We start from the raw sequence: 55893 nt of genomic DNA on the forward strand, positions 1-55893 counted from the left end.
CCAAGTTTGGTGAATGGCACGAAGGACAAGGTCCCGCCTTGATAGATGTCCGAGCGCGCGACGGTAAAGCTTCCATCGGCAGCTTGTTTCTTGGTGACCTTCAGCACATGCTGGACGCCGGGCGGCCCGACAGGGATGACCATGATGCCGTTCGGCCGCAGCTGCTGCAGCAAGGGCGGCGGGATGTGGTCGATGCCGCAGGTGACAATGATCCGGTCGAACGGCGCCTCCTCCTTCAGACCGTAATAGCCGTCGCCGGTGTGGGTTGAGATATGCTGGTATTCGGTGTAGCCGTCGGCGATGAGCCCGTCGTAGATGCCGCGCGTGCGAGCGGCCAGCGGCTTGATGATCTCGATCGAATACACCTTGTCGGTGAGGTAGGAGAGATAGGCGGACTGATATCCGGAGCCGGTGCCGATCTCCAGCACCTTGTCACCTGGGCGCACATCGATGGAGTTGGTCATGCGGGCAACGGTGTGCGGGCCGGTGATGGTCACGCCATAGCCGATGTCGAGATAGTGCCCTTCATAGGCGCGCGCGATGTTCGCCTTGGTGACGAAGCGCTCGCGCGGGGTCAGCAGATAGGCGCGCTTGTTGCGGTCGTCCCAGACGTCCTTGTGGGCAATCAATTGTTCGAAACGGTCCCAGCGCTGCCCCAGGAAATTGGCAGCCTCACCGCGATTCTTCTGCATCCACTGGATGTAGTAGGCCTTGCTTGTCAGCGGAGGGCCGCCGTTTAGCGGCGGCTGGACCTTGGCGACGCCGCCGGTCGAGAAGACAGCCGAGACCAGCCCTGTGGCGCCATAAAGCATCAATTCGCGTCGGCTGAGCGCCATGGCGTTTGACCTTTCCGGGGCGTCGGGCCGTCGGACAATGCCGCAACTCCATTCTCCCGTCCCTGCCACAGAACTCCACCTTTGAATGGACATCTCGCGACAGCTCCAACGGTACATGGGATCGTTTAAGGCCACATTGCTAGCACCATACAAAAGCGTAAGGTTTTGGAAGCCATTCATAGTTCCAAACATGCATCACACTTTGCGCTTCTAAACCCTTGTCGAGAGGAGCGCGACGAAGCGGCGGCGGATCGCGGGCGATCTGCATCAGCACCGCCTTGCGCCCCTGCCTTGGGAACGTCGTTGGAGGCGCTCAGTTCACGGCAGTGATCACATCGCCCTTCCTGCTAGAACGAGCCGATCCCTCAGCCCGGTTTTGCCCTTGATAGAAGCCCATTTCGTCGCTGCTTCGCATGAAGGCTTCTTACTGGAGATCCGCCGCTGGGTTGCGGGAGACTCCACGTCGGCGCCCGGACAGGCGCCACAACGATTTCGGGATCGGCCTTGCGGCGCCAGAACCATCTGAGATGGCTGAACCGGCTGAGATAGATATAGACCACGGGCGTGGTGTAGAGCGTCAGGAACTGCGACAGCAGCAAACCGCCGACGATGGCGATGCCGAGTGGCCGGCGAAGCTCGGAACCCGCGCCGCTGCCGAGCGCCAGCGGCAGCCCGCCGAGCAGTGCCGCCATCGTCGTCATCATGATCGGCCGGAACCGAAGAATGCAGGCCTCGTAGATCGCGTCTTCCGCCGACAAGTGCCGTCGTCGCTCGCCATCGAGGGCAAAGTCGATCATCATAATCGCGTTCTTCTTGACGATGCCGACGAGCAGAATGACGCCGATGAGCGCGATCAGCGAAAAGTCATAGCCGAGCGCCATCAGCGCCAGGAAGGCGCCGACGCCGGCCGACGGCAGCGTCGACAGGATGGTGATCGGGTGCACGAAGCTCTCATAGAGGATGCCGAGCACGATATAGACCGCGATGATCGCCGCCAGGATCAGATAGGGCTGGTTGGCCAGCGACGACTGGAAGACTTTGGCCGACCCCTGATAACGCGTCGTCAACGCCGGCGGCATGATCATCGACTGTTCAAGCTTCTGGATCGCAGTGATCGCATCGCCAAGAGAATGGGCCGCCGCCAGGTTGAACGACAGCGTCACCGCCGGAAACTGGTCCTGATGGTTGATCGCCAGCGGCGACACCGACGTTTCGTAGTGAGCCAGCGCCGACAGCGGCACCATCTGCCCGCTTGTGCCAGAGCGCACGAACAGGTGCGCCAGCGCCGAGGCGTCCTCCTGGAAGCGCCGCTGCAGTTCCAGCACAACATGATGCTGGTCGAGCTGGGTGAAGATCGTCGCCACCTGCCGCTGGCCGAAGGCATCGTAGAGCGTGTCGTCGACGGCCTGCGGAGTGATCCCGAGTTGGCCAATCAGGTCGCGGTCGATCTTCAGCGTCATCCTCGGCGCGCTCGTCTGCAGGTCCCCGGTCACGTCCTGCAGTTCGGGCAAGGTCCGCAATTTTGCCAGCATGATCGGCGCCCATTTGAACAGCTCGTTCACGTCGGGATCCTGCAGCGTGTACTGGTACTGCGTCTTGCTGACACGCGCGCCTATCTGCACGTCCTGGCGCGCCTGGCCAAACAGCGCGATGCCCTCGACCTTGGCCGCCGCCTTGCGCAGGCGATTGATCACTTGCGTCGCCGTCGCATGGCGCTCGCTCAGTGGCTTGAGGTCAATCATCAGCCGGCCGCTGTTGACGGTCGGGTTGGCGCCGACCCAATAGTAGACCGTCTGCACGTCGGGGTCGGCGGTGACCACTGTGGCCAGTTCATGCTGGCGCTGCACCATGGCGTCGTAGGAGATGTCCTGCGCCGCCTCGGAACTGCCCGAAATGGTGCCGTTGTCCTGCTGCGGGAAAAACCCTTTGGGAATGACCTGGTAGAGATACACGGTGGCGCCGAGCGTCGCCGCCATGAACAGCAGCATCACCGGCTTGTGGCGCAGCACCCAGCGCAAACCGGCCTCATAGACGTGCAGCATGCCGGCAAAGGCGGCTTCCAGCGCCCGCGAGGCGATGTTCTCGCGGGCACTTCGGTCGGTCGGCTTCAACAGCCAGCCACACATCATCGGCGTCAGCGTCAGCGAAATCAGCCCCGACATCATGATGGCGATGCTGACGGCGACTGCGAACTCACGGAACAGCCGGCCGATCAGGCCGCCCATCAAAAGCAGCGGAATGAAGACGGCGACCAGCGACAGCGTCATCGAGATGATGGTGAACCCGATCTCGCGCGATCCGCTAAGTGCGGCCTGCAGCGGCGCGTCGCCATTCTCGATATGGCGGATGATGTTTTCCACCATGACGATGGCGTCGTCGATGATGAAGCCGACGGCAATGGTCAGCGCCATCAGCGACACATTGTCGATCGTGTAGCCGAGCAGATACATCAAAGCGCAGGTGCACAGCAGCGACACCGGGATGGTGATGCTGGGAATGAGCGTGGCGCGCACATGCCGCAGGAACAGGAAGATGACGAGCACGACGAGGCCGATGCTGATCGCCATGGTGAACTGCACCCCAGAAACGGAAGCCCGGATCGTCTGGGTCCGATCGCCCAGGATCTGCATCTTGACTGACGGCGGCAGCGTGCGCTGGAGCTCCGGCAGCGCGTTCTTGATCAACTGCACCGTCTGGTTGATGTTGAAGCCGGGCTGTTTGTGGACGTCGATGATGACGGCCCGCTGGCTGCCCAGCCACGCCGCTTGCCTGATATCCTCGACGCCGTCTATTGCCGCGCCGATGTCGCTGACCCGAATCGGCGCGCCGTTGCGGTAGGCGATGATCACCGAATTGAACGAGGCCGCGTTCGAGAGCTGGTCGGTAGCGGCAAGCGTCAGCGACTGCCTGGGGCCGTTCAACGTACCCTTCGGCGCGTTGACGCTGGCGCTGGATATCGCGGCGCGGATATCCTCAAGGCTGAGGCCGAGCTCGGCGGCCGCTGACGGGTTCACCTGGACGCGGACCGCCGATTTCTGCTCGCCATGGAAATCGACTAGCCCGACGCCGGTGATCCGCGACAGCTGCAGCGCCAGGTAGTTCTCGACATAGTCGTCGACCTTGTCGATCGGCAGGTCGGCGGAGGTGACGGCGATCGACATCAACTGCGCGTCGGCCGGATTGGCCTTCTCGTAGGTCGGCGGACTGGGAAGGTCCTTCGGCAAATCGCCGCTGGCGGCGCTGATCGCGGTCTGCACATCCTGCGCGGCGCCGTCGAGGCTGCGGTCGAGATCGAATTCGACCTGGATAGAGGTGCGCCCGAGCGAACTGCTCGAACTGATCGACGTGACGCCCGAAATCAGCGCCAGCTGCCGTTCCAGCGGCGCGGCGACCGTCGTCGCCATTGTCTCGGCATTCGACCCCGGCAGCTTGGCCGAGATCTGCAGCGTCGGGATTTCGACTTGCGGCACGCCGGCGATCGGCAGCAGGAAATACGCCACCAGCCCAACCAGCGTCACGCCGATGGCCAGCAGCGTTGTGGCGATCGGCCGGACGATGAAGGGCGACGAAATGTTCATGGCACTAGTTTGCCGCCTGGGCTGGGCTGGTGATGTCGACCAGGTCTCCTTCCTGGATGCGGTACTGGCCATCGGTGACGACAGTGTCGCCGGGCTCAACGCCCTCGCCGACGACAGCAAGCTCGGCATTCGAATACGCCACCGTCACCGGCCGTTTGACGATATGCCTGTCCTTGCCGACCACGAAAGCATACGTCCCGTCGGGGCCGCGCACTATCGCCGTCACCGGGACCGTGACCACGCCCCGCTGCAATTCGACCTGGACGCGGACATTGACGAATTGCCCCGGCCACAGCCGGTCGTCGGCATTGTCGAAGACGGCGCGTATTCTGATTGTCGCGGTGGCGCCGTTGATCTGGTTGTCGACAACGCTCAGGCGGCCGGTGGCCAGTTGCTGGCCGCCATTGTCATGTGCGACCACGGGGGCGTTGCCGACCTTCATTACGGCCTGGATGCGCGGAAGAGCGTCGGACGGTAGCGAGAAGTCGACGGCGATGGGGTGCAACTGGTTGATCCTGACGATGCCGCCGGTGTCGCTGGCGCGGATGATGGCGCCGGCATCGACCGTGTGGATACCAGCGCGGCCGTCCAGCGGCGAGCGTATCTGCGTGAAGTGCAACTGGATCTGCGCGATGTCGACGGCGGCCTGGTCGACCTTGCCGGTCGCCTCGAACTGCGCCACGGCAGCCTTTGCCGTGTCCAGCGCCTGAGTCGAGCCGACGCCCTTGGTGCTCAGCGTCTGCGCACGGGCAAGATCGAGTCTGGCGTTCGCAAGCGACACGTCATCCCGCGTCTTGGTGGCCTGCGCCTGCGCAAGGGCGGCCTGCAGGGGCTCCGGGTCGATCTCGGCAAGCAGGTCACCGGCGTGCACCTCCTGGCCATCGGCGAAGTCGAGCTTGATGATCTGGCCGTCGATGCGGCTGGTCACGGTCACGCTGCGCAGCGGCGCAACCGAGCCGAGGCCGACCAGAGATACCGGAACATCGCTGCGGCGCGCCACATCGGCGACCACCGGAATGGCGGCGTCCGCCGCCCATGCGTGACCGACGGCCGAGACGTGTGCCAGGCCCGGAATCAGCAAGCCAAAGGCAACGGCCCGAAGGATTCGGGTGGCCTTGCACCAGTCGGCGATCATGCGCGGTCTCTCGTCCGTCCGGTTCCAGGTCGTGGACTCAACAATGGGCGTGCCGCGAGTTCCTGACAAACCACGGCCCGTGACCGACATCTTGCGGAGGCAACCTTTCCGGTGCATCGCCGCTGGCTTACCAATCCGTAAGGTCTTTTGCCAACGAGTTTTCATGAACCTGTCATGTGCCAGCACCTATCCTTGATCCAGCGAGCCTATTTCTTAATCCATCGCGGGCCGCGACATGAGGACCCTTCAATGAAAATGCTATCTCTGGCGCTGGCCGCGTTGGCGGGCGCGCTGTCTGTTCCCAGCGCCAACGCCGCACCTTACAAGCACGTACTGCTCATCAGTATCGACGGGCTCCATGCACTCGATCTGGCAAACTATGTCGCCGCAAATCCGAAAAGCTCGATCGCCGCGCTCGCCAGCACGGGGATATTCTATCCGAATGCGCTCACCAGCGCCCCGTCCGACTCGTTTCCTGGCTTCGTGGCACAGGTAACCGGCGGCACGCCGAAATCGACGGGCGTGTTCTACGACGACAGTTACGACCGCACCTATTTCGCGCCGGCCTCGGATTGCAAGGGCGAGCCGGGTGCCGAGGTGGCCTTCGCCGAGAACATCGATGTCGATTCGACGCGCCTTGATGCTGGCGGCAAACCAGGCAATTTCCGCAGCCAGATCGACCCGGCTAAGCTGCCGATGACGCTGATCAACGGCAAGTGCTCGGTGGTCTATCCGCATGATTTCGTGCGGGTGAACAACATCTTCGAGATCGTGAAGGCTCATGGCGGCCGCACGGCCTGGTCAGACAAGCACCCGGCCTACGAATGGCTGAACGGACCTTCCGGCAAGGGCGTCGACGACCTCTACGCTTTGGAGCAGGACAGCTTGATTCCCGGCACGAAGGTCAAGACGACGGGCAGCTTCAAGGCCGAGCGCGACTTTGACGAAGCGCGGGTCAAGGCGGTGATCAACGAAATCAAGGGCCTCGACAGCACCGGCTCGCATCCGGCAGCCGTCCCCACGCTTTTCGGCATGAATTTCCAGGCTGTGAGCGTGGGGCAGAAGCTTCCCAAGGCGGGTCCTGGCGACGAGGCCGGTCTGGTTGGCGGCTATCTGGATGCCAGCGGCGCGCCTAGCAATGGTCTTGCCGGGCAACTCGCCTATGTCGATGGCGCCATCGGCGAACTGATGGCGGCGCTCAAGGGCAATCATCTCGCCGACTCGACGCTGATCATACTTGCCTCGAAACATGGCCAGTCGCCCATCGACCCCGCGACGTTCCAGCCACTGGACGATGATCCGTACACGAAGACGCCGGGTTACGCCTTCCACATCGCCGACGACGCCGCGCTGATCTGGCTCAAACCGCAAGACAGGGTCAAGAACCTCGCGGCGGCGCAGGATTATCTCGAGAAATCCAGCAAGGCTGAAGGCATCGCCCAGATCCAGACGCCGAACGCGCTCGCTCTCGCCTATCAGGATCCGGCCACCGACAGCCGTACACCGGACTTCATAGCCACGGTCAATCCGGGTGTGGTCTACACATCCGGCTCGAAGATTGCCGAGCACGGTGGCGCCAATGCGAACGATCGCAACGTAGCGCTTCTTATCAGCGGCCCTTCGGTCAAACCGAGGTCGGTGCCGGCTCCGGTGCAGACGACGCAGGTCGCTCCCACCATCCTGCGGGCTCTTGGCTATAACGCGAACGAACTTCAGGCCGTCAAGCTCGAAGGCACCCAGGACCTGCCGACGATACCGTTCTAAGCCCAGGATCGTACTGTTTCACAATTGGCCGCGGGGGTGCTCGGCGGCCAATTGTTTTGTGAGCAGCAAGTGTTTGCAAACAGGTGACCGCTTCGCTGATGGCAGGCCGAGATCATGACGCGTCGTCTAATTGGCCACAATTTTAGCAGGAGTGGCGCACCAGCCGGTCGGCTTTTGAGCCAAAGCAGATCCCATTCGCTGGGCATATGCCGGTCGATATAGATCGTCTTACCATCTTTCGAATAGCCGACGAGGAAGACTCTGGGGGCAATGCGCTTCGAGGCTGCTGGCCTAGCTATTGTCGTCCGGTTCGATAGGAGGGCTGAACGACAATTTGTGGGCGCTTGTACCCGTCTGGCTGAACTGGCGAGCCTGTGCCCGTCTCGGACCCATTGTTGAGTTGAATTGGCTGTTTTGCCGAGGTCCCACCATCGCCTTCAACGTATAGCCGTTCACTCTCCGTTTGGCTCGTTCCGTTGCCATAGTAGATGATTGACGGCCATTTCTTGTCGACCCTTTGCTCGTCTGCCAAGCTACAGGTTGCCGCGAGAATCAATGCAGCCAGCGCCAAGATAGCCTTCATTTTAGTCATCCATCACAAACCAAAAAGATGCGCATGGAATCAGAAGTTTGTCGTTAAAGGAATTCTGCAAATTGTAGTCTTCCGCGAAGTCAGCCAGCAAGGCAGAGACGGCAACAGAAGACCCGCAGGCCGAGCGTCATTCGTTTGCCGCCTCCACCACCACCGCCGGATTCGATAACCCTGACAAGATCCATGGTCCACTCCACCATTTTTTCGGTCATATCTGTCCAGAGCTTTTCGTGCCTGCATTCATCTGCCGCGCGGCATCGACGTAGGCTTCGCGGATTTGCGCGTACCTGGCCTCACGCTCCGCTTCTGGCAAGGCGACGATCTCAGAGGCCACGGAGATATCACGCGCTGACGGCCAGCAGGCTGCTGGATTCGCACCGGACCACAGACACCGGCACGTCCTCAGACACAATCCAGAAACAAAATTCTACATTCCGGAAACGCTGCCGAAAAATACCGGAGCCATATTCTTTGTCGCAAGGGTCGGGTCATCGACCTGATCCAACTCCGGCCAGCGAAAAAGGAAATGGCTCATGAAAAAGTCCCTGTCCGCCCTCGGCCTTGCTGTTGCACTTGCTCTGACGATGCCGGTCATCGGCGCGAGCAGCGCGAATGCAGCGATGACGCATAGCACTGTGACGCATCATCATCACTATCACCATCACCATCACCACTATCACCATCATCACAATCACCATTATCATCACGTTAACCGGCATCGCCAACATCATAACCAGCCGGCTTACTAAGTACGGGCTCGCCACTAGAAGACTGGCTCTGAATTTCATCCGAGCCGGTCTTCTTTTGTGCGGCAGATGTCGCCCACCAGCTGCCCCGGTCGATATGCGACCGGTCTGGTTTTGCTGCGCGTCCATGAAATTGCGCAGGGTGATGTAGTCCAAAGGGGACCGCTCAGCGGCGTTGGTGCCAATGTGGGCCCCTTTTTCGAGATGACCCCCGCCTGTCGGATATGCCCCCAGCGGGCCTTTGCCGCTCCTACCAGCGCGAGCCGAGCGGGGTCCGCGATCCGTGCTTGCGCAAACCGCGGGTGCCTTTGTCGTCGATCTGAGGGGGACCTACAAGGCAATGGCAATGGGTCGCAAGTGCCTCACGAAATGATCGCCATACGTGCATTCGACCCTAAAGCGCGCCGCGTTTGAAAGTATTCGTCCGACGCGCTTGTCTTGTTTTTATGGATGTCGTTGTCGCAAAACCGCTGCACACTTTTTCGATGCACAAGGCGCCGGCCTAATCGCCGGCGCCATCGCCGGCTAAAGCCCTCTCTGTCATCGGTTGGTGACCGTATCTCCCAGAACGCCTTTGAGTTCATCCGCTTCGCTGGAAAGGTGTCGTCTCGATGTCGGATCGACGATCGATTCTGGTGCCGCAACAGCAAGCCCGACAGCCTCGCCCGTAGCCATTCCAATGTTGGCCGATTCCCTAAACATCCTGTCGCCAAGTCCCTCATGCCAATCATCAATGATCTGGCCGTCTTCGAGGCGTCCGCCGATCAGTCGGACCAACTCCGGGCTAGTTGAGAACTTGCCGTGATTAAGGCTGTCGTCGCCCTCCCGCTTGGTCAGATCAACAACTGCAATGTGTTCCGAGGCAAGTTGGGTCTTGTATGGTTCTTTGGTCGGATCGATGGCTCCAAGCCTGGCTGTGCTGCCCCAAACACGGCGTGAAATCGCCAGCGCGTGATCATCCTGCGAAACGAACAAGGTGAAATTGGGCCTCGGGCTTCCCATGTCGTCGATCTCGTTGGCGAATACATCGACGTCGACATCCGGCGCAGCAAGCATGACATCCTTGATTTTGGCCGGCAAGCGCCGGTCCCGTATCGCCATTTGACGGAGCGTCTCCAGCGTCAGCCAATTGCCCATGGAATGCGCCAGTATTGTTATTTCGCCGACGGATGGATCCTTTGCCAAAAGGTTCAACACCTGCTCAAATCCGTCGCGGGAAAAATTGGTGCTCTCCCGATCATAGCCATAGGCGAAAACGCTGGCACGCGAGGGCCAGGTGAAAAGCACTGGCACGATCGGCGTGCCGGCATCGTGGACGATTTGGGCGGACCGAAAGACAGCATCATCAAAGCGGTTATTGAAGCCGTGTACGAACACGAGGACGCGGCGTTTCGGCGTCACATCGGCGTCCGATCGAACCCATTGGCGGGCCTGCTCAAGATCGAGTCGCTCTGCCTTCATTGCCACAAAATCAGTGGCAGGATTGCCCGGCGTCTTCTTTGGCCATTCGACCTCGCCGATTTTGCGAGTTTTGTCAGGAGGGATGGAAACGACAATATTGGCAAAGCTCAACGCCTTGCCGCGCTCGCCCGAGTACATTTCACCTGAAGTTGTGTCAGCCCGGCGCATCGTTGCCACCAACATGTCGACTTTTGACGTGTTGGGAGCGATGGCCGATACCGGAAGCAGCACATTCTCCGGGCGTCCTGCACAGGCCCCGAGAAGCGCCACCAAAACTAAGGATGGAAGGACCGGGCTTTGCTTAGTCCACATCCTAGCACACCAAAAATGCATCAATCTTCCTCCCGAAATCCTGCAGCGATGCGTGCCGCAGATCTTCCTCGCCCCGCAATGCTTCACACGGCCTACCAGCCCAGGCTAGACCCCCATTGCGTCGCCGGCCGCTTCATACCCTTGGGCGCGGCCCCTGCGTGGTCCTGGACACCCTTCCAGAGCCGTTCGCGCATCTCCCGGTTCAAGGTGATGAATGCCGAGCCTACATAGCGACCCGGTGCTGCGATCAGCTAAGAGCTCGATCGCAGGCTTACTTGCCTCCGCTCCACTCTACTGCAGGTCGAATTCGCCGAACGCGTGGCACTTCGCCTTTCAGCCCTTTGATCGACGTGCCGCCGCGGCATCTGCAGTTCGCGATCGCATCAACCGCTATCGCGACTCCGCCGCTGCTCTGAAGGGCTTTTCCCAGTCCATCGACGGCACGCATGGGTGAATGCGCTTTGCTGGCGAAAGCCGAGCAGCCAGGCGATTTGCGAAATTTGCAGTTTTGGTTCTTCGAGATAGCGCACGGCGAGATCACGCCGCAGTTCGTCCAGTATTTCTCCAAAGCTCAGCCCTGCTGCTGCCAAACGGCGGGCGAACGTCCTTTCGCTGAGCCCAAGCTGCTTTGCGACCGCCTTCGCCTGCGCTTCGGCGTGCGGGAGCAAAGGCGCAATGGCGTTCTCCACAACCGTTCGGAAAGGGCTCACAGTGGCAGTGCGAACCACTATGGCATCCTCGCAGCTCTTTAGCATCAGTTCGTGCAGAAATGGGTCAGCTCCAACCATGGGGAGGTCCATCGATGCAGCGTCGAAACTCAGTCCATCCGCATGCGCGTCGAACTCGACCTCGCAACCTAACAGCTTTCGTACCCGCTGCAGATGGTCTGACCTATGGTGGACGAAACTCGCTGCAAGCGGTACCAGCTTTCGGCCGACAAGCTGCCGGCAAAGTCGCAACATCACAAGAGTGAAAAACTCCATCTGATGCCGGTCCAGGTGACGCGGCACCCCCGCATAAGACAAGCCCACGCGACAGAAGGTGCCGTTGTGAATCCTTGCGACCAGCGCCTCATTACCCACGCACACGTACCGCTCAAGCCGCCCGAGAGCGTCGCCGAGTTGGTTCGATGAAGCAGCCACATAGTAAAGCATGCTCAATTCGCGCAAATCGACTTTCTCGGCTAGGCTGAACCCGAAAAAATCGTCTCCGACTTCGTGTGCGGCCAACTCAAGAAATTCAATCTGGGAAACCACGCTGATCCTGTCGCGCCGATCAAGCGCCGCGGCAGAAAGGCCAGCGCGCGCCAGCAACCGCGCCGGGTCGATGTTGCGTCGCTCTAGTTCAGCAGAGGCCAAGCGTGCGGCCAGACCTGCTGCAGTCGGTATGGCTGCCAGTCTTCGAACAGCCGTTTCACTCTGTTCGACCACTGGCACACACCTTTTCGGACCGCTCGATCCTCACATTATGAACCTTGGCAGCTAAGCGCAAATACTTGTCACAGCGCCGCAAGATCAACTCGGACGAACCATCGATGTGAACAATCCGCAGGAAAAAGATCTAACCGCAGTCGCTGAACGGCCGACGGAAACTGGGACGTGTTTTCGCAGTCCGTTCCTGCGACCGACGGCAGGACACCTGCGGCGAGGAGGCGGCGGCGCAAGAGAATCTAACTTTGCGCCGCTGTCCCTCCGAGCCGGTTAATCAAAGCATGAAGAAATTGGCGGGAACGGCGGTCGGAGAGGTAGCGCGACGTTCCCGCCGGTCCGGGCCGACTGGTCGTTGCAAGCGACGGTGTGGCTTGGGTTGGCAGCATGTCGCCGACCATTGCCGTGCGTAGAAGTCGAAGGCCTCTACAAAAAAACGGAGAAGGTTAGTTTTCGGTGCCCTCCCCTCTACCACCTTCAAAGTCCAAACCATTCTCCGGTCCCCTCACGGCTTCCCGAAATCCCAGCGTTTGCGGGATGTGCGGCCGAAAGCTGGGGAGAGCGGAAACATCGTTCTCGCCCCAACCGCTCTCTGAATGCCCATCATTCTCCGAAGCTGGGGAGTAGCTCCAAAAATCCCCAGGTTTTGACAACAGCAATATCAATGCCTTAGCGCCAGCCTTGCTGCGGCAGTTTTGCGGTTCGCTCGCCTGTCAAGAAAGACCACAACTAAGTTGTCGCTCGCTAGGCCCGGCTTGCGCCAACACGGACATCGCCAAGCCACTGCTCGACGTCGTTTCTGGGCCGACAACTGCCCGACCGCTATCGTGACGAAGTTACCAGCAAGCGGTCGTTCCGATGACGACCCCATTGTCGCCGTCTGCGGCAAGCACGTCGAACTGCGGGATTTGCCCCTAGCCGACCTTCGCCCGAACCTGGTGAGAGTGAAAACTCGAAGAGCGTTTGGTGGATCGCCAAGCTGCAAGGAGCCTATCGACATTGGCGTCCACGCCATCGCCAGTATCCAGTTCAAGGTCGTAGGACTTGCCGACATGAATGGTCTCGAAGTCGCGCTTTGCGCTGCCTTCTGGCCTGTCGCCGCGCCGCTTCTCGCGCTTAATCAGCACTTCAAGCGGGCAATGCACAGCGACGAAGAAAACATCGTGGCGTTCAAGGAACTCGCACAGCACCTTCAGGCAGCCCTCGGTATCCAGTATATGCTCAGAATGAGGTGGTTGCTCGCATCCGCCGTCACAGACCTCGGTTTTGCGCATGCATCAAGCAAGGACCTAAAGCGCGTCGCGTGCATCCGTTTCGACGCGACGCGCTTTTAGATTTGAAGGCTTCGGCGGCGGATCTTCGCGCCCGTCCGCAAAGGGAACAGGCAGCAGGGGGAAAGGGCAGCATCCCAAAGTCACCAGCTCTCGAGCATTTCATAGCGACGGCGCATCAGGTAGATGCTGGCGTTCTCGTAGTCGCGCCGGTCGAGCATGGCGCGGTCTTCGGCAAAAGTCTCGCCCCGAAACATCCGTCTGAGGCGCGGATCGAGGTCGGCTCGGGCCTGGGTCCGCAGGTCCTCCGCACAGGCGCTGTCGCCCATCGCATGGCAGGCGGCGGCCCCGACCACCGCAAAGTCGGCATTGAAGCCGAGCACCTTAATATAGTAATTCGCGAAACTGGCGGCGCGCGGGTACTCGCCTGCGCCGTACAGCTCGTAGAGGATACGGAAGTTGAGGTTGCGCGACAGGATGTGCGGAAAGGCCAGGATGGCATCGTCGAAGCCCTCGATCATGCCGGGCTTCTGATCGGTGAGCTCGGAAAGCGCCATGATGTAGTCGCCCAGGGCACCGACCAGCGGACCTGCCTGTCGATCGAGGATGTATTCGATATCCCCTCTCGCTTGCGTGTTGTCCATTGTGGCGAAGAAATCGGCGTCGCGCCAATAGTAGAGATTAGATCTCTCGACGCCGGGTGCCAGAGCGGCGGCGGTGTCGATCATTGTCTTTCCGTCCGTCGACTCGAAGAGAACCGCTTCCTTCAGAACCGAGTCCATTGTGTCGAAGGGGATCGAGAACAGCTTACGGCCGCCTTCTTCGAACCAACGGCCGCCGAAATCCTGCATCAGCGCATTCTTGGAAAGGAGAAAGTTCTCTTCGGCCCGCGGATCGATGAAGGTCACCAGCTTCTTGTCCGCATCGATACGGTAGATGATGGTCGAGTGATCGGTAAAGCCATCGCTCAGCATGGCATTGTCGCCCGGCGCAAGGATGCATGGCCAGCGATCGATTGGCATCATCAGGTCGCCGCTCGGCAGGTCGACTTCAGTCGCGCTTCCTGCGGCCCCAAAACGCACGACGGCCATGGGATTGGTCAGGTAGTCGTGCTCCCAGATGTTCCAGAGCATCTGGTCGGCCGGTCCTTCCTCATCCATCGCCTCATTGTTGACGTAGGGCGCCTCGTTGGGGCTGCCGTAGGGCGATGCCGCCCTCAGGTCGAACAGATGCTCGAGGTTCTCGAGCTTCAGTTCGCTTCGAACCACCGGACAATCGGCAATGCCGGCAACGACCGGCAATGTCGCGCCCGCAAGTAGGCTAGTTGTGCAGATACAGAGGCTCAGAACGCGTTTCATGATCAACCCCGTCGATAGTGTATTTGGCGATGATCTGGAGACCCTTGAGCGGGGCGTCGGCATAGCGCAGCCACAGATCCAGGGTATAGGTTGCGTCGGTCGGGTTGAGCTCGATGACTTGGGCCCGGCCCTTGCAATCGAGCAGGTTCTCGGGCCGACAGGTTAAGTACTGCCCGTTCGGGTCATTGTAGACGACCGTGGTGCCACCGCCTTTCATGACGCCGAGATAGGTATTTATCGGCCGCGCGCCTGCCCAGGATTCCTCCTCGCGATGGGGCGCGGCGGCGCCGGCTTTCACGGCCGCCACGACCTCGGGCGGCACATCGTCGATCGGCGCGATGGCGATGGAATTGATCGCGAGCCGGGGTGCGGGAGTCTTGAGCGAGAGCTGGGCGCGAAGCTTCACGCCCTCCGAGAAGACCCTGGCCCCGGCGACCTTGATCATGGTGCCCCCGGACAGCGGCGCAAGCTCCTGCTCGTCCAGCTTCACATGCAGTCCATCTTCGATCCGCGGCTCCGGAGCGAAGCGATCGTGGAGTTCCAGGAGGGCGGCAATGCCGACTATGATGGCGGAGATCGTGGCGATCGTGGTCGCCATCGCATACTTCTCGAAAAAGGCAAACAGCCTGCCAGCCAGGCCCTGCGGTCTGGCTTGAAGTGCCTCCGGCTTGCGACGTGTCACGCGTCCCATGGCGGGTTCCCCAACCCTGCAGCATTGTAGCACATGGGCGCGGCACGCTCCAGCCCAGCGGATGAGCCGGCGCTAGGCTTCCGCGCCCGACACATCGATCAACGGTGCAACGAGATCTAGGAGGCCAACATCCATCTGCTCCGTCGTGAACATAGACCATCTCTTGTAGAAGGTCTTCCAATCACCAACAGCCTGGCCAACCGTCGGCGGACACATGAATTTTGCGAAGTAGTTTCGACCCTCAAACACCTTCGCCAAACTCACCACATTCAGTAATATTTCTCCAAACGCAGGGACATGCCGGAGCGTCTGCTCGTGAAAAACGCGCTGCATATCAATGATGAAATGGCGAGTGTTTTGAGAGATTAGACAGCATTTGAGGCGAAGCCGCTGAACCGGTGATGTCTGCTTCTGGAGGCGGCGATAGCTAACGGAATGACCGAGATGCGGCGGTGAGTTCAACTGGTCACCGCAACACCTTCTGTAGCCTATCGGCCGGCGTTTCGAAGTCCAGGATTTTTCGGGGGCGCTGATTGAGCCGCAGAGCGACGGCGTTGAGTTGGGCTTGGGAGACACGGGAGAGGTTGGTTGCTCTCGGGAAGTACTGCCTGAGCAGACCGTTGGTATTTTCGTTGGTGCCGCGCTGCCAGGGACTGCGCGGATCGCAGAAGTAGACCTGTAGATCGGTTGCAACGGTGAAGCTCCTGTGACGAGCCATCTCCTTGCCCTGGTCCCATGTCAACGAGCGCCGCAGCTCTTCGGGCAATGTGCCGATCTGCTTGGCGAGGGCCGCCACGACGGTGGCCGAGTCCCTTCTCGTCAACTTCACAAGCATCGTGAACCGGCTGTGTCGTTCGACGAGGGTGGCGATGTTCGTGTCGTTCGCACCGGTGAGCAGATCACCCTCCCAATGGCCTGGGATAGCTCGATCCTCAGCCTCAGCGGGACGCTCGCGGATGGAGACCATATCGAGTATCTGCCCTTGCCCCGTCCGGCGCTGTGCACCTTTGGCGAGGCGCATCTGCCGTTTGGTGCGCAGATGTGCCGTCAGTTCCTTCTTGAGTACCCCTCGCGACTGGATGAATAGACTGCGATAGATTGCTTCATGAGATATCCGCATGCTTGGATCGCCCGGGTACTCTCGCCTCAACCAGCCCGCTAAGCCGAAACAGATTCGACTGCCTGGCATCTCCATCGACTTCAAGTCGGGCGAGAACGAGTTCGTAGTCGGGCCACAAGCGGAACGTCCCGATGGCGTGGTGTATTGGCCCGAAGGGCGGCTGATCGCTCCGGATGTTCTGCCGCCGTTCGTCGACCGCGGCGCCGGTTCTGTCGAGACCGAACGCGAGAGGGTCAATGGGCGCTATCCGCGCGGTATCCGGCACACGACACTGAAGCGACGCGCCCGTGAGCTTGTTCTGGCCGCGGAGAGCTTCGACGGAATGGTTGCCGACCTCCTCGCGTTTCGGGATTGGGAGATTGAACAGCCAGAGGAATTTTCCAACGATAGTCTCATCAATCTGGCGGAATGGTTTTGGGAGAAGCGCGAGCAAGGCGAACTGTGGACCAAAGCCACTTCGGTTGTTCAGATCCCTCGCGCCGCACTCGACAAACTTGCCCGGCTTGGCGAGGGCCTGGCCTTTCTACTCTATGGCATCCTTGTGTCCGCGCATGGCCACCAGCCGGCCGCTCCGTTTGCAATCGTGCCGGACGCCCTTCGCGAAAACGGCCGCCTGAAAGCGGGCCGACGGCAGATTTACGCTGCGATCCAAGTTCTTTTGGAGGCTGAACTGCTGGTTTGCCACAAGAAATCTCGCGGGAACCGCAACCACCATCTCTATCTGCTTGGTGCCGGGGTGCCGGCGGTAGCGGGTGAAGAAAGAGGAGAAGGATCTAAGCTTATATTAGTATCCGAAAAGGACACACACTCTGCCCCCGACGAGGAGCTTGCGGCATGAAGCGCGAGCTCGATCCTCATAGGCCGGCCGATGATCGGCACTCGGCTGTCATTCTCGATTGGTCGCAAGCTTTTGCCGCACGAGTGATGTCGCGCATCCATGAATATGACGACGACTGGCCAAAGCCGTTTAACACAAACACGATCATTCGGTTCGAGCGATGTGCAGCCAGGAGGGTTGGTCGGAGATGAGGAATGATAAGCAGAACTTCAACAACGACGAGACGTCTCTCTCTGGGTCCCACACTCCAAGATGCTTGGACTCGGTTGACCACATCGAGAATGGCGCTCTTCCTCTCGCTGTGGAGTACCGTCCTGCCGCGGCTCTGATCCCGTTCGCCAAAAATGCCCGCACCCATTCCGATGCTCAAGTCGCGCAGATCGCGGCGTCGATCCGTGAGTTCGGCTGGACGAACCCGATCCTCGTCGATGGCAACAACGGCATCATAGCCGGTCACGGGCGCCTGCTGGCGGCACGCAAACTCGGGATGGGCGAAGTCCCGGTCATCGAGCTTGCCGGCCTCACCGAGGCGCAGAAACGGGCCCTGGTGATTGCCGACAACAAGCTGGCGCTCAATGCAGGCTGGGACACTGAACTGCTCGGCCTCGAACTCGCCGATCTCGGTGGACTTGGCTTTGATCTGTCGCTAACGGGGTTCGACGAGATCGAGATCGCGGCGCTCACTAGCACTACCAATTCGGGCCTGACCGATCCCGACAATGTTCCCGAGCCGCCTGAGAAGCCGACCGCCCTGCCAGGCGATGTCTGGCTGCTCGGAAAGCATCGGCTGATCTGCGGCGACAGCACCAACACTGCCGACGTCGAGCGCGTGCTGGCCGGCGTCAAACCGCATCTGCTGGTTTCGGATCCGCCTTATGGCGTCAGCTACGATCCGGCCTGGCGAGAACGTTTTGGCGACGGCGCCAACCTCGCCAAGGGCACTGTTCTCAACGACGATCGTGCCGATTGGCGCGAGGCATGGGCACAGTTCCCTGGCGATGTCATGTACGTCTGGCATGGCGCCCTCCATGCCACCACAGTCGCCGTCAGTCTCGAGGCCAGCGGCTTCGCTGTTCGCTCGCAAATCATCTGGGACAAGACCCGTTTGGTTATCGGCCGCGGCGATTATCACTGGCAGCACGAGCCAGCCTGGTACGCCGTCAGGAAGGGTAAGAAGGGCCATTGGGCTGGTGACCGCAAGCAGACCACAGTCTGGGCCATCCCGCACCGAAAGTCCGACACAGGCCACGGCACGCAGAAGCCTGTCGAGTGCATGCGACGTCCCATCGAGAACAATTCTTCGCCGGGCCAGGCCGTCTACGAACCGTTCTGTGGATCGGGCACCACCATCATCGCTGCCGAGATGACGGGACGCTCCTGCCACGCGATCGAACTCAACCCAACCTATGTCGACGTCTCCGTGCTGCGCTGGCAGGCCTTCACCGGCCAGGCAGCGGTGCTGGAAGGCGACTGTCAGAGCTTCGCCGAGGCAAAGCTTGAGCGGATCGAGACAAGGCCATGACCACCAAGACTGCGATCCTGCAGGCGATACGCCAAAAATGTCTGGACTGCTCCGGCTATCAACCCGCCGAGGTTCGGGAGTGTCCCGTCAGCACGTGCGGTTTGTGGCTGTTCAGGTTGGGGATGGACCCCGACCCCAGCCGGACTCGCGGCTTCGCCAAATCCCCCGTGTACACGGACCCTTCCGGGCAAGGCATGCCTACCCCCAAGGCGAGGCAGCGCACCGGAACCGGAGATATTTGAATGGCCCGTCCCAAGCATGTGCCTGACGCCTTCCACCGCCGCCAGGTCGAGGCGCTGGCCGGCTACGGTGTTCCGGAAGCCGAGATTGCCGGCATGGTCGGTGTCGATGCGAAGACGCTGCGCAAACACTATCGGCAGGAACTGGCATTTGGCCACACCAAGGCCAATGCGAAGGTGGCGGAGAACCTCTTCCGCAAGGCAACAGGCGAGGGTCGTGAATCGGTCATCGCCGCGATCTTCTGGCTGAAGGCCCGCGGCCGCTGGAAGGAGACCGCCGTCAACGAACACTCAGGCCTTGACGGCAAGCCGATCGAGCAGGTGCACGAAATCCGCCGCATCATCCTTTCACCGCCTGACTGGACGGAGATAAAGGCATCGCGTGGGGTAGCGCCGAACGATCTCGGCGAAGAACCTGAGTGGTCGAAGTGGAGCCCGCAATGACCAGAGCTGCCGACGCCGAGAACCAACGGAAGCCGCACTGCGCCCAGGTGGAAGCAATGGCAGGGTATGGCGTCGCGCCGGCTGACATTGCCCAGGTACTCGGCATCGAGGTCGAGACGCTGAAGGCTGACTATGCTTCTGAACTCGATGGCGGTCACATCAAGGCCAACGCACGTGTTGCCGAAAGTCTCTACCGCAAGGCCACCGGCGAAGGACGCGAAGCCGTCACAGCGGCCATTTTCTGGCTGAAGACGCGAGCACGGTGGAAAGAGACCTCCGTTCATGAGGTCGAAGGAAAATTGGACACATCGGTGACCTTCATCACCACCTACGAAGATCGGAAGTTGCTGTAGGCACGCTTTGCCGCGTGTCTCCGCCAAGGTCGGCCGATTTGCAGTTAAATCAACAGCATAGCTTGCTAGTCTTCGCCCTGTGAGCAAACTGCAAACGGTGGTTTGCAGTTTGCACACCCGAGGGATTTGAGCCATGTCGAGCGCCGTCGCCTACTATCGGGTCTCAACCCAAAGACAGGGCCGATCGGGCCTTGGCATCGAGGCGCAACGCGCTGCTGTTGCCCGCTTCGCCGAAGCCGAAGGCATTGGCATCGTCCAGGAGTTCACCGAGGTCGAAACTGGCAAGGGCTCGGATGCCCTCGATCGCCGGCCGCAACTGGCTGCCGCCCTGGCGCTTGCCCGCCAAGCCAAATGCCCGGTGATCGTGGCCAAGCTTGATCGACTGTCGCGTGACGTTGCCTTCATCTCCGGCCTGATGGTTCAGCGCGTGCCATTCATCGTTGCGGAACTCGGTGCCGACGCCGATCCATTCATGCTTCACCTTTATGCCGCGCTGGCTGAGAAAGAGCGCCGGCTGATCTCGGAGCGCACAAAAGCAGCCCTCGCTTCACGCAAGACCAACGGAGCCAAGCTGGGCAACCAGACCAACAGCGCCGAGGCAGCTGCAAAAGGGCGTGCGGTATCGATCAGCGAGGCTGACCGATTTGCCGAGACGGTGTTGCCGATCATCGCATCCATTCAGCGTTCCGGAATCACCAGCCTTCGCGGCCTGGCAATCGCGCTGAACAACCGTGGTGTCCGCACGGCCCGCAATGGGCACTGGCAGGTGTCGAACGTTCGCAACATCTTGGCGCGTCAGCAATAGCAGCCGGTTTTGTCGAAACTGCTTTTATAGGCGGGAACTACCGATCTCGAGGTCTAATCGGTTGTAGGCGCCAGCAGCGCCTTTATAGCCTCGGCCAAATCGGAATGCCCGACCGGCTTGACCATCAGCACTCCCTTCCGGAAAATCTGATCGCGGCCCTCGATGCCGGCTCCGGTGTGAACGATGAACGGGATATTTTTTGACACCAGCTTTTTCGCCAAGGGCGTGCACGTCCCATTTTTCAGCTGGACGTCCAGAACTGCCACGTCGGGCGTCTCAGCGGACAGCCATTGAATTGCGACATCGCAATCTGTGGTCAGCATTACCTCGAAGCCTTCGTCCCAAAGGAAAGCCTCAATATCCATGCCGATAATGACCTCATCTTCGAGCACCAACACCTTTGGCTTTTTCACGCGTTCTTCCTCTCGCCCGCAAAGGAGCACCTATCGGCGTCCACCCCGTCTATATTCGCCGGGATCGATAAAGTTCCCTGCCCACAGGTTGCGTGTCGCAATGCGGGCTTCTCGCTCTTCGGCAAGGTATCGATGCGTTTGTTTGTCGGCGACTGCCAATCCGTGTTTCACGAGGTCGCGTCCGAGATCGATGCCTCCCACGAAGCAGACCCCGACATCGTTGTCATAGCGATCCTTGCCTTCGATGGTGCAGGATACATCCCCCGTGGCGATGAGATGGCGAATGTGGTCACGCGCATACCTGCCGCAGGGCCAGATCTTGTCAGCGGCATCAAAACACGGCTGCGAAAGTTCGGGGGCATCGATACCGAGCAACTGAATCCGATTCTTGTCATGCCACAGCGTGTCGCCGTCATGAGCAAACCAACGCTCTGCTGCGGACACGGTGCTACAGGTGAGCACGACGGCGAGAGCGAGGGTCAACCTACACAACGCCGAGCATTTTATGCGCCCTATCGACGTATTGGAAAGGGACCGTTTCGAAAACTTCCGCTCCCGTAATCCCACCACACGGGCCAGCGGCCCGCCTGCTGGGTTGGTCAAGTGGCGGACTGCCCGGCGCCTTACTCCCTACGCCCCCAAGGCGCCCGCCATCCATGTCGCGGGCGAATCTCCATATCCTCCTGCGACGCGCTGCCTTTCCTCCGGAACGTCGCTGGCGTGCCCCTGGAGCCGGCGACGGAAGATGCGCTAAACTCAATCGCCGCCGAGATGAAGATCGGCCGTTCGGATCTCATTGAGATCCTGCTGCGGGAGTGGCTGGAAACGAACGCCTATCTGCCGGTCCGGATGATCGATGAGGAAAGCGAGACAGACGGGAGCGCTTAAGCAAAGCTTCCGCGATCAAACCCAACATCTTTGGTTAGGCGGCTTTCAAATCAGGCAACAAGACCCGCCGCTCCATTTGCGAAGCGGCGGGGGCCCCGCTGACACCGCAATTGCGGTGCCAACCCCATTGACCCACTACGGGCCACCTTTGTGATTGGCGCAAGATGATATTGCCGATAAATATTAACTGTGGCTAATGCACCACCTTTGGTCGGAAGGGAGCAAAGTGGAGAGGTTCTTGGCAAGCTAGTTGGCCGCGATGCGTAGCGGCTACAAGGCCGCAGAAAAGCGCCCCGCCAGCACGCGTTTCTGCCTGCCGGCGCCCTAACGTGGGCGAAGCTTGCGCGCCGGCCATGCTTTCGCCACCCGGCCGAAGTCTAATTGGGATCGTCCGACCCATCGCGGCTCCCGAGCGGGTGGAAGAAGGAATTTCCCATGGCTTCGACCACAGCGTTGATCTGGTATCTGGTAATCGCCGGTCCGCAGGGGGGATTGGTCGTGCTGCCGAGCACCTTCGACACGCGTGAACAATGCGCTACCGCGATCACCGAATATCAGAAACAGCCAGCGCCGGTCGGTTGGTCGCTGCAGTGCGTGCCGAGCGCCTCACCCTTTGCCGACAATGGGTCGGCAGAGTAAGGAGCATCGCAGCGGTGGCCTACACAGTGATTTGGTATGGGAAACAGGGCGTCGTTGAAAAGACGCCATTTGATGCCGAGAAGGCTGCGAGGGACCACGTCTTTGCGACATTTCCCGCTCGGAAGCGGGATGACGGTATCGTAGCGGTGGAAATACGCAAAGACGACAGTCACGGTTGTTTTCAGTCGAGCAAGCTAAGTCGTTGCGCCGGGCCATCGCTCAATGGGTCGGGTCCGCTGCCGGGGAGACAGCGGACTCAAGCTAGGCCAGGAGGGGCGAGGCCCTTTATGATCCCTATGCGGGGATCAGTGTGATAACACCGGGCGAGCACAAACGTTCCGTCGGCTGAAAGATATTTCCCAAGCTCCACTCCACGCCCGATTTGACTCGCTAACCCCTGACTAAAGCGTACTGAAGGAACGTCGCTGGCCAATTTGAACGGGCGCCTGGCGCTTGGAAGAGTCGATCACGCTTTCGCCCCCACGAGGGATAAAGCGATGTCATCCGACGATCATCTCGATTCTGAGCAACTTGCAATGCTGACAAAGGTTCTCAACGACTATTGCACAGAGGCAGGAATTCCAGAAGGCCATCCGGCATGGGAACACTTCGGCCGGCGCCTCAAGAGCCTATTCCAGTCCGGGATACATGATCCCGATGAACTAGTGTCCAAAATGAACACTGGCTACGAGGATTGGCTAGGCGAGATCGGCGCTACGGGTCCTTTCATACCGCCCAAACTATCTTCCGAAGACCGTCTCGTAGGCGACAATCGCTTGCCAGGGTCAGACCTAAGAGGCAGGCCAGCCGCGAATACGAGATGATGCACCAGCGAGTGATTTATCTACGGAACTACCCCTCGCTACGTTGCGCCCTTAGCATGACCGAAGTACCAATAAGCGCTGAAACCGTTGCAGTTCCGCGCTTGGTCAAAGAGACAGGCATCACCGAAGAACAAGCACGCGAGCTTATCGCCTTCCTTGGGCCTCACGATTGGTCATCGCTCATGCGAGAAGCGCGCATTCTAGCCCGAAAGCCCTAGTAGAAATCGCTATCACGCATGGGGATCATCGCCGCCACCATGCTTGCTGGCGCCATCTGGCGCTGCGAATCGGCATGGCAGCCTGCCTCCTCCTCATGGGCAGGTGACGATGGCCAATCCGCCGCGTCGCCTTAGATTGATAATCGGTCCTTATCGATCCGTAGAGTGATGATCGCGCCTTCGTCCGACCAATTGTGATGGACCGAACCATTGAGCTGAGAGGTTATGCTGCGCCGAAGAAGCTTGCTCCCGAAACCGCCAAGCTCTGCGGGCGATACGACGGGCGGCCCCCCCCTCTCGGTCCACACAACGGTCACTTCATTTCCTTCGACTGTGCAGGAAACGTCGAGCGTTCCGGTCGCGGCAGATAATGCACCGTACTTCATCGAGTTGGTCGCAAGTTCATGGACGATCATTGCCAACGTGGTGGCGCCAGCTTCCCCAACGGACATTCGCGGCACAGACACCCTCACGCGGCCGCTAAAAGCGCCCATATCGTCGTACGGTGCCAGCAGGATCGTCAGGAGATCCCCAAGCAGGGCGCCATTTTCATTACGTCCTGGCACAGGGCGCTCCAGATCGTGAGCTCTGCCCAAAGCCGCGAGCCTACTGGTCAGTTCGTGCGCCATCTCCTCCGTTGACTTGGCTGACCGCGATGTAATCGTGGTGAGCGCGGTCGCGATACTCAACAGGTTCTTGACCCTATGGCTCATTTCTCCCGCAAGTAGCTCGTTGGCCTCTTCGGCTTGCTTGCGACCGGTAACGTCGAGAAAGACTCCAAACATCGTTCGGCCTTCAATGTCGGCATCATCTCCCTGGCCTCGAGCGGAAATCCATCGCACATCGTCTCCGACCATAATCCGAAAGTCGATCTCGTATGGGCCAACTATCGCGCGCGTTGCGGCAAACGCTGCACGCACCCTGTCCCGATCCGCAGGATGAATTTTTGCAGAGAGGTCTTCGAAAATCACAAAGGGACCGAACGGCAGATCCCAAAGACCATAGCCGTGCTGGTCCATAGTGAAATGATCTGTGTCAACGTTCCAAGACCACAGCGCCACGCCCGCCGCGTCGATGGCAAGCCGGAGGTGTCTAGCATTCCATTTTATGAGTGGACGGGCATCAGTTGGCAATAGCGAGCGGTTCCTTCGCCTGTTTCTAGCATGTATCGCGGGTCAAGCCTCCGACAATTCGCATAGCGGCCGATGGCGGGCACGCCGCTAGGAGGCTCATTCCAGCAAGCCAGGCTCGTAGTGTACGATGGCATCGAGGATCGTGCGACAGAGGCTGTCCACTTCCTCGTCGATCTCTTCCCGCTTGATTCCGATCGATTTGGCGTCAGCAATCAACTTATGAGTGAGTTCGTCGACCGGAATGACATCGGCGTTCCTCGTCTCAGGGACATTGTTGCTCAGCCATTGGTCTAGGAAGTTGACTCCGCGTGTGCTCATCTCGCCATCATAAGTCCGTCACCTTTAAGAACCCGCCGCTCCATTCACGGCAGCGACGGGCCGTCCCTAGGGATGATGGGACTTGCTGGGGTGTTGGTTTGCCCCTGCTGATTTAAGAACCATTAGGCGCCCCTAATGTTCCATTGGGTCGCATGACGCGAACGGCATTGCCGATCACGTCGGCCGGGCGTTTTTGCCTTTAGGTCCGGTGGGCATGTTGTTGTCTATCTCAGCGTCTATCTCAGCGGCATCAACCCAGCCGCGTCGCCATGCTTTGCCCGCTTCTGTTCGCGCTGGGTAGGGACACTTGGCGAGATCGATCCCAACACAATATGCGTCAACGCCTTCCGTCTCTGCAGCGTCGATTGTTGGGAAGGGTATCAGTTGCGGTTCCATGCTTTCCGCTAAGCATATAGGCAAGACACTACCAGCCGGTGCGAGACATGGTCGACTAAGCGAGAACGGCGTATAATTCGCCAGCCGGCGAGTGCCCCAACCCCGCGCCGGTCAGGCCCGGTGATCTTACCCCAGCCCGCCCACGACCACCGGGCCGCCATCACGAGAAAAAGCTCGCTGGTGATAAGTCTATATCACATTAGAGATCACGCAATTGAGACTGAAGTCCTTGGCTTGCCGGCCCTAAAGACCCACGTCGTTAGCTAACCGAAATTCGGTTTCCAGTCGCGGTTTCGCCGAGCCTGGATGCCTGCATAGTCAGGAATGCAGGTGAAAAACACCGGCCGGCGGTCGCGGCTTGCAGCCTTGCAGTCCGAGCAGCCAAAGAGCCCGACCAAGTCCCAATGCATGGATCCATGGTCCAGCCCGAGCTTGTCTATCAGCGCCTGGATGTCGAGCTTTGTCATTTTGCAGCACGCCGGATGCCCGCAATTGACGTACATCGTTTCGCGAGCGGCCAGGGTATCGGCGAGGGTTTTGGACATGGCGATCTCCGTTGAAGGGGTCGCCGCAACTAGGATATTATTCCTCAACCTAATGGGTGCTGGCAAGTCGCCGCGTGAAAACGGCGTCGGTCCGACTTGCCCGAAGGGTTCGCACCACAACCATGTGAATTGCGGTTCTGGCGCAGACTGCTTACTTGCCGTCTATGAACAAAACGAAACTCGCGTTCTGGGTTGCGCTGGCGGTGCTGGCGGTCCTGATCGTGGTCGGAATTTATCTGTTTATGCTGGCGGACGCGCCCGATTGGTCATCGCGCATTTGATCGCCTATTCGGGCGCGCCCGCATCGTAGTGGACAATCGCGTCGAGGATCGTTCGATAGAGGCTGTCGACTTCCTCATCGATCTCTTCGCGCTTGATCCCCACCGATTTGGCATCTCCAAACAGCTTGTGGGTTATCTCGTCGACCGAAATGACGTCCGCCTTTGTCGTCTCGGGGATGTTGTTCGCAATCCATTGATCGAGGAAGTTGATGCCGCGTGTGCTCATCATTCCATAAGCTCGTGCTTTGCGTTCAGTTCCCCACGCGCGTCAGTGCTCGTCGGTGATTAGACGCCCCGGCGGTTTCGGCCGGTCAGAATGTGGGCTTCCCGCAAAAGCGATGCCCAGCTGTGCGCACCGAGGAATGCGATTAGCTCGCGGGCTTGCGTTTCCGTGATGCCGGTTTCATCGACCAGACGCCGCACGACAGTATCGTCCGGCTTGCCAGGCGCTTTGCCCTGTTCGTCAGTCATCATCATGTCCCTTGACGACCCAACGAGAGCGACCGGGCATGGTTCCTTCGTGGGAATTAATTCGCTAATCCCGTTCGAAAGCGTACAATCCCTTTGTCGTCCGATCTAAAAGGCTACGGACGCTTGAAAGAGTCGATCACGCTTTCGCCCACTCAATGAGAGGGAATGCGGAGATGAAGACTCTCTGGGGTATTGCTGACTCCGAACAGCTCGACGCGCTCGCAATGCTCTTAGAAGAATACGCGAAAGAGATGGGGTATCTCTGGCGACCAAGTGGCGCGCGATCGTTTGGCAGAGCGCGTCATGTGCCTGTTCAAAGAGGCCGTGACCGCACCAGCGGACATCAGGCGACGATTGGATTCTAGCTGGGCTCCGCTCTAGTCAGACCCTTACCTCTCTTCCCGAAAATCCTGCAGCGAGGCATGCCGCAGATCATCCTCGCCGCGCAAGTGCTTCACTCGGCCAATGATGCCCGGCTTGACCCACTGCGTCGCCGGCCGCGTCATGCCCTTGGGCGGCGGTCCTGCGTGCTCCTGGACGCGCTTCCATAACCGTTCGCGGATGGCGCGGCTGGAGTTGATGAAGGCAGAACCGACATACTTGCCGGTTGCTCGATCGGCCATCAAAGCGAAGGCCGGCTTGCCGGGCTCGCGCTCAACGCCAAGCAACTCGTATTCATCGATCGAATAGGCCTTGGTCTTCAGCCATGCCGTCGAGTTGCCGCTGCGATATTTACTGTCCTTGCGCTTTGAAACCATGCCCTCAAGGCCGGCTGGGTCGACCAGATGAAAGATTGCTTTGGCATCGCCTGGCAACGCCTGGCTGAATTGGATGCGACCACCTTCCGGGATCATCTCAGCCAGGATCTCGCGGCGGTCTTCAAGAGGTATGTCGCGTAGGTCGTGGCCGTTCAGGTGCAGAAGATCGAAGGCGACGAAATAGAGGTCTTGCTGGCGCCGAGTGATCGCCGTCCGTATCGCGGCGAAGTCGGACAGGCCGGCGTCGTTCAAAACGATGATCTCACCGTCGATGATGGCGCTTTCCACCTCGAGCAAGGCGGCCGCGGCGGCTAGGTCGCGATACTCCGACGTCCAGTCGAGACCGCGGCGGGTGAAGATGCGGACGATATTGCCTTCCAGAACGATCTGGGAGCGGTAGCCGTCGAACTTGACCTCATGAATCCAGCCATCGCCCTCGGGAGGCTTCTCTACCAGGGTTGGCATCAACGGCGGGATGAACTTCAAACGCATGAACTGTCTCGCAAGCCGCGATTCAATTAGCATGCGCTAAAATGGTTCCGGAACATTTTAGGCAAATTGAATGTTTGATCGTGATGACAAAGCTGAGCGAACCCGGCCCGCCCATTCCCGGCAAGCGTCACAATGGCGAACCGGAGGACGAGCCGGAGTATTTCTACCCTTGCCCGATCTGCGGCCAGTTGGTCGATATGCGCGACCTTCGGCAAATCATGTGGCATGCAAGGCCCGGACACAAACCGCTCGATATCGGGCCATGAATGCAAAGCCCGCCACGGAGGAAGCCGTGACGGGCCTCTGAAAGCTGCGCGAACAACTTTCATGCACCTGTTATGCCCCAGGTGCCGAAGCCAACGGGTCAAAAACCAAACCGTTCCACAGGCACAAAAAAGCCCGCCACCTAGGTCAGAACAGGCGGCGGGCTTCATATAGCGCCAGCGAAGGACTAATTTAGCTGACCCTAAAAGGGTCCGCCTGCTTTGCAACTAAATTGTGTCGGCTTTGGCCCGTCAGGTGTCTGTCGACGAAAAAGCCCGCCACCTTTCGGCAGCGGGCAAGTTTATGGAGTGCTGGGATCAACCAGCATCGGATCAACGAGCGGCGGTGGGGTTGGTTGCGAACTACAAATGAGGGATGACGCTCAGCGCGGCGGTGACAAGCGAAGGCCGCCGCCCTGCGCGGTGTCGGATTTTCAAAGGGCCGGTATTGAGGTAAATTAATCCAGGCTCATACCGCTTACGCCGGGAGCATTATTATGCCTTGGGATAAAAATAGGGCTATTTCCTTTGCACGAGAACATGCTGGCGCTGGCGGAAGTCATGGCAAAAGTCATTGTGCAAGATCTGTAAGGGAGGCAATTTCGAGTGGCGGCATAACGTTGGTTCCAACTGGTGACGCGAAAGATTACGGCCGGAGTCTAACAAACGCTGGATTTATTGAGACAAACACAACCATGCCAATTGCTGGAGACGTTGTAGTTATACAGGGAATAGATGGGCATCTTTCCGGACACATGGCTATCTATGACGGTAGAATATGGATATCCGATTTCATACAAAATGAAAGCCTTTACCCAAATCGGGCTTATCGCCAAATAAAGCCTAAATATAAAATTTACCGTCACCCCTGAGAGAACGCCGATAGCGTGGTTTGAAGATGCCGCGTCAGTCTTCAGTCGCCGGCCTGAACTTCCGGACGATCATCTCGAACAGGATGTCCGAAATCCACATAGCTGAAACGCCAATGAGGAATGCCGCTGCTAGGGTCGTGGTGTCGTCTGCCGGGTCAGGCATCGGCAACCCTGTCGCCTTGAAGTAGGACACCACGGGAAGCGTCAGATAAGCTGCCGCCAAGGCGCCGCAGACAGGGCGATGTCACCATTTCTCGCAGCTTGTACCGGTGGCGCGACAAGGCCCGCTCCCTATCAACTCAGTCTTCACACCGTGGCCAAGATCGGGCCTGTGGCGGCTCACGCCAAGGGTGGCGGCGGAGAGGGCCACGGCGGCAGCTCCGGCTCCGGTGGCAATTCCGAGTCTGGAGGCGGCGATGACGGTGGTAATTCCGGATCTGGTGGCAGCGATGATGGTGGTGGCGACGACCATGGGGCCGTCGGTCTTGGGACGGCGTGTGCTTGAGGGATGGGAGGACGTCATCGCCTGGACGGCATTGAAGGCGGACATTCGCTCAAACACACCCCCGCTATCATTTCTTCGCGGCCTTACGCTTCTACGCCTGCGATGAACCAAGCGCGCGCAGCACCGCTTCGACAGCCTGGCCTGTCAATTCGGGCCGGGCGCCTCGTTCGAGGATGCCGCGCGTCACCTGCAGCCATATACCCATCACGATGTCGACCGCCAACTCTGCGTCCCGAACGCTCAGGCGGCCCTGAACAATCGCCTCGGCAATATCCGCCTTGAGGTTGTTCCGGATACCTCGCGCAAATTCCGTCGGTGAGTGAGAACTCTGAACGACCAGCCGGGCCCAGTTGGAGTCCGAGATCGCCTTTTCCAGGAATCGCGTGAAGGCGAAGGACAGGCGTTCGATCGGATCCTGTAGTTCCAGGCGCGCAGGCGTCAGCACGGCGTCAAAGCTCTCCCCAAGTTTCTCCCCTACGGCTGAGGCCAATTCATCGATGCTCTGGAAGTGATAATAGAACGTGCCCTTCGCGACACCTGCTGCCTCTACGACGGCATCCACCGTGAGGCCCTCGCGAGGCCGCTCCGCCAGCAGCATCGCCCCTGCGTCGACGATCAGCGTGCGTGTCCTTTCCCGCTTCTCGCGTCCGATCTCCGCCCTGCGCGCCAAATCAACCTTTGCCATCCGTCATACCTTTTTGCATTGCACCATTACGAAAATCTCATATTGACCATATAGTCGATTTGACCTAAAGATGCAAATTGAAATTGAGCCGGCGAATTCGACCGGCCCCACTCGGGCTCCCCTGCAGCCCTACCGCTTCCAGATGAGAAGGAACAGCATCCCCATGAACGTACTGTCTCCGAAAGACTTCAGAACAGAAAAACGGCCTCTCCCGTTCGAATGCATTGCCTTGGTGTTGCAGGGTGGCGGCGCGCTCGGAGCCTATCAAGCCGGAGTCTACGAAGCTCTTGCCGAGGCCAATATCCATCCAGACTGGGTCGCCGGGGTCTCAATCGGTGCCATCAACTCGGCCATAATAGCCGGCAATGAACCTGCCGAACGGGTTCCAAAGCTGCGGGCCTTCTGGCGAGAGATCACCGCGAACCCACTTCTCGACTGGGCTGCGGCGCCCTCATTCTCTCCGATAGGGAACCTGCCCCGCTCGCTCTTCAATCAATTCAGCGCGGCCTGCGCGCTCGTCTCCGGTGCCCCTGGCTTCTTCAGCCTTCGGCAGCCCGTCCCCTGGCTACAAGCGGACGGCTCCCTCGAAGGAACAAGCTTCTACGAAACCAAACATCTGAAGAGCACACTGGAGCGGCTCGTCGACTTCGACCGGATCAACGCCGGTCGCATGCGCTTCAGCGTCGGTGCGGTAAACGTGCGATCCGGAAATTTCGTCTATTTCGACAATGATCAGCATACAATCCGCCCCGAGCATGTGATGGCCAGCGGGTCGCTTCCGCCTGGCTTCCCCGCCGTTGAGATCGACGGCGAATTCTACTGGGATGGCGGCCTTATCTCGAACACGCCTCTGCAATGGGTGGTCGAACATGGGGCACGGCAGGACACCCTCGCCTTCCAGGTGGATCTCTGGAGCGCGCGCGGCGAATTTCCTCGCAATCTGTCCGAGGTCGCGACGCGGCAGAAGGAGATACAGTATGCGAGCCGCTCACGCGCGCATACCGATCAGTTCAAGCAATATCAGCGTGCCCGACACACCCTCGCGAGCCTTCTTTCAAAACTGCCGCCCGAGTTGCTCCACAGCGAGGAAGCAACCGCACTGAGCTCGATCGCGGACCACAAGGTCTACAAACTCGTGCACCTGACATATCGCTCAAAACAACATGAGGGGCACTCGAAGGATTATGAGTTTTCGAGGCTGTCCATGGAGGAGCATTGGCGCGCCGGCTATCTCGACGCCGTGCGCACGTTACGCCATCCCGAGGCATTGCAACGGCCCGACAACCTGGAAGGGGTGAGCACCTACGATCTTGCCGAGGACGGGCGGGAATAGGCGCCTGCAATGGTGCCTGACGTGCTCAGTCCAATCGCAAGCCTGTGCGACTTCTCCTCAACGCGAGCCATCCACTTCAACAATTGAAGGAATCTTCAGCCATGCATCAAGACACCGTCCGGGCAACGGCCTTCGCCATGCCCCTGACCAGCCCGGCCTATCCGGTCGGTCCATATCGCTTCCGAAACCGCGAATATCTGATCATCACGTATCGAACCGATCCGAAAAAGCTCCGCAGTCTCGTGCCGGAGCCACTCGAACTTTCCGAACCCCTCGTGAAGTTCGAATTCATTCGCATGCCGGACTCGACGGGCTTCGGCGACTACACGGAAAGCGGACAGGTGATTCCTGTCACGTTCCGCGGCCGCAAAGGCAGTTACACCCACTGCATGTTTCTTAACGACCACCCGCCGATTGCCGGAGGGCGCGAGCTGTGGGGATTTCCAAAGAAGCTTGCGAGTCCGACACTGCGCACTGAGACTGACACCTTGGTGGGTACGCTCGATTACGGCCCGGTGCGTGTTGCTACGGCCACCATGGGCTACAAGCACGGAGCAGCCGACCTCTCGGCAGTGAAGAGTTCCTTCGCGGAGCCGAACTTCCTCCTCAAGATCATTCCCCATGTCGACGGCACGCCGCGCATCTGCGAGCTCGTGGAGTATCACTTGGAGGACGTCGATTTGAGAGGCGCCTGGACCGGCCCGGCAGCCCTGAACCTCTGCTCACATGCGCTGGCCCCAGTCGCCGAGCTGCCGGTGCTCGAGGTGGTTTCGGCGATGCACATCGTCGCCGATCTCACACTCGCACTCGGCAAGGTCGTTCATGACTACCTCGCGAAATCCGAGCCTCGCGATCTGAAAGGAAGAATCCATGCATTTGCAGAATGAAGCACTATCAAACGGGCGGGCTGGGAACGCCGGCGGCCGGCTTATGGACAAGGTCGTGGTAATCACCGGAGCTGCGAGCGGCATTGGCAAGGAGCTTGCGCTTACCTTCGCCCGCGAGGGTGCAAAGGTGGTCATCGCGGATCTTGATCTGAAGGCGGCCCAGGAGACGGCCCTTGAGATCGATCCGGCCTCTCAGCGCGCCCTTGGGATTGGCATGGACGTTAGCAACGAGGAGCAGGTCGAGAACGGAATGGCGCGGGCTGTCGAAACCTTTGGGCGCCTCGACATCCTTGTCAGCAACGCCGGCGTCCAGATCGTCGCGCCGCTCGTCGAGTTCGATTTCGAGAAATGGAGGAAGTTGCTTTCTATCCACTTGGATGGAGCTTTCCTGACCACCCGCGCCGCCTTGCGGCAGATGTACCGCCAGAACAGCGGCAGCGTCATCTACATGGGATCCGTCCATTCCAAGGAGGCGTCTCCGTTCAAGGCTCCATATGTCACCGCCAAGCACGGCCTGATCGGCCTGGCCAAGGTCGTGGCCAAGGAGGGGGCCGCCCATGGCGTCCGCGCTAACGTGATTTGCCCCGGATTCGTCCGCACGCCGCTGGTGGAAAAACAGATCCCGGAGCAGGCGCGCGCGCTCGGAATCTCCGCAGCAGACGTGGTCAAGACGGTGATGCTGAGGGAGACGGTCGACGGTGAGTTCACGACGGTGCAGGACGTTGCGGAAGCTGCGCTGTTCCTGGCGGCGTTTCCGTCGAACGCGCTCACCGGCCAGTCGATCGTGGTGAGTCACGGATGGTTCATGCAGTAGGCGCGTCAGAGAGGCGTGCCTTCGCCTCTCTCTCTCTCTCTCTCTCTCTCTCTCTCTCTCCCTCTCTCGCTCTCGCGCGCGCGGGCGGGCGGGCGGGCGGGCGGGCTCTGCCTGCCTTCAGATCAAATCTTTGCAATCCCCCTGACTTTTTTGCATTGCACAATTGCGCAAATCTCATATTGACTATATAGTCGATTTGACTTATAAGTCCAAAGTCAAAATTGAACAGCGGCGAGATCGCCGCGCTCGCAAAACCGCCGATCCTTTCAACCTCACCGTTCCAACGGAGGCTCTCATGCGCCTGCCATCAGGTCTGCTCCTTTCTGCCTGTATCGCGTGCCTTTGTCTTTCCAGCTGTTCTCAAGAAGAATCCGCCGCACCATCAGCGCCACGGCCTGCACGGGTCGTCGTGGTAACGCCTCACAAGCTCGCGCTGGTGGCGCAGGGCGCCGGCCGCATCCGATCGCGTTATGTGAGCGCGGTCGGCTTCGAGGTCGGCGGTCGAATGCTCTCGCGAGAGGTCGACATGGGCGCAATCGTCAAGAAAGGCCAGAAGCTCGCGGAGCTCAGCGCCGTCGACTACCAGAACAAGGTGACTGCGGCCGAGGCCGACGTCGATGCAGCAAAGGCCGCGCTCGCCCAAGCATCCGCACAGGAGGAACGCTTCAGAATCCTGCTCGGCAAAGGCTTCGCCACACATTCCCAGTACGATGACGGGCTCAAGTCGCTGCAGAGCGCACGAGCGCAGGTCCAGGCGACCGAAGCCAATCTGCGTATCGCGCGGAACCAACTAAGCTATACCCAGCTCACGGCGCCCGACGACGGTGTGGTGACGGCGACCGGAGCCGACCCGGGTCAGGTCGTGGCTGCGGGCCAGATGGTCGTCGAAATTTCCGGCAATGACGCACGCGAGGCGGTGTTCGCGGTGGCCACCAATGATGTCACCCGGGCAAAGCTCGGCATGGCGGTGAACGTATCGCTGCAGGGACGTCTCGACATCGGCGTCACCGGCACGATCCGCGAGATTTCGCCAGAGGCCGACAGCGCGACAGGCACCTATCAGGTGAAGGTGGCGCTAGCTTCGCCGCCGGCGGAGATGCGCCTCGGGGCCGTGGTTGTCGGTCGCGTAGAAAGCGAAGGAGGTCAGGAGGTTGCGACATTGCCGCCGAGCGCGCTGCTGCAGTCCGGAGGCCGCCCGCAGGTTTGGGTGGTCGGCCAGGACGACAAGGTGCAGCGCCGCGAGGTCAAGCTTGTCGAATTCGATACGGACTCGATCGTGGTGAGCCACGGACTGTCCGCTGGAGACAAAGTGGTGACCGCCGGCGTCAATTCACTCGCCGATGGTGACCTTGTGAACCCCGAGACGGAGGTCAAGTGATGACACGCTTCAATCTCTCCGAATGGGCCGTCCACAACCGCGCCCTCGTCGTCTTCCTCATGCTCATCTGCGTCATTGCCGGAGTCAGCGCCTATGAGCGGCTCGGCCGCCAGGAAGATCCGGATTTCACCGTACAGACCATGGTGGTCCAGGCAAACTGGCCGGGGGCCACCACGGCTGACACACTCAAGCAGGTGACGGACAGGATCGAAAAGAAGCTCGAGGAGACCCCGAACCTCGATTACATCAAGAGTTACACAAAGCCCGGTCAGGCGACGATTTTCGTCTACCTCAAGGAATCGACGGCCAAGCGCGACCTCAGCAACATCTGGTACCAGGTCCGCAAGAAGGTCAGCGACATAAGGCCGACACTGCCGCAAGGTATGGTCGGCCCCTTCTTCAACGACGAATTTGGCGACGTCTTCGGCACCATCTACGGCATTACCTATGACGGCTTCTCCGCGCGCGAAGCGCGCGACTTCGCTGAGACCGCACGGGGCGAGTTCCTGCGTGCGCCCGACGTCGGCAAGGTCGATATCTATGGCGACCAGGATGAGAAGGTCTATCTGAACTTCTCGCCGCAAAAGCTCGCGAACCTCAAGCTCAACCTAGACGATGTGCTGGCGGCGATCGCGCGCCAGAATGCCGTGGCGCCCTCGGGCATCATCAACACGCCTCAGGAGAACATGCTCGTCGACGTCACAGGTTCCCTGCTGTCGCCGGACGGGATTGCCAACCTCAACCTTTGGATCAACGGGCGCTTCTACAAACTTTCAGACATCGCCCAGGTCCAGCGCGGCTACAGCGACCCGCCAGGCAAGATGTTCCGCGTCAACGGCAAGCCGGCGATCGGCATCGGTGTCAACATGCGGGAGGGCGGCAACAATCTCGACTTCGGCAAGGGCCTGCACGAGGCGGCGGAACGCCTGAAACAGCGCTTTCCCGTCGGCGTTGAGCTCAACCTCGTGTCGGACCAGCCCGAGGTCGTGCACGAAGCGATCGGCGGCTTCACCGAAGCACTTGTAGAGGCGATCGTCATCGTTCTGGTGGTCAGTTTCCTCAGTCTCGGCTTCAGGGCAGGGCTTGTGGTCGCCCTCTCCATCCCCCTGGTGCTTGCCATCGTTTTTGTGGCCATGGATGCGCTGGGCATCAGCCTGCAGCGCATCTCCCTCGGCGCCCTGATCATCGCGCTCGGGCTTCTCGTCGATGACGCCATGATCACCATCGAGATGATGATCTCAAAGATCGAAGAAGGCATGGAGAAGATCAAGGCGGCAACCTTCGCCTACACCTCCACCGCCTTCCCGATGCTGACGGGAACGCTGATCACGATCCTCGGCTTCCTGCCGATCGGCTTCGCCAACAGCAACACAGGACAATACTGCTTCTCGCTGTTTGTCGTCATCGCGGTGGCGCTCGTTGCCTCATGGTTCGTGGCCGTCGTCTTCGCGCCGGTGATTGGTCTCTCTCTTCTGCCGTCGCATCCGAAGAAAGCGCACGCAAACGTCGAGCCGGGCCGGTTCATGCGCGCTTTCGAACGCCTGCTTGGCTTCGCCATGCGGCACCGCTGGCCCACCATCGCCGCGGCGCTCATCCTCTTCGGCGCGTCCCTTTACGGCATGGGCTTCGTGCAGCAGCAGTTCTTCCCGACCTCCAACCGGCCCGAGCTCCTCGTGACGATGACCCTGCCGAAGAATGCCTCGATCGCTGCGACCGAAGCGCAGACGGAGCGGCTGGAGAAGGCCCTTACCGGCGACCCCGACATCGCCCGCTTCTCGTCCTATGTCGGAGGCGGCGCCATCCGCTTCTACCTGCCTCTCGACGTGCAGCTCGACAACGACTTCATGGCCGAGACCGTGGTTGTCACCAAGGACCTCAAAGCGCGTGACCGGGTGCAAGCCAGGCTGGAGACCCTGTTCGCTGGCAGCTTTCCGGACGTGACTGTTCGTATCTCGCGCCTTGAGCTCGGACCACCGGTCGGGTGGCCTGTGCAATATCGTGTGAGCGCCACGACCACTGACGAGGCGAGGCAGTATGCCGAGCAGGTCGCGCAAACTCTGCGAGCATCGGGCCTCGTGCGTAATGTCAACTACGACTGGGCTGAGAAGAACAAGGCGCTGCGCATTGTCGTCGACCAGGACCGGGTTCGCCAGGCAGGACTGAGCTCCGAGCAGCTTGCCCAGGTGCTGAACCGTGTGATCAGCGGTTCGACCGTCACACAGATCCGCGACTCGATATATCTGGTCGACGTCGTGGCGCGGGCCGAGAGCGACGAGCGATCGAGCGTCGAAGCCTTGCGCAATCTACAGATCACGACGCCGACTGGTGCCTCAGTTCCCCTGCGCGAGCTGGCGCAGTTCCAGTATGATCTCGATGACGGCTATGTCTGGCGCCGCGGCCGCCTACCCACCATCACCGTGCAGGCGGAGCCGCTGCCGGGGCTGCAACCAGCATCCGTCCACGGGCGAATCGCTGGCGCAATCGAGGGGCTGCGCAAGTCGATGCCGGCTGGCACGTTGCTTGAGACCGGCGGCACGGTCGAAAAGAGCGCGCAGAGCAACGCCGCTCTGCTGGCCCAGTTTCCGCTCATGATCACCCTGATGCTCACCGTGCTCATGGTCCAGCTCGGAAGCTTCCGCCAACTGGCGATGGTGATCAGTGTGGCGCCGCTCGGCCTCATCGGCGTCGCCGCTGCCTTGCTCGCCACAAATACGCCGATGGGCTTCATCGCGACGCTCGGGATCATTGCGCTGGCCGGTATGATCATCCGCAACTCGGTCATCCTGGTCCATCAAATCGAGCACGAGCGGGCGCAGGGTATCGAGCCCTGGAGGGCGGTGATCGACGCCACCACCCATAGGTTCCGGCCGATCATGCTGACGGCGGCGGCCGCGATCCTCGGCATGATCCCGATCATGCACGACGTGTTCTGGGGACCGATGGCCTACGCCATCGTCGGAGGGCTCGCCGTCGCGACCATGCTGACGCTGGTCTTCCTCCCGGCTCTTTATGTCGCCGTAAACGGCATACGGGAAAAGGACGAAATGACAGCAGTGCCTGACGTTTCGGCAATCCCCATTCTCGCACCCCAGTACTGAGAAAGGGATAGCCATGTCGGAAACGTCATCTCTCATCGAGCTTTCCACGATCGGATGCCACCATGTCCCCGGACCCGGTGAGATCGCCCGCGACTATGTCGACAAGATTCTGCTCGCGGCGCTGCAGGAGGCGCAATCCGCGGCTCGCTCGTACGAAACCAAGACAGGGGTTCGGGCCGGAAGCGTGACATCGGCCGCCATACGCCTGAACATTTCAAAATCGGTGAGAGTTTCGGTTTGGCGAGGATCCACTTCACCAAGCCGCCGTCGACCGGAAACTTCAAGAGCAACTCCATGACTTTGGACCCTGCGACCATCTCAGCCCTATCGGCACTAGCCGGCTCGGCCATTGGTGCCCTGTCATCCGTGGCCACAACCTGGCTCACCCAGTATCAAAAGGACCATATGCAACGGCTCGAACAGAAAGGCTCGCATCGCGAGCGGCTGTTCGGCGAGTTGATCGACCAGGCATCCAAAACCTATGCAGATGGCATCGTCCAGGAACGCCTGGATGACCCAGCCAAGCTTGTTCCCATGTATGCCACCATCAACAAGCTACGCCTCTTTGCCACGCCCAACACGATCGGTGCCGCCGAAGCGGTACTCGAACGCATCATAGAGACGTACGAGTCGCCTTCGCCTGCTCCGGAGGCGCGGAACACGCATGTCGCCGCCCATGACATCCTGCGCACATTCGCGGAGTCCTGCCGGGTAGAGTTGGCTCACCTACGATGACAGCCATTCCATGCATTCTGAGGCGGGCGAGCGAGGCAATGCGCAGCTTCGCGACAGTGGAAGCTCTGCTTAGGATCACCCTCCTCGGCCTATGCGCAACCCAGCTTGCGGCCTGCATTGCAGCCTATCCGCGCGATGGCGTGCCCACAGAACACATGTCCGCAGCCGAAGTGAATGGCTTCTCCGGCGACATACGTGCCTGGGGCGATTCCTATGCAAGTGTCCCTGCCGGTCGGCTCGTCTTATTTCGCAACGAGCGGATAAAAGCGGCCAAGACCGACCCATCCATAAAACCGCGAGAGCTCAATGTGCTGACGCTTTCCGGCGGTGGCAGCAGCGGCGCTTTCGGAGCCGGAATACTCGCCGGATGGACCAAGGCCGGGACCAGGCCCAAGTTCGACATCGTCACCGGTATTAGTACCGGATCTTTGATCGCGCCATTCGCGTTCCTTGGGCCAGCTTACGACGATCAACTCCAGCAAAGCTTCGCCACAATCAAGGATGCCAACATCTATACCAAGCATAGCATCTTCGGCGTGCTGTCGAGCGCCTCCTTCACAAGCAATGCGCCGCTCGCCAAGATGCTCGACGAATACATAACCCAGGACATGCTCGACCAGATCGCCCGCGAGTCTGGGAAGGGACGGCGACTCTTCATCGGAACAACCAACCTCGACGCGGACCGAGCGGTAATCTGGGACATGGGTGCTATTGCAGCGAGCAATCGGCCGGACCGGTTGAAGCTCTTCAAGCAGGTCATCCTGGCTTCCACATCCATTCCCGGCATTTTTCCCCCGGTCGAACTGGAAGTGACCGCGGCGGGCAAGACCTACCACGAAATGCATGTCGACGGTGGCACCAGCAACGAGGTCTTTCTGATGCCCGCTGGGCTGAGCCTGCGCGAACTCGACCAGACCTTCCACGCTAGGGTCAAGGCGCGACTTTATATCATCCGCAACGGCCGCACGACGCCGGAACCGAGCATCGTCAAGGCGACACTGCCCGACATTGCCGAAAAGGCGGTCTCTTCCCTCATCAAGACGCAAGGGATTGGCGACCTCTATCGGCTGTACGCTGTCGCCAAGCGCGACGGCATCAACTACAACTACATAGATATCCCGAGCGACTTCACGGTCGAAGCAAAGAGCCCGTTCGACAGCAAATTCATGCGTGCGCTGTACGACAAAGGCTACGAAATGGGGCGCGACGGCGTACCGTGGAAAACGGTGCCACCCGGATTTTCGAAATGAGTAGGTTTGGGCCCGCAGACGATATCGAATCCGGCCGGCCTAACCAATCGATGAGCAATTACGGGGAACCAGAAATGTAACGTCGCCTCAAGGTCGCCTAGCTTCTTCTGCGGCGCATAGAGCGGGGCGGGAAGCCGCGGCTCTCCTATAGTAGAGCTTGGCTTCCTATGCACTTGTCAGTCCTCTTCCTTCAAATTCTCGGCTTCGTCCTTCAACTTCGGCCAGTCCGCGCCGTGCTTGCGGAGCAGGCCGCGCGCCTGTTTGGGCGACAAGTCCGTAACTTCAGTGAGGTGTTGAACCTCTAGCTCCTGACCCTTTACCACCCGGCTCTCGCCGCTTGATTTCTTGACGACCATTTCTGCGTCCTTCCCCGGTGTACCAACCAAATCAACGAGCACCGGTCTCCATGGTTCCGGCATACGGAACTATCTGCCCGCCCCTTGGTTTCTCCGTCGAAGGAGAACTATCATGCTTAGACTGTTGATCCGCCTCGGTGCGATCTATGCGGCGTTTCAAATCGGCAGGGAATACGGCCGCGCCGAGACGGAGGTCATGCTGTTGCCGCTCATCGACTATGAGAGACGCCCATCGGCAAGGAACGAGGTGGACTTTGGGGAGCCGACCTAAGTGCGGTTCCGACTAGGCACGTTTCAAGTTGCCGTCATGGTGCAGTTCGTGGAGAAGGTTGGTTCCCAGTGCCTTTCCCTCTACCACATTTCTCCCAATCAAATCAGCCGTTTAGGTGCCACCGCGTGCATCTGGGCGGCTGATTTCATGTCGCGCTATGTTGCAACTAGCTACCGTTGATTTCCAAGGGTTCCTGCGACTATCGGCTAGTCCGTGCGACATGGATGCAACATGAGGGAGGGGCATTTGCCATACGCCGTCGTAGTGAAGACAGCCCCTCCGGGCTTCACGCCTTGTGATAAGCTTTATGACGTTGGTCGCTGCCCCCATTGTGCGATCGCAAGTCCGAATCTCAACCGGCTATGGGCAGACACTTGGCACACGTTGGGCGCAGAAGGGTGGGCAGCATTTCGCTGCAACACGTGCTTCGGCGTTACGTCCGTGAAAATGCGATTTGATACCGGTGGTGCCCGCATGGATAGCATCGCTCTGTATCCCGACGCCAAAGAAGCTCACGCTGACATTCCTGACCCAGCCAGGGCATTTCTACAGCAGGCGTTCCAGACTCTTCACGCGCCTGATGCGGCAGCAGTGATGGCAGGTAGCGCAGTGGATGCCATGTTAAAGAAACACGGGCTTACCGATGGCAGCCTATATGCTCGCATTGATGAGGCCTTGAAGCTGAACCTGCTCACAGACGGTATGGCAAAGTGGGCACATTCGGTCAGGCTTGGCTCCAATCGCCCCAGACACGCCGACGAAAATCGGCCTCACGTTTCGCCCGATGAAGCGAAGCAGTCTGTCGAGTTTGCCGAAGCGCTTGGAAACTTCCTCTTCGTCCTGACAGCTAAAATTGACCGAGGGATAAAGGCAGCAGAGACGGCAAAGAAAAGCCCGCCACCGTGAGGCAGCGGGCTGGCCGCATCGCTAGATAAGGAAAGGCCCGGAAGCCGAAGCCGCCGTCAATTATAGCCAGTTTGAAACCACGGACTGGTGTCATCATACCCTAAGCGCGGATTATAATGATCCAGGAAGTTGGCCCCATTTGGCTGTCGCGCAACCACGGTGCCTGTCGATTTGCAATCCAGTTTCGGGGTCGGCTTGCTGCCAGCCTTCATATGAGGTGTAGAACACGAGGTTGCAGCCTGATGAGCTGTGGCCACTTTTTTCTTCTCTTTCGCAACAGCTGCTCCGGTGGCGGCCAATACCATTGCTACGCCAAAGACAACGAGTTTCATTGAAACGCCCTCACCCTTGTACAATCCGATATGATTGCGCCCAGTTAACGCAACGTCAAATCACCTTTTGTCGGCAACGACGGCGAACAGTGCCAGTAAAAAGAGCCCGCCACCGAAGCAGCGGGCACTTTCCTGCAAATGAGGGAAGGTCAGTAGAAGTCGGGCTGCTCCCGCTCGTCGTCGCCTTCGCGATCGTCGGCCGGTTCGCCAAACATGACGCCTTTGCCGTGATTCTCACACCAGCCAAGCAGCGGCTCGCCCTCTGGATGGTTCCAGGTGTTCTGGGCGACGATCCCCGCCTTGCGCTGGTCAACGTGCTCCGTCCAGCCTAGTTCGTGTTCGTCATCGTCTCCGCAGTCGTGGCGCTCGTCCAGCACGTCGCCGCCATGCTCGTTTTCGGCCTCGCACTCGTCTTGGCTTGGTGCCGTCGCTCGCTGGCCCGCCCAGTCATCTTGCGAGTTGTTGCCGTAGTGCGAGACGGTCAACTCGCCACTGCGGCCCCATGGGCTTTCTCGTGACGTTGGATGGCGTTCTGCGGCCCCAAGCATGGGCTCGCCCTCGCTGTCGGGCTCGTCGTCGCTGGTGTCTTGCTCTAAGTCGCATGTCTCGCCCAGTCGGCCGGCAAGCGTCCAGCCAAGCGATGGTTCATCGTCGGCCCCGTCCTCAAGGTCGCAATCGGCTTCCATGAGGTCCAGAGCCGTTATCAGGCTCATTGCGCCGTCCAAGAGGTCGTTGAGGCGCTTCTCGACCGACTGCCGCCATTCGCGCGGGTCCATCCCCTTCGGCATCCCAAGGGGCTTCAGAGTGCGCGTGTGGGCGTTCATGACTTTGCCCTCGTCAGCCAGAGACGCGCGCCTTCTACATTGCGGCCGGTGGCAGCCCATTCGTCCATGGCCTCAGATAGTTCCCTGGAAAGGCGCCTGATACGATCGTCGATGGTTTCCCTCGGTGCAGATGTCGCTCTCGCCGTCCCTATGGCGGGGACAGAAGCGATACCGGCAGGGATCGCGCGGCGGGAAAATCGTCCGATGAAGGCGGTAGGCTTGGCAGCGGGCATAGCTTCGCCGGCCGCCGGAACAGGGGTGTTCGGCATAGTTGCAGTCCTTTTCAACGAAAAACGTTTACCATGCTTGTAAAGCGTTAAACTAAAGGCATGTCAACGATTTTCGTTTATGGTAGACGGATTGCGAGGAAACAGGAGAGACAGCGGGAAATGTCGATGACGCCTTCACAGTCTCGGGCAGCACGGGGCTTGCTCGACTGGTCTCAACAGGAATTGGCAGGTCGATCGAACCTCAGTGAGAGTACGATCCGCGACTTTGAGAAGGGGCGCCGTGTCCCGTCAATCAACAACCTCGCCGCCGTGCGCACCGCCCTCGAATCTGCCGGCGTCGAGTTCATCGCCGAGAATGGCGGCGGCGCCGGGGTGAGGCTTAGGAAGCGATGACCTTGTTCTACCATTTCACATCGGAACACGCTTTCCACGGGACTGGGCTCCACGGACTTACAGCCGGTGATGTGCCGACAGACATACGCAAAGGTCGCGGGCTCGTAGGGGTTTGGCTGACGACCTCCCCCAACTCGACCGGCCACGGCCGGCTACCTTGCCACGAAGAGATTGCTCGCAATGCATTTATGGACCGGGCAATAATCTGTGTCGGTCGTCGGCACGCCTGCGCCAGTAGCCACCTCGCCAGGACCGCATTGCTTCTGCCCGCTGACATAGAGGTCGTAGCGCGTCAGGCTGAGGTTGAATATGGAGCGGTAGCGAATGACGGTGGTGCCGTCCTGCTTCAGTAGTGCCTGAACTTCGGCGCAACTCAGGCCGGCGATATCCCTGCGCTCTTGCGCTTGAGCCTGCACCACGAGGAAGAGTAACGGAATTGCAATCGCGATCGGCTTCATGGCGCCCCACCAGCGTTTTCGCCCGACCGATGGTGTAGACTTGACCAACCGATATGAAAAGCCCTCTGCCTTTGGCCTCGCCAAAGGACGACATGCGTTCTATGTCATCGATGGTCCGAAAAGATCCTGACCACTTACCTGCGGGACAAGGGCTATCTGCCGAAGGGCGGAGAAGTCGGGAATGGCTGATCGGCTTTTCCAGACCGCTATCCACGAGGCCGGCCGAAGCTTTTCGCGATGCTGGTCAGGAACCGGCAACATCGAAAGCCGATCGAATATCACCAAGCGCGGTTTCCTCCCGACCCAGGTTGCCGCAGGGGTGACGGTTGCGCGCGATAAGACGGACGAAGACGGGAACATCGTCATGGTGGCCAAGTATGGCGGCATGCACGCGCTCCGCCACTTCTATGCCTCATGGTTGATCAATCGGCCCCAAGACGGCGGGCTCGGGCTTCCACCAAAGGTCATTCAGGAACGCCTCGGGCATAGCTCGATCGTGATGACCATGGACGTCTATGGTCACTTGTTTCCGCGCGGTGATGACGCTGACGAAATGGCTGCAGCCGAACGCGCGCTTTTGGGTTGAGTGCGACATAGGCGCGACATACAGGCAATTTCATCAACAAAATCAACTGCAGCGCCAAGCATCATAATCCTGGGGTCGCGGGTTCAAGTCCCTCTCCGCTACCACATTTCAGCAAATTCATTCAGTGGCTTAAGTGCCATCAAGGCATAAGGGCGCGAGTAACCGGGTCGTCACAGGGAAGCCCGCCAGTGCGTTTCCTGAACAGGGTCCGGTCCGACACCGGTTAACCGGGCCGTCGAGTCCAGGTGCCCGTCAGTTAGGCTTCATTTAATCATCTGCTACATCTTGGCGACCGCCTCTAACGCGCTCGCCACCGTGGCGTCGGGGTGCTTCTTGCAATAAGCAGCGATCTTCTCTGCATTGGCATCTGTCTTGTCAGTGTCGATTTTGGCGTTGCCAGCTTTGCCATGGACATAGCCGTTCACCCACATGGCAACGCGAGCAATCTTGGCGGGCCGCATAGCAATCACCTCCTTGCAGGTGAGCTTCGACATGTCCACTTCCTCCGCCATTGCGTGGCCGGTCAAACCGATAATCGCAACTGCGAGTGCAATCGGAAAATAGCGTTTCATGGTCAGAGTCTCCTCCCAAAAGCCCCGCCTTTGGCTGGCTACCAAGAAACAGTAGTATTCTGTTGGAAGTATGACATTCACGCCCCGTTGCTCTTCGGCGAATAGATCAGCCCGATGCCTCGCATACGCACTCGGAACACTTTCAAGCGCGGTTTCAGGTCGATCGTATCGACTGGTAGCCGGCCACCGCTGATCAAAAAGTCGCGCAGGATGGTCCGTAGCACTTCTGACCGTGGCAGGTTCAGTTCGCCAGCAACCAAGCCGATCGATTCGGCCACATCCGGATCGAGGGTCTATGCCTTCTACGTTTCGCAGCAGCAGAGCTGCCCGCCGGAGCAATATCTGCAGGTCGTATGGCCAAAACCTGAGCCCGCCATGCCGAGCGGCCGAACAAGATCGCGCACGACGCTTTGCTATCTCGTCGAGCGCTGGTATCATCGAGGGCGTCAAATGCGGCTATGGTGTGAGTTTCGGCTATCCGCCGGCGGATCTTATAATCGCTACCCGTAGCCAGGTGCATTGTCAGGGCAAACACCGATCCGTCTAGGTGACCGAACAGGAGTGAACAGTTGAGCCCCCTTCTGACGGAGATTCGCCAAAGCCCCATGCTGTGGTTGCTGGTCGCTGTGCCCGTGGTGTTCGCCGCCGCGAAGTTCACTCCCGAAGCCCACACGGCGCTCTTTGTCTTGTCGGTGCTTGCCATCGTACCGCTGGCGGGGTTGCTGAGTCACGCTACCGAATCCGTTGCCGCCGAGACAGGTGATGCCGCCGGTGGGCTACTCAATGCCACCTTGGGAAATCTGACCGAACTGGTCATCGCACTGGCCGCCCTGCGCGCCGGAGAGTACACGTTGGTAAAGGCATCCATTGCCGGCGCGATCGTCACCAACACGCTGTTCATGCTGGGGGCCTCGTTTCTGCTCGGCGGACTCAGATACCATTTCCAGGAATTCAATAGAGCCAGCGCGCGTCTTCAGTCGGGTCTGCTTTTCTTGGCAACAATCGCCCTCCTCATGCCTTCGGCTGTCGCAGAAGTGGACTCGACCTCAACTGCAGCGGTCACCCAAAAGCTCAGCCTTGGCCTGGCCGTTCTGCTGATCGTCGGATATGGACTAGGCCTGTTGTTCTCGCTCCGTACACATCGTGAGGTCTTTGCCGCGGCGGAGCATGCCGAAGCAGATGAAGCACCGTGGCCGATTAGACTGGCCCTGGCCACGCTGGTCGGTGTCACAGTACTCGTGGCCCTGGTCAGCGAGATCTTCGTCGAGTCAGTTCAAAAGGCAGCCGAAGCTTTGGGGATGACCCCTGCTTTTGTCGGCTTTATCGTCGTCGCACTGGTTGGTGGCGCCGCCGAAATGGCCTCGGCGTTTTCCGGCGCGCGCAAGAACCGGCTCGACTTGAGCGTGGGGATCGCGCTGGGAAGCGCTTCCCAGATCGCTTTGTTCGTTGCACCCGTGCTGGTGCTGCTGAGTTACCTGATCGGCCCGTCGCCGATGGACCTGCAGTTCTGGCCGGGTGCCGTGGTGATGGTGCTAATCGCGACCCTAACCGCGATGTTCGTCACGAACAGCGGACGGTCGGCATGGTTCGTCGGCGTCCTCGTGTTGATGGTATACATAATCTTCGCCATGACGCTGTACATCCTGCCGCCGGCTATACCGTGAAGTCAACGTGACCATCGGCGGCGTTCCTGACCGTGAACAGCAGAAAGGTCGGAGATCATGTCGGCAAAGACACGCGACAAGCCGCAAGCAAGGCAAATGAGGCGTCTGTTCTTCTTGGCGCTCGTCCAGCAACTTCGTGTGGTCTGGCCCATCCTGTCGGGGATTCTCCTGGTCATGGTTGGGTCCGGGCTTATGATCTGGCGCATAGAGAGTTGGCGGATCGACGAGGCCCTCTACTTCACCTTCGTGACAGGGCTCACTATCGGCTATGGCGACTTTACGCCCAAACATGTTTCGGCGCGGTTGCTGTCATTGGTGATCGGTTTCGCAGGGATTGTGCTGACTGGGCTCGTTGCGGCTGTCAGCGTGCAGGCTCTGAGGGTGACGGACCGCGATAGCTCAGGATCGGATTAGCCCAGCCATACCTCAAAACCATGCCCTTGAGGTAGCGCGAGGCTCAGGCTGCGTGCTTCTCACAAGACAATAACGTGCCCTCTTTGCGCACTTATGTATGGCTCATGTGTTGACTTTGGGCGGCCGGCGGCCAGTTAGTGTGGGTGCCAAGTCTGTTGAGCCCTATCGGAAGATGCTGGGTTACCTCTTACCTCTCGGCTACCGCCCGATCCTGTCGCTTCTTCGCGGCACTGGATTCCTGCTTGCAGCGACAGGGTTGCATGGCTTGCTCTTGCCGTTGCGTGGGCAGGCGGAGGGCTTTTCGACAGCGTCGCTTGGCCTGCTCGGAACTGCCTGGGCGGGCGGCTTCGTCGCCGGCTGCATCTTCGCACCTAGGCTTGTCCGTCGGATCGGGCACGTCCGTGCGTTCGGCACCTTTGCAGCGGCTGGTGCAATCATCGCGCTGCTGACGGGTTTGATAATCGAGCAGTATGTGTGGATCGCTCTGCGCGCCTTCACGGGCTTCGCCATGGCCGGCGCCTATATGGTCATCGAGAGTTGGTTGAACGAGAAGGCGACCAATGACAACCGCGGCCGCGTCTTCGGCCTCTATATGATCGTGTCCTATGTCTCGATCATGGCCGGCCAGATGATTGTCGCCATAGGCGACGTCGGGGACGCGTCATTGTTCATGGTCGCGGGGATCTTCTTCTGCCTCGCGTTGATCCCGACGGCAGTATCATCGGCAGTGACACCGCAACCGCTTGAGGATGTCACTCTCGATCTGAAAGGTCTTTATGCTACTTCCCCGGTCGCCCTGGTCGGCTGCCTCATGACAGGTATTGCCAACGGAGCCTGGGGGACGCTCGGGGCCGTCTATGGTGCCCGCATCGGAATTGGCAACGCGGGTATTGCACTGATGGCAAGCGTAGTTGTGCTCGCCGGTGCCGCTCTCCAGTTTCCCGCGGGTCGGCTGTCCGACATCACCGACCGCCGCTTTGTGCTGGCCGGCGCGGCGGTCGGAGCGGCCGCATTCGGACTTCTCATCTTCGTACTCCAGCCACGATCGGCGGCACTCGTGATTGTCACCACCGCAGCCTACGGGGGCTTGGCCTACACCCTCTATTCGGTCGCAGTGGCGCATGCAAACGACCACGCCCGCCCGGACGAGTTCGTCAAGGTGTCGAGCGGTCTGCTGTTATTCTATGGGTTCGGCACAATTGTCGGGCCGGTGATGGGAGCCGCGGTGATGACCAAGATGCGACCGGAGAGCCTGTTCCTCGCAACGGCCCTCCCTCACGCAGTGCTCGCCGCATATGCTCTCCTGCGTATCAGCCGCCGCGCTCCGGTATCGCAGGCTGCAAAGGGGTCGTTCAGGACACTGCCGGCCGAACGGGCTGTCACGACCGAGTCGCTGCGGCTCGATCCACGCACCGTCCCGGCCGCAGAGTGAAACAAAGCCCGGTTGGCGGGCAAATCAGCTGAATAGGAACGCCTATGCCGGATCCCCGAAACCGCGTTCTATTTGCGTGAACGAACACAAGCGAAAGAAGCTAGGTTTTCCGAGTCGAATATGTCCCCTCTAGGAGCACTACTCGGCTCGCGGCCGCATACGCATGCGCGGCAGCATAGTTCGGGTCGAGCAGACGCACCGAGCCCGTTTCGCGGACTACGATCAGACTGGTTGTCCGCCTCCTTCAGGCACCAGATGTGGTGGCGGCCTTGCTTGCGTACGGCACCCTCGACCTCCTGTCATCGGGCGATGACAACACGGCGTAGGCGATCAGTGGGGCGATGCTGGCATAGATGCCGGTCTCGGGGGGCAGTCCGGCGATAGCGGGATAGGCGACCGCCAGCCCGCGCGAGCGCGAGATTGTTGGCTGGACTCTTGCGGCTCCTCGGTTGCCGGTGTTTACGAGCCTCTCAGGCTATCGATTGGGCTGGTTGCGCAGCGACGTGTCGGCCGGACTCGCAGTGGCAGCCGTGGGGCCTCCTTGTCGTTTCCGAGCAAGTGAGATTGGTGGCCGGTAAGATGCTGGCAATCGGCGCCATCGGCATCGGGCCAGTTCGCCGCGCTGGTCGCGAAGGTGCAGTGGATGTGCCACCAGCGAGCGGGTAAGGACAGGAGGAAGAACTCATCGCCGGGACGGCGACGAACTCCGAGCCGGAAGGATGTCGTTCGAATGCCGCAGATCCGTGCCCTCGTCACACGGTTCAGTGGCGTGTGACCTCCGTCGAAAGCCCGGCTTCTCGCAATGCTGCCAAGACCTTGTCGGCCAGGTCGGGATTGGCGTTGACGCCGGCCAAGTCGGCCAGAATGCCGCCGCCGCGACAAGGAGCGAGTTCAACAATCCTCTGGACAGCCCGGGCGGCCTCTTCCTTCCGCCCGAGGCGAACGAGGGAGATCGCTCGGGCCACAAAGCCATGCGTCACGTCCGGCATGTCCACATCACGCGCTTCGGCCAGCGCCTCTTCGTAGCGTCCGTTCACGAAATGATAGAGGGACAATCCCACGCAGTTGGCGCCGAGCCGCGACAGTTGTTGTGCGGAGGCCTTCTCGAGCAGTGGAACTCCTTTGCCCCATTCACCCAGCAAGGACCAGATCAGACCCAGATCGGTCATGATGTCTGTCGCGTTGGGGTTGAAGGCGAGGGCCATCTGCATGGCCTTCAGGCTGGCGGGCACGTCGTGAGCAAACCAATAAGCCAGTCCCCGAGCATGATGGCCGCGGCTGGAATCGGGAGCCAGCTGGACCGCCCTATCCGCAAGCTCTATGGCCTGCCGGCGCAGTCCAGAGGGGGACTCCGTGGGTGCGAACCCAAACCGATGCCCATCGGTGTACAGTTGAGACAGGCAGGCGAACGCCTCGGCATAATCCGGGTTGGTGATTGCGGTTCGTTCGAGACACTGACGCACACCTGAAAAGAGGTCCCTCCGGTAGGTCCGCTTGTACTCGTAAAACCTGATGACGCACTCGACAGGACTTAGGGACCGCGGTTCCTTCGCTTGGGCAGCGGCATTGGCTATGCTGCTGATGACGCCGTAGGGTTGTGCCAACGCGCGCACGAGCGAATTCGCCACCTCGTCGCGGATGCTCAGCACATTCCCGCATTGGAGGTCTCGTTCGAAGCTCTGCCCCCAGAGCACCCGCCCGGTCCGCGCTTGAACTAGAACGGCTTTCACGTTGAGAGAGCCGGCGAAGAGTGCGGTGCTGCCGCTCAGGGCAAACTCCCCATTCGCATTGCGGCGTTGCTCACCGGCTGCCGCCGATGCGTAATGCGCGTCCGAAGGCCGTTCAAAGACGGCGATTTCGGGGAAACGAGCTAGACCGATTGTGACCTGTTCGGCAAATCCGCGATTGAAATGCAGGAACATAGATTGATCGCCTTCGGCATCAAATGGCGCCACAAGGATCGTCGACGCGCGCTCCGTTCCAGCCGGTTCGCTGGGGGCATTCGCCTGTGCGTCACCAGCTGACGGTGACCAGAGGGCAGGAGTCTGAAACTCGGGCACATAGCCGCCTTTCGGCATGGCAATCCTGATCGAGCTGTTGTCGCCGCAGGTGAGATAGAAGCGCTCAAGCGATCTGCGCAACCGGCGGGCTTCCATCCGTACCACCGGATCAAGCTGGGGATCGAAGTTGACGTCGCGGCCAAACACTTCGGTCGCGATGTTGTATGCCTTGATGCGCCCTCCCCTGCCTGCCAGCGCTTCTTCGACCACATATGCAAGGAACCGCCGATTGCGCTCTGACGCGTCGAACCGAACGGAATCCACCACGCGGTCCAACTCGCGGTGGATTTCATCGGAGCGCGATGTTGCAGGATCAGCAGGCGCTGCGCCGTCATAGCGGTCCAACGCAGCGGCGGGAGAAGGGGTAGTCAGGCAGCGCATCTCGTCCGCGTCAATCATTTCGACCCTCCACGAAGGCAGAGACCTGCTCATCGACTCTCGACCGTTGACATTCGCGCGAATGGGAGCAAGCTCTAAGCTTAGAGCGGGGAGATTGGAATTGTACCGGCGATCAGTGGCCGTCAAGACATTGTCCCCAGGGACAAGTTACAACCAGATAACGCACCGCCGAAAAGAAAGAATGCTTTTCACGTTAATACAAAGTAGGTAGTGCGATTCTGCCTAAGATAACGTCAAATGGCAATTTTGGCATGGGCACGTTTCGATGAAGCCCTTAGCGACCAAGTTCATGCTGAGAACGCGAACTGGGCGCTGGCTGTGGGTTGTCGCTCTTGACTGAGAAGGATCGCGGCGCGGCGTTCTACATCACGCTGCTCGCGAATGCCGGTGCGATGTGAATCCGATGGGTAGCCTAGTTCATATTGTAGACGACGATAGCCTGTTCCGTCATGCAACCGCGCGGCTGCTGCGCCTGCACGGCTACGAGGTTATTGAATACCCCAGCGCAGACCAGTTTCTGGCGCAGGTTTGCGCCGGGGCGGAAGTTGGCTGCATTCTCCTCGATGTCAGCCTGCCCGGCTTGAGCGGGCCTGCCCTGCAGCGGCGACTGGTCGAGATTGGTTCGCCGTTCCCGATCGTCTTCCTCACGGGTCACGGCGACATTCCGACCACGGTCACGGCGATCAAGTCCGGGGCCGAGGACTTTCTGACCAAGCCGGTGGCGGGTCAGACCTTGCTCGAAAGCATCGGACGCGCGATCGCGCGGCACGATACAGAGTCCAAGCACCAGCAACGGATGCGAGATGCGCACGCACTGCTGGAAACGTTGACACCGCGCGAGCGCCAGGTGTTCGACTTCATCGTGCGGGGGCGCCTGAACAAGCAAACGGCTTACGCTCTCGGTATTACCGAACGGACGATAAAAGCACATCGGCACAGGATATTCGAAAAACTGGGCGCCCGGACGATTACCGACCTCGTCTCGCTCGCCGAACGCTTGGGAATTCTGTCAGAGCAGGCCGACGCCGACCTGAGCTCGTCCGCGAAGTCGCCTGCCTGACGTTTTTGCATTTGCTGTAAGATTTGCGTCCAACATGTCCGACTGGACAATAGCAGCGATCGTGTTCGCCTTGCTATTCTGGATCGAGATCAACCCCCGACAACCGAGTTGAGCAGCTACTCTGGATGTCCAATCTGGATGAATAGGGTCCATGCGCATACTGGTCGTCGATGACGATCCCGGTTTTCTCAAGGGAATCGCGAGGCTGCTGAGAGCAAAGGGCTTCGAGGTTACCGGGTATTCCTCCGCCGAGGAATTTCAAGCGTATGCAGACCTGCGCGATGCGGCCTGCCTCATCCTAGACATCCATCTTAGCGGCATCTCGGGAATAGAACTCGCGCTTCAGCAGCGCAGATCAGGTTCCGATGTCCCGGTCATCTTTATCACCGGCAATGGGCATAAGGCGACCCAAGACGCCGCCATGGCTGCAGGCTGCGCAGCCTATCTCGAGAAGCCGTGTCCGGCAAAAACATTGATGGACGCCTTGTCTGCCGCCCTGCAACCCCGCTGAGCCACGCTTGCCTCCCTGGCGCGGTTATGAATGAAGGCAAGTGATGCGGCGCCCCAGGATGTATGGCATCCGACATCGCCGCTACTCCTTGTTAACCGTCGGCCGTTCTTCGTCACCCAGCAAGCGGCGGATGATCTCGTCTTCGAGTTCGGACACCAGGGTCGTGTATTCGGAAATCTCTGCCGGCCGCCTTGGCTTCGCTTTCTTCATTCTGGTGAGCGTCGCGCGAGCCAGCCTGTAGTCTTCACACATATCCCGCAAGATCTCGTCCGAGATGCTGCGGGCCTTGATCAACTCCGCCACATCAACGAACCGGACCATCGCGGCCGTCAGCGGCATTGACCTGTTGCTCGGGTCTTTCATTGGTACTTCGCAGACACTCGCATTAGTTTGCCCCTTCGCCTGCAGGATGCACAGCGGCGACAAGTAAGTTACAGTAGCCGGCGCAACGGCCGTGAGGCAGTTGCGCCTTCCATTTAGAAACTCCTGGCGGCTCACCGGAAATACCGCTGCCCGAGCCGCCGGATCACACGGTTGATGGCACAATCCAACCGCCCATTTTTGCGAGGGCAGCGGCAGAGATCATCTTCTGTTCTGCAACTGTGCCTCCGTGACGGCGCGTCACATCGTTGAACCGCGACTCCCAACGGTTCTCCAACAGAACGACGACTTCGGAATGCCCAGGACGCAGTCGCTCCGCGCGCCGGCGAAGGTCGTCAGCAGACAGACCAAAGTCACCGGCACCAGCCGCTCGCGCCGCCGCCTTTGCGCTCGTCCGGATTTCTGCCGTGTCGCCGCGCGCTTGGGCTGCAAGCGCTGCGATCAAGGCATTGACCTCGACGACGTCCTCGCCGTCCTCCAGGCGCCCACCTTGCATTCCCGATATCCTGCCCTCGCTGTCCTTTCTCGTAATCGCGAATGCATCCGGGCGAACCAACCCGCCCTCGAACAGCTGTTTCAGTTCAGCGAGGAAATCGAACGGCAGCAGATATCGCGGGAAATGGATGCTTATCAGATCTATGGAACCTAGCTGGCTCAAATCGAGCTTTGACAAGTCGAATTGATCGGTGCCTGGGCGTATAGCCGACTCGTTTCCCTTTATGAATATTGCGACGCGATGCATTTCGGCAGACCTGGCATGCGCGATGCCTCCCATGATCTGATGCCAATGCTCGTCGAATGCCGATCTGGGCACGAAGCCCTTGCCCATCCGTATGTACGGGTCCTGGAAGTAGACGTAGTCGGCGTCGACCGAGAGAACCACAATGTAGTGCCCGCAATCCCACTCGTCGGCCGCCGATTCCGGCGTGTCCTTCTCGCTCCTCCAGACCTGCCCCAACGCGATCACCGGATGACCGGCGGACGTGAACCGCTCCAGATCGTCGAGACTAGAGTTCTCTTTCATCTCGGCATCGAAACCCAGCGCGCGAGCACCACGAACCAGATCTTGAGGAAAGGTGCCGACCTCGGGGTTAGTGCCGAGGAGCCTCATCAGAGCCTCCTCTTCCATCTCCTGGCCCCAATAGCTGAACACCGACTGCAAGGCCGATGCGCCGCAGGAGTACTCGGTCATCTGTCGGGTCTGTTTCAAAAGGCGGAAATGCGACATGACCCGTTCCCATGTGGGGTGGGCTGCGGCCGTCGCCGGATTATGCGGGCGCTGTAGCCGAGCGCTGAAAGAGCCTGCAGTTTGCCCCGCTATATTGATCGCGGTGTCACCCGCCACGATCAAGAAGCAGAAGGTAAGTTACGGTAGCACAAGGCACAACTGCTGGCCGTCGTTCGGCGGCTCAGATGTTGTCCTCCTCGGTCGAGGTTCTCCGCTCGCTGCCGGCATTTCCCGTCAGGCCCCATTTCCATCCGCTGATCTCCGGCATGTCGTCGCCGTGCTTGTCAACGTACTGCTTGTGCTCGATCAGCTTCTCGTGAATTGCCTGCCTGAAGTAGGCAGCGCGCGCTCCAGCAATCGCTCAATCACGTCCTGCACCAGACGGAAGCGGTCGAGGTAGTTCAATACCACCAAGTCGAACGGAGTACTCGTGGTGCCCTCTTCCTTGTAGCCGCGGACGTGCAGGTTGTTGACGAAGACGCTTTCTTGCCACATCGCCGCGTTATCGGCGTATCACTGCCTCGCCACGACAGGCGTCGGATCTTCCTGCATCCAGGCGTTCAGCAGGGTATAGGCCACGGCTAGGACGGTAGGGCCTATGAAGATGCCGAGGATGCCGAACGCAATCAGCCCGCCAACCACCCCGGCAAGGATCAGAAGCAAGGGCAAGTCGGCCCCTCTCCGGATCAGGATCGGTCGAATGAACTGGTCGATCGTCATGGCGACAATTGCGAAGAGCAGCAGAACGGTCGCGCCGAGGGTGCTGCCTGAATAGTACATCCAGATTACTGCCGGGATAAGCACCAAGCCTGGACCGAGTTGTATCAGGCAGAGCACGAACATCAGCGCTGTGAGCAGCACCGCGAATGGCAGGCCGACCAGCCGCAGGCCGATGCCGGCTATGATGCTCTGTGCCAAGGCCGTCACAACGACCCCCAGCGCCACACTGCGAATCGCCTGACCCGCCAAATAAATGGCCTTCTCTCCACGATCGCCGGCCAATCGTCGGCCGAAGAGTATCATCGCAGCCGCCGCCTGTTCCCCCTTGGCGTACATTACCGCCGCGATGGCGGCAGTCAGCAGGAATTGCAGGAGCATGCTGCCGAGGCCTCCGGCAGCCGATGCGATCCACTGTGTCAGCGCGCCAGCATAGGGAGTAAGCTTGGGTGCCAGTTCATCCAGGCCAGCCGAAGACAACCTGCCCCATGCCTCGGCGGCCCGAGCCCCAACCACGGGAATTCCGGCCAGCCAATCCGGGGGGGGCGGTACCCGCAGGGACAGCAGCGTGCGCGCCATGTCGCCGATTACATCTATGTTGGTGACGACTGTGCTCACCGCCGCCCAAAGCGGCACGATAAGAACCAGCAGCACCGCCAAGGTCATCACTAATACCGCAATGCCACGGCGGTTGCCGGCGTAGCGCTGCACGCGAAGCAACAATGGCCAGGTCGCGAGAACCAGCGTCGTAGCCCAAAGGAGTGCCGGCAGGAACGGCCGCATGATCCAGATGCTGGTAACAAGCAGACCGCCGATGAACAGCACGGTCAACGTGATCCGCCCAAGGTCCTGGTGCCGGGAGGTCACCGGTGGAACGCTGGGCAGCGGCGTAGGGTTGTCTGATTCCAGGAGAGGACCACCGATTGGCATGACTGGAGCCTCTATCAGGCCATCGTGATGGCGCGTCGCCGCTGCCAGACGAACACCGGAATACCGAGCAGCAACAGGACCAAGCCATAGAGGACCGGCTCCGCTCCGCAACCATAGAGCGTGAACATGGCGAATACGAACGCCACAAGTTCGACGGCGGTCACGCGCGGGATACGCGCGCCGCCGCTGACACGTGCCGAGACAAGGCTGCCTGCCAAGGCGCAGAAGGCGTAAGGGATGACCGCTGCCATCGTGCTCAAGCCAACGACCAGTGTGTAGAACGCCGAGAAGCCTCCTGACCCGGCAGCCTGAACGAGAACGAGCAGGGTCGCCAACACAGCCGAGACCACGATTCCGATCGCCGGGACATTTCGCGTCGACAGGCTGCCGAAAAGCGGTGGGAACAGCCCGTCGCGCGCCGCCGCCATCGGCACCTGCCCCATCAGCAAGGTCCAGCCATTCAGCGCACCGATCGACGACA

Annotated in this window: 56 protein-coding genes and 4 pseudogenes (2 of these 60 cut by a window edge); 27 read left to right on the forward strand and 33 right to left on the reverse strand. The window is 59.9% G+C overall.

Annotated features, from left to right (window positions below; genetic code table 11):
• From CGZ66_RS04155 to CGZ66_RS04165, 3 genes are all read right to left on the reverse strand, one after another.
• Nucleotides 1-836, reverse strand: partial view of a protein-L-isoaspartate O-methyltransferase family protein gene (locus CGZ66_RS04155; protein ID WP_206073670.1) — the 5' portion only. The gene continues 37 nt to the left of window position 1, outside the view; only the first 836 of its 873 coding nucleotides appear in the window; it begins with the start codon at nt 834-836; its stop codon lies off the left edge, out of view.
• Between the two features lie 365 nt (nt 837-1201).
• On the reverse strand, nt 1202-4414 hold the full coding sequence (locus CGZ66_RS04160; protein ID WP_095081892.1) for an efflux RND transporter permease subunit: 3213 nt from the start codon (nt 4412-4414) through the stop codon (nt 1202-1204).
• Nucleotides 4415-4418: 4 nt separating this feature from the next.
• Nucleotides 4419-5549 carry an efflux RND transporter periplasmic adaptor subunit gene (locus CGZ66_RS04165; RefSeq protein WP_167391987.1) on the reverse strand — a complete coding sequence of 377 codons (1131 nt, stop codon included), beginning with the start codon at nt 5547-5549 and terminating at the stop codon, nt 4419-4421.
• A 249-nt stretch (nt 5550-5798) separates the two neighbouring features.
• Between CGZ66_RS04165 and CGZ66_RS04170 the strand changes: the two genes are divergently transcribed.
• On the forward strand, nt 5799-7313 hold the full coding sequence (locus CGZ66_RS04170; RefSeq protein WP_095081896.1) for an alkaline phosphatase family protein: 1515 nt from the start codon (nt 5799-5801) through the stop codon (nt 7311-7313).
• A gap of 1080 nt (nt 7314-8393) precedes the next feature.
• On the opposite strand, the gene CGZ66_RS39765 is transcribed toward CGZ66_RS04170, so the two are convergent.
• The 3 genes from CGZ66_RS39765 to CGZ66_RS04195 all read right to left on the reverse strand — a co-directional run bounded on the left by CGZ66_RS39765 (nt 8394) and on the right by CGZ66_RS04195 (nt 11854).
• On the reverse strand, nt 8394-8807 hold the full coding sequence (locus CGZ66_RS39765) for a hypothetical protein (RefSeq protein WP_167391988.1): 414 nt from the start codon (nt 8805-8807) through the stop codon (nt 8394-8396).
• A 384-nt stretch (nt 8808-9191) separates the two neighbouring features.
• Nucleotides 9192-10343, reverse strand: coding sequence for an alpha/beta hydrolase (locus CGZ66_RS04185; RefSeq protein WP_245331011.1), 1152 nt, complete (start codon nt 10341-10343; stop codon nt 9192-9194).
• A gap of 464 nt (nt 10344-10807) precedes the next feature.
• On the reverse strand, nt 10808-11854 hold the full coding sequence (locus CGZ66_RS04195) for an AraC family transcriptional regulator (RefSeq protein ID WP_095081904.1): 1047 nt from the start codon (nt 11852-11854) through the stop codon (nt 10808-10810).
• Between the two features lie 824 nt (nt 11855-12678).
• Between CGZ66_RS04195 and CGZ66_RS41670 the strand changes: the two genes are divergently transcribed.
• Nucleotides 12679-13185 (forward strand): hypothetical protein, encoded by a 507-nt coding sequence (locus tag CGZ66_RS41670; protein WP_425352262.1) that lies wholly within the window; start codon nt 12679-12681, stop codon nt 13183-13185.
• Nucleotides 13186-13265: 80 nt separating this feature from the next.
• On the opposite strand, the gene CGZ66_RS04205 is transcribed toward CGZ66_RS41670, so the two are convergent.
• The 4 genes and pseudogenes from CGZ66_RS04205 to CGZ66_RS04220 all read right to left on the reverse strand — a co-directional run.
• Nucleotides 13266-14480: a hypothetical protein gene (locus CGZ66_RS04205; protein WP_143748666.1), complete on the reverse strand. Its 1215-nt coding sequence runs from the start codon at nt 14478-14480 to the stop codon at nt 13266-13268.
• Nucleotides 14443-15171 carry a hypothetical protein gene (locus CGZ66_RS04210; protein ID WP_095081906.1) on the reverse strand — a complete coding sequence of 243 codons (729 nt, stop codon included), beginning with the start codon at nt 15169-15171 and terminating at the stop codon, nt 14443-14445. The genes CGZ66_RS04205 and CGZ66_RS04210 overlap by 38 nt, the downstream gene beginning before the upstream one ends.
• Nucleotides 15172-15243: 72 nt before the next feature.
• Nucleotides 15244-15633 carry a hypothetical protein gene (locus CGZ66_RS04215; protein WP_143748667.1) on the reverse strand — a complete coding sequence of 130 codons (390 nt, stop codon included), beginning with the start codon at nt 15631-15633 and terminating at the stop codon, nt 15244-15246.
• Between the two features lie 4 nt (nt 15634-15637).
• Nucleotides 15638-16333 (reverse strand): annotated as a pseudogene (locus CGZ66_RS04220) (IS30 family transposase); the annotation flags it as partial.
• Between CGZ66_RS04220 and CGZ66_RS04225 the strand changes: the two are divergent.
• The 5 genes from CGZ66_RS04225 (at nt 16290) to CGZ66_RS04250 (ending at nt 20492) form a co-directional block, all read left to right on the forward strand.
• Nucleotides 16290-17129, forward strand: a complete 840-nt coding sequence (locus tag CGZ66_RS04225; protein ID WP_167391980.1) for a hypothetical protein — start codon at nt 16290-16292, stop codon at nt 17127-17129. The pseudogene CGZ66_RS04220 and the gene CGZ66_RS04225 overlap by 44 nt on opposite strands.
• A 256-nt stretch (nt 17130-17385) precedes the next feature.
• Nucleotides 17386-18651 (forward strand): site-specific DNA-methyltransferase, encoded by a 1266-nt coding sequence (locus CGZ66_RS04230; protein WP_245331013.1) that lies wholly within the window; start codon nt 17386-17388, stop codon nt 18649-18651.
• Between the two features lie 242 nt (nt 18652-18893).
• Nucleotides 18894-19334 (forward strand): hypothetical protein, encoded by a 441-nt coding sequence (locus tag CGZ66_RS04240; protein ID WP_206073672.1) that lies wholly within the window; start codon nt 18894-18896, stop codon nt 19332-19334.
• Nucleotides 19331-19687, forward strand: coding sequence for a hypothetical protein (locus CGZ66_RS04245; RefSeq protein ID WP_206073673.1), 357 nt, complete (start codon nt 19331-19333; stop codon nt 19685-19687). Before CGZ66_RS04240 ends, CGZ66_RS04245 begins: the two co-directional genes overlap by 4 nt.
• A gap of 133 nt (nt 19688-19820) precedes the next feature.
• Nucleotides 19821-20492, forward strand: coding sequence for a recombinase family protein (locus CGZ66_RS04250; RefSeq protein ID WP_095081913.1), 672 nt, complete (start codon nt 19821-19823; stop codon nt 20490-20492).
• 53 nt (nt 20493-20545) lie between these two features.
• On the opposite strand, the gene CGZ66_RS04255 is transcribed toward CGZ66_RS04250, so the two are convergent.
• Nucleotides 20546-20905, reverse strand: coding sequence for a response regulator (locus CGZ66_RS04255; protein WP_095081915.1), 360 nt, complete (start codon nt 20903-20905; stop codon nt 20546-20548).
• Between the two features lie 30 nt (nt 20906-20935).
• A complete protein-coding gene (locus CGZ66_RS04260) occupies nt 20936-21388 on the reverse strand; it encodes a thermonuclease family protein (RefSeq protein ID WP_167391989.1) in 453 nt (150 codons plus the stop codon).
• Between the two features lie 237 nt (nt 21389-21625).
• Here CGZ66_RS04260 and CGZ66_RS04265 point away from each other — a divergent pair, with 237 nt between their 5' ends.
• Both CGZ66_RS04265 and CGZ66_RS04270 read left to right on the forward strand, forming a co-directional pair.
• Nucleotides 21626-21793 (forward strand): ribbon-helix-helix protein, CopG family, encoded by a 168-nt coding sequence (locus tag CGZ66_RS04265; RefSeq protein ID WP_342586847.1) that lies wholly within the window; start codon nt 21626-21628, stop codon nt 21791-21793.
• 435 nt (nt 21794-22228) lie between these two features.
• Nucleotides 22229-22432 (forward strand): hypothetical protein, encoded by a 204-nt coding sequence (locus tag CGZ66_RS04270; RefSeq protein ID WP_095081918.1) that lies wholly within the window; start codon nt 22229-22231, stop codon nt 22430-22432.
• A 1173-nt stretch (nt 22433-23605) separates the two neighbouring features.
• Here the strand turns inward: CGZ66_RS04270 and CGZ66_RS04280 are convergent.
• The 7 genes from CGZ66_RS04280 to CGZ66_RS04305 form a co-directional block, all read right to left on the reverse strand.
• A complete protein-coding gene (locus CGZ66_RS04280; RefSeq protein WP_095081922.1) occupies nt 23606-24607 on the reverse strand; it encodes a sensor histidine kinase in 1002 nt (333 codons plus the stop codon).
• Between the two features lie 96 nt (nt 24608-24703).
• The gene (locus CGZ66_RS04285) at nt 24704-24925 is read right to left on the reverse strand and encodes a DUF768 domain-containing protein (protein ID WP_095081923.1); all 222 of its coding nucleotides are present in this window, start codon (nt 24923-24925) and stop codon (nt 24704-24706) included.
• Nucleotides 24926-25099: 174 nt separating this feature from the next.
• Nucleotides 25100-25321 carry a ribosome modulation factor gene (locus tag CGZ66_RS41675; RefSeq protein ID WP_425352263.1) on the reverse strand — a complete coding sequence of 74 codons (222 nt, stop codon included), beginning with the start codon at nt 25319-25321 and terminating at the stop codon, nt 25100-25102.
• 263 nt (nt 25322-25584) lie between these two features.
• Nucleotides 25585-25866: a hypothetical protein gene (locus CGZ66_RS04290; protein WP_095081925.1), complete on the reverse strand. Its 282-nt coding sequence runs from the start codon at nt 25864-25866 to the stop codon at nt 25585-25587.
• 285 nt (nt 25867-26151) lie between these two features.
• The gene (locus CGZ66_RS04295) at nt 26152-26373 is read right to left on the reverse strand and encodes a DUF768 domain-containing protein (RefSeq protein ID WP_095082009.1); all 222 of its coding nucleotides are present in this window, start codon (nt 26371-26373) and stop codon (nt 26152-26154) included.
• A 59-nt stretch (nt 26374-26432) separates the two neighbouring features.
• Entirely contained in the window at nt 26433-26618 is a 186-nt protein-coding gene (locus tag CGZ66_RS04300; RefSeq protein WP_143748669.1) for a hypothetical protein, read from the reverse strand.
• Between the two features lie 389 nt (nt 26619-27007).
• Nucleotides 27008-27868, reverse strand: coding sequence for an ATP-dependent DNA ligase (locus tag CGZ66_RS04305; RefSeq protein WP_095082010.1), 861 nt, complete (start codon nt 27866-27868; stop codon nt 27008-27010).
• 83 nt (nt 27869-27951) lie between these two features.
• On the opposite strand from CGZ66_RS04305, the gene CGZ66_RS04310 reads away from it, so the two are divergent.
• Nucleotides 27952-28134: a hypothetical protein gene (locus CGZ66_RS04310; protein ID WP_095082011.1), complete on the forward strand. Its 183-nt coding sequence runs from the start codon at nt 27952-27954 to the stop codon at nt 28132-28134.
• A 903-nt stretch (nt 28135-29037) separates the two neighbouring features.
• On the opposite strand, the pseudogene CGZ66_RS04320 reads toward CGZ66_RS04310, so the two are convergent.
• A pseudogene (locus CGZ66_RS04320) lies at nt 29038-29290 on the reverse strand (hypothetical protein); the annotation flags it as partial.
• A 129-nt stretch (nt 29291-29419) separates the two neighbouring features.
• Between CGZ66_RS04320 and CGZ66_RS04325 the strand changes: the two are divergent.
• On the forward strand, nt 29420-29614 hold the full coding sequence (locus CGZ66_RS04325; protein WP_095081931.1) for a hypothetical protein: 195 nt from the start codon (nt 29420-29422) through the stop codon (nt 29612-29614).
• Here the strand turns inward: CGZ66_RS04325 and CGZ66_RS04330 are convergent.
• Nucleotides 29600-30193 (reverse strand): TetR/AcrR family transcriptional regulator, encoded by a 594-nt coding sequence (locus CGZ66_RS04330; protein WP_095081933.1) that lies wholly within the window; start codon nt 30191-30193, stop codon nt 29600-29602. The genes CGZ66_RS04325 and CGZ66_RS04330 overlap by 15 nt on opposite strands.
• Nucleotides 30194-30356: 163 nt before the next feature.
• On the opposite strand from CGZ66_RS04330, the gene CGZ66_RS04335 reads away from it, so the two are divergent.
• The 7 genes from CGZ66_RS04335 to CGZ66_RS04370 all read left to right on the forward strand — a co-directional run bounded on the left by CGZ66_RS04335 (nt 30357) and on the right by CGZ66_RS04370 (nt 39688).
• Nucleotides 30357-31526 (forward strand): patatin-like phospholipase family protein, encoded by a 1170-nt coding sequence (locus tag CGZ66_RS04335; RefSeq protein WP_095081935.1) that lies wholly within the window; start codon nt 30357-30359, stop codon nt 31524-31526.
• Between the two features lie 101 nt (nt 31527-31627).
• Nucleotides 31628-32413 (forward strand): acetoacetate decarboxylase, encoded by a 786-nt coding sequence (locus CGZ66_RS04340; protein WP_095081937.1) that lies wholly within the window; start codon nt 31628-31630, stop codon nt 32411-32413.
• Between the two features lie 43 nt (nt 32414-32456).
• Complete coding sequence (locus tag CGZ66_RS04345; protein WP_095081939.1) at nt 32457-33227, forward strand: 3-hydroxybutyrate dehydrogenase; 771 nt, start codon at nt 32457-32459, stop codon at nt 33225-33227.
• Between the two features lie 295 nt (nt 33228-33522).
• Complete coding sequence (locus CGZ66_RS04350) at nt 33523-34605, forward strand: efflux RND transporter periplasmic adaptor subunit (RefSeq protein WP_095081941.1); 1083 nt, start codon at nt 33523-33525, stop codon at nt 34603-34605.
• Nucleotides 34605-37703, forward strand: a complete 3099-nt coding sequence (locus CGZ66_RS04355; protein ID WP_095081943.1) for an efflux RND transporter permease subunit — start codon at nt 34605-34607, stop codon at nt 37701-37703. The genes CGZ66_RS04350 and CGZ66_RS04355 overlap by 1 nt, the downstream gene beginning before the upstream one ends.
• Nucleotides 37704-37997: 294 nt before the next feature.
• Nucleotides 37998-38438 carry a hypothetical protein gene (locus CGZ66_RS04365; RefSeq protein WP_095081947.1) on the forward strand — a complete coding sequence of 147 codons (441 nt, stop codon included), beginning with the start codon at nt 37998-38000 and terminating at the stop codon, nt 38436-38438.
• Nucleotides 38439-38476: 38 nt separating this feature from the next.
• Nucleotides 38477-39688: a patatin-like phospholipase family protein gene (locus CGZ66_RS04370; RefSeq protein WP_167391990.1), complete on the forward strand. Its 1212-nt coding sequence runs from the start codon at nt 38477-38479 to the stop codon at nt 39686-39688.
• A 176-nt stretch (nt 39689-39864) separates the two neighbouring features.
• On the opposite strand, the gene CGZ66_RS04375 is transcribed toward CGZ66_RS04370, so the two are convergent.
• Nucleotides 39865-40044 carry a hypothetical protein gene (locus CGZ66_RS04375; protein WP_095081951.1) on the reverse strand — a complete coding sequence of 60 codons (180 nt, stop codon included), beginning with the start codon at nt 40042-40044 and terminating at the stop codon, nt 39865-39867.
• A gap of 112 nt (nt 40045-40156) precedes the next feature.
• Here CGZ66_RS04375 and CGZ66_RS39770 point away from each other — a divergent pair, with 112 nt between their 5' ends.
• Both CGZ66_RS39770 and CGZ66_RS04385 read left to right on the forward strand, forming a co-directional pair.
• Nucleotides 40157-40315 (forward strand): hypothetical protein, encoded by a 159-nt coding sequence (locus CGZ66_RS39770; RefSeq protein ID WP_095081953.1) that lies wholly within the window; start codon nt 40157-40159, stop codon nt 40313-40315.
• A gap of 447 nt (nt 40316-40762) precedes the next feature.
• Entirely contained in the window at nt 40763-41221 is a 459-nt protein-coding gene (locus CGZ66_RS04385) for a DUF4145 domain-containing protein (RefSeq protein WP_245331015.1), read from the forward strand.
• Nucleotides 41222-41277: 56 nt separating this feature from the next.
• Here the strand turns inward: CGZ66_RS04385 and CGZ66_RS04390 are convergent, their stop codons facing one another.
• Together CGZ66_RS04390 and CGZ66_RS04395 are read right to left on the reverse strand one after the other, a co-directional pair.
• On the reverse strand, nt 41278-41553 hold the full coding sequence (locus CGZ66_RS04390) for a hypothetical protein (RefSeq protein ID WP_095082012.1): 276 nt from the start codon (nt 41551-41553) through the stop codon (nt 41278-41280).
• Nucleotides 41554-41702: 149 nt separating this feature from the next.
• Nucleotides 41703-42377, reverse strand: coding sequence for a hypothetical protein (locus CGZ66_RS04395; RefSeq protein ID WP_143748671.1), 675 nt, complete (start codon nt 42375-42377; stop codon nt 41703-41705).
• Nucleotides 42378-42766: 389 nt separating this feature from the next.
• Between CGZ66_RS04395 and CGZ66_RS04400 the strand changes: the two genes are divergently transcribed.
• Nucleotides 42767-43000, forward strand: coding sequence for a helix-turn-helix domain-containing protein (locus tag CGZ66_RS04400; protein ID WP_095082013.1), 234 nt, complete (start codon nt 42767-42769; stop codon nt 42998-43000).
• Nucleotides 43001-43152: 152 nt separating this feature from the next.
• Here the strand turns inward: CGZ66_RS04400 and CGZ66_RS04405 are convergent, their stop codons facing one another.
• Nucleotides 43153-43458: a hypothetical protein gene (locus CGZ66_RS04405; protein WP_095081959.1), complete on the reverse strand. Its 306-nt coding sequence runs from the start codon at nt 43456-43458 to the stop codon at nt 43153-43155.
• 244 nt (nt 43459-43702) lie between these two features.
• Here CGZ66_RS04405 and CGZ66_RS04410 point away from each other — a divergent pair.
• Nucleotides 43703-44044, forward strand: a pseudogene (locus tag CGZ66_RS04410) (tyrosine-type recombinase/integrase); the annotation flags it as partial.
• 278 nt (nt 44045-44322) lie between these two features.
• Here CGZ66_RS04410 and CGZ66_RS04415 read toward each other — a convergent pair.
• Together CGZ66_RS04415 and CGZ66_RS04420 are read right to left on the reverse strand one after the other, a co-directional pair.
• Complete coding sequence (locus tag CGZ66_RS04415; protein ID WP_095081963.1) at nt 44323-44616, reverse strand: HdeA/HdeB family chaperone; 294 nt, start codon at nt 44614-44616, stop codon at nt 44323-44325.
• A 77-nt stretch (nt 44617-44693) separates the two neighbouring features.
• On the reverse strand, nt 44694-44894 hold the full coding sequence (locus CGZ66_RS04420) for a hypothetical protein (RefSeq protein WP_095081965.1): 201 nt from the start codon (nt 44892-44894) through the stop codon (nt 44694-44696).
• A gap of 291 nt (nt 44895-45185) precedes the next feature.
• Between CGZ66_RS04420 and cax the strand changes: the two genes are divergently transcribed.
• From cax to CGZ66_RS04435, 3 genes are all read left to right on the forward strand, one after another.
• Nucleotides 45186-46280 carry a calcium/proton exchanger gene (gene cax / locus CGZ66_RS04425; RefSeq protein WP_095081967.1) on the forward strand — a complete coding sequence of 365 codons (1095 nt, stop codon included), beginning with the start codon at nt 45186-45188 and terminating at the stop codon, nt 46278-46280.
• A gap of 57 nt (nt 46281-46337) precedes the next feature.
• The gene (locus CGZ66_RS04430) at nt 46338-46694 is read left to right on the forward strand and encodes a potassium channel family protein (protein WP_095081969.1); all 357 of its coding nucleotides are present in this window, start codon (nt 46338-46340) and stop codon (nt 46692-46694) included.
• Nucleotides 46695-46866: 172 nt separating this feature from the next.
• On the forward strand, nt 46867-48126 hold the full coding sequence (locus CGZ66_RS04435) for an MFS transporter (RefSeq protein WP_095082014.1): 1260 nt from the start codon (nt 46867-46869) through the stop codon (nt 48124-48126).
• Between the two features lie 761 nt (nt 48127-48887).
• Here CGZ66_RS04435 and CGZ66_RS04440 read toward each other — a convergent pair.
• The gene (locus tag CGZ66_RS04440) at nt 48888-50585 is read right to left on the reverse strand and encodes a tetratricopeptide repeat protein (RefSeq protein WP_143748672.1); all 1698 of its coding nucleotides are present in this window, start codon (nt 50583-50585) and stop codon (nt 48888-48890) included.
• 403 nt (nt 50586-50988) lie between these two features.
• Between CGZ66_RS04440 and CGZ66_RS04445 the strand changes: the two genes are divergently transcribed.
• Together CGZ66_RS04445 and CGZ66_RS04450 are read left to right on the forward strand one after the other, a co-directional pair.
• Nucleotides 50989-51645 carry a response regulator transcription factor gene (locus tag CGZ66_RS04445; protein ID WP_095081973.1) on the forward strand — a complete coding sequence of 219 codons (657 nt, stop codon included), beginning with the start codon at nt 50989-50991 and terminating at the stop codon, nt 51643-51645.
• Between the two features lie 151 nt (nt 51646-51796).
• Nucleotides 51797-52156, forward strand: a complete 360-nt coding sequence (locus CGZ66_RS04450) for a response regulator transcription factor (protein ID WP_095081975.1) — start codon at nt 51797-51799, stop codon at nt 52154-52156.
• A gap of 81 nt (nt 52157-52237) precedes the next feature.
• Here the strand turns inward: CGZ66_RS04450 and CGZ66_RS04455 are convergent, their stop codons facing one another.
• From CGZ66_RS04455 to CGZ66_RS04475, 5 genes and pseudogenes are all read right to left on the reverse strand, one after another.
• Nucleotides 52238-52519: a hypothetical protein gene (locus tag CGZ66_RS04455; protein ID WP_143748673.1), complete on the reverse strand. Its 282-nt coding sequence runs from the start codon at nt 52517-52519 to the stop codon at nt 52238-52240.
• A gap of 163 nt (nt 52520-52682) precedes the next feature.
• Entirely contained in the window at nt 52683-53765 is a 1083-nt protein-coding gene (locus CGZ66_RS04460; RefSeq protein ID WP_143748674.1) for a cysteine peptidase family C39 domain-containing protein, read from the reverse strand.
• A gap of 181 nt (nt 53766-53946) precedes the next feature.
• Nucleotides 53947-54233: pseudogene (locus CGZ66_RS04465) on the reverse strand (phosphoketolase family protein); the annotation flags it as partial.
• A gap of 45 nt (nt 54234-54278) precedes the next feature.
• The gene (gene ydiK / locus CGZ66_RS04470; RefSeq protein WP_095081981.1) at nt 54279-55412 is read right to left on the reverse strand and encodes an AI-2E family transporter YdiK; all 1134 of its coding nucleotides are present in this window, start codon (nt 55410-55412) and stop codon (nt 54279-54281) included.
• A gap of 14 nt (nt 55413-55426) precedes the next feature.
• On the reverse strand, nt 55427-55893 hold the 3' portion of the coding sequence (locus CGZ66_RS04475) for an amino acid permease (protein ID WP_095081983.1). The gene runs 919 nt beyond the window's last position; 467 of the gene's 1386 nt are visible here — the last part of the coding sequence; the start codon falls outside the window, past its right edge; its stop codon occupies nt 55427-55429.

The sequence above is a fragment of the Mesorhizobium sophorae genome (genome assembly GCF_002270415.1).
Lineage (GTDB): Bacteria > Pseudomonadota > Alphaproteobacteria > Rhizobiales > Rhizobiaceae > Mesorhizobium > Mesorhizobium sophorae.

Excerpts from the sequence above, each read along its gene's own strand:
- CGZ66_RS04225 (WP_167391980.1), top strand. The coding sequence starts at position 16,290 with ATGCTTGGATCGCCCGGGTACTCTCGCCTCAACCAGCCCGCTAAGCCG.
- CGZ66_RS04455 (WP_143748673.1), bottom strand. The coding sequence starts at position 52,519 with ATGAAAGACCCGAGCAACAGGTCAATGCCGCTGACGGCCGCGATGGTC.
- CGZ66_RS04330 (WP_095081933.1), bottom strand. The coding sequence starts at position 30,193 with ATGGCAAAGGTTGATTTGGCGCGCAGGGCGGAGATCGGACGCGAGAAG.
- CGZ66_RS04385 (WP_245331015.1), top strand. The coding sequence starts at position 40,763 with ATGCGATTTGATACCGGTGGTGCCCGCATGGATAGCATCGCTCTGTAT.
- CGZ66_RS04400 (WP_095082013.1), top strand. The coding sequence starts at position 42,767 with ATGTCGATGACGCCTTCACAGTCTCGGGCAGCACGGGGCTTGCTCGAC.
- CGZ66_RS04285 (WP_095081923.1), bottom strand. The coding sequence starts at position 24,925 with ATGAGCACACGCGGAGTCAACTTCCTAGACCAATGGCTGAGCAACAAT.
- CGZ66_RS04240 (WP_206073672.1), top strand. The coding sequence starts at position 18,894 with ATGGCCCGTCCCAAGCATGTGCCTGACGCCTTCCACCGCCGCCAGGTC.
- CGZ66_RS04340 (WP_095081937.1), top strand. The coding sequence starts at position 31,628 with ATGCATCAAGACACCGTCCGGGCAACGGCCTTCGCCATGCCCCTGACC.
- CGZ66_RS04350 (WP_095081941.1), top strand. The coding sequence starts at position 33,523 with ATGCGCCTGCCATCAGGTCTGCTCCTTTCTGCCTGTATCGCGTGCCTT.
- CGZ66_RS04375 (WP_095081951.1), bottom strand. The coding sequence starts at position 40,044 with ATGGTCGTCAAGAAATCAAGCGGCGAGAGCCGGGTGGTAAAGGGTCAG.
- CGZ66_RS04435 (WP_095082014.1), top strand. The coding sequence starts at position 46,867 with ATGCTGGGTTACCTCTTACCTCTCGGCTACCGCCCGATCCTGTCGCTT.
- CGZ66_RS04445 (WP_095081973.1), top strand. The coding sequence starts at position 50,989 with ATGGGTAGCCTAGTTCATATTGTAGACGACGATAGCCTGTTCCGTCAT.
- CGZ66_RS04355 (WP_095081943.1), top strand. The coding sequence starts at position 34,605 with ATGACACGCTTCAATCTCTCCGAATGGGCCGTCCACAACCGCGCCCTC.
- CGZ66_RS04415 (WP_095081963.1), bottom strand. The coding sequence starts at position 44,616 with ATGAAACGCTATTTTCCGATTGCACTCGCAGTTGCGATTATCGGTTTG.
- CGZ66_RS04300 (WP_143748669.1), bottom strand. The coding sequence starts at position 26,618 with ATGACTGACGAACAGGGCAAAGCGCCTGGCAAGCCGGACGATACTGTC.
- CGZ66_RS04250 (WP_095081913.1), top strand. The coding sequence starts at position 19,821 with ATGTCGAGCGCCGTCGCCTACTATCGGGTCTCAACCCAAAGACAGGGC.
- CGZ66_RS04365 (WP_095081947.1), top strand. The coding sequence starts at position 37,998 with ATGACTTTGGACCCTGCGACCATCTCAGCCCTATCGGCACTAGCCGGC.
- CGZ66_RS04170 (WP_095081896.1), top strand. The coding sequence starts at position 5,799 with ATGAAAATGCTATCTCTGGCGCTGGCCGCGTTGGCGGGCGCGCTGTCT.
- CGZ66_RS04440 (WP_143748672.1), bottom strand. The coding sequence starts at position 50,585 with ATGATTGACGCGGACGAGATGCGCTGCCTGACTACCCCTTCTCCCGCC.
- CGZ66_RS04210 (WP_095081906.1), bottom strand. The coding sequence starts at position 15,171 with ATGGGACGCGTGACACGTCGCAAGCCGGAGGCACTTCAAGCCAGACCG.
- CGZ66_RS04335 (WP_095081935.1), top strand. The coding sequence starts at position 30,357 with ATGAACGTACTGTCTCCGAAAGACTTCAGAACAGAAAAACGGCCTCTC.
- CGZ66_RS04245 (WP_206073673.1), top strand. The coding sequence starts at position 19,331 with ATGACCAGAGCTGCCGACGCCGAGAACCAACGGAAGCCGCACTGCGCC.
- CGZ66_RS04395 (WP_143748671.1), bottom strand. The coding sequence starts at position 42,377 with ATGAACGCCCACACGCGCACTCTGAAGCCCCTTGGGATGCCGAAGGGG.
- CGZ66_RS04305 (WP_095082010.1), bottom strand. The coding sequence starts at position 27,868 with ATGCGTTTGAAGTTCATCCCGCCGTTGATGCCAACCCTGGTAGAGAAG.
- CGZ66_RS04345 (WP_095081939.1), top strand. The coding sequence starts at position 32,457 with ATGGACAAGGTCGTGGTAATCACCGGAGCTGCGAGCGGCATTGGCAAG.
- CGZ66_RS04390 (WP_095082012.1), bottom strand. The coding sequence starts at position 41,553 with ATGAAACTCGTTGTCTTTGGCGTAGCAATGGTATTGGCCGCCACCGGA.
- CGZ66_RS04325 (WP_095081931.1), top strand. The coding sequence starts at position 29,420 with ATGACGGTGGTAATTCCGGATCTGGTGGCAGCGATGATGGTGGTGGCG.
- CGZ66_RS04460 (WP_143748674.1), bottom strand. The coding sequence starts at position 53,765 with ATGTCGCATTTCCGCCTTTTGAAACAGACCCGACAGATGACCGAGTAC.
- CGZ66_RS04290 (WP_095081925.1), bottom strand. The coding sequence starts at position 25,866 with ATGTCCAAAACCCTCGCCGATACCCTGGCCGCTCGCGAAACGATGTAC.
- CGZ66_RS04270 (WP_095081918.1), top strand. The coding sequence starts at position 22,229 with ATGGCTTCGACCACAGCGTTGATCTGGTATCTGGTAATCGCCGGTCCG.
- CGZ66_RS04310 (WP_095082011.1), top strand. The coding sequence starts at position 27,952 with ATGACAAAGCTGAGCGAACCCGGCCCGCCCATTCCCGGCAAGCGTCAC.
- CGZ66_RS04370 (WP_167391990.1), top strand. The coding sequence starts at position 38,477 with ATGCGCAGCTTCGCGACAGTGGAAGCTCTGCTTAGGATCACCCTCCTC.
- CGZ66_RS04430 (WP_095081969.1), top strand. The coding sequence starts at position 46,338 with ATGTCGGCAAAGACACGCGACAAGCCGCAAGCAAGGCAAATGAGGCGT.
- CGZ66_RS04160 (WP_095081892.1), bottom strand. The coding sequence starts at position 4,414 with ATGAACATTTCGTCGCCCTTCATCGTCCGGCCGATCGCCACAACGCTG.
- ydiK (WP_095081981.1), bottom strand. The coding sequence starts at position 55,412 with ATGCCAATCGGTGGTCCTCTCCTGGAATCAGACAACCCTACGCCGCTG.
- CGZ66_RS04205 (WP_143748666.1), bottom strand. The coding sequence starts at position 14,480 with ATGAAACGCGTTCTGAGCCTCTGTATCTGCACAACTAGCCTACTTGCG.
- CGZ66_RS41675 (WP_425352263.1), bottom strand. The coding sequence starts at position 25,321 with ATGGAACCGCAACTGATACCCTTCCCAACAATCGACGCTGCAGAGACG.
- CGZ66_RS04295 (WP_095082009.1), bottom strand. The coding sequence starts at position 26,373 with ATGAGCACACGCGGCATCAACTTCCTCGATCAATGGATTGCGAACAAC.
- CGZ66_RS04405 (WP_095081959.1), bottom strand. The coding sequence starts at position 43,458 with ATGAAGCCGATCGCGATTGCAATTCCGTTACTCTTCCTCGTGGTGCAG.
- CGZ66_RS04450 (WP_095081975.1), top strand. The coding sequence starts at position 51,797 with ATGCGCATACTGGTCGTCGATGACGATCCCGGTTTTCTCAAGGGAATC.
- CGZ66_RS04165 (WP_167391987.1), bottom strand. The coding sequence starts at position 5,549 with ATGATCGCCGACTGGTGCAAGGCCACCCGAATCCTTCGGGCCGTTGCC.
- CGZ66_RS39770 (WP_095081953.1), top strand. The coding sequence starts at position 40,157 with ATGCTTAGACTGTTGATCCGCCTCGGTGCGATCTATGCGGCGTTTCAA.